The organism is Riemerella anatipestifer, assembly GCF_009663465.1.
GTDB classification, from domain to species: domain Bacteria; phylum Bacteroidota; class Bacteroidia; order Flavobacteriales; family Weeksellaceae; genus Riemerella; species Riemerella anatipestifer_C.
The window spans coordinates 198,014-249,645 of the sequence record NZ_QXHU01000004.1 but is presented as its reverse complement, the minus strand read 5'-3'; the positions used below and the strand labels follow the sequence as shown (position 1 = coordinate 249,645).

At 35.1% G+C, this 51,632-nt stretch carries 63 protein-coding genes and 4 tRNA genes; 23 read left to right on the top strand and 44 right to left on the bottom strand.

Annotated features, from left to right (window positions below; translation table 11 throughout):
- Positions 1–192 precede the first annotated feature (192 nt).
- Both D1003_RS07435 and D1003_RS07430 read left to right on the top strand, forming a co-directional pair.
- Positions 193–1,479 (top strand): hypothetical protein, encoded by a 1,287-nt coding sequence (locus D1003_RS07435; protein WP_153936309.1) that lies wholly within the window; start codon positions 193–195, stop codon positions 1,477–1,479.
- 30 nt (positions 1,480–1,509) lie between these two features.
- Positions 1,510–1,896 (top strand): HU family DNA-binding protein, encoded by a 387-nt coding sequence (locus D1003_RS07430; protein WP_153936308.1) that lies wholly within the window; start codon positions 1,510–1,512, stop codon positions 1,894–1,896.
- A gap of 1,558 nt (positions 1,897–3,454) precedes the next feature.
- Here D1003_RS07430 and D1003_RS07425 read toward each other — a convergent pair.
- The gene (locus D1003_RS07425; RefSeq protein ID WP_153936307.1) at positions 3,455–4,249 is read right to left on the bottom strand and encodes a DUF2797 domain-containing protein; all 795 of its coding nucleotides are present in this window, start codon (positions 4,247–4,249) and stop codon (positions 3,455–3,457) included.
- A 117-nt stretch (positions 4,250–4,366) separates the two neighbouring features.
- On the opposite strand from D1003_RS07425, the gene D1003_RS07420 reads away from it, so the two are divergent.
- The 3 genes from D1003_RS07420 to thiL all read left to right on the top strand — a co-directional run bounded on the left by D1003_RS07420 (position 4,367) and on the right by thiL (position 7,787).
- Positions 4,367–6,118, top strand: a complete 1,752-nt coding sequence (locus D1003_RS07420; protein WP_153936306.1) for a DUF4153 domain-containing protein — start codon at positions 4,367–4,369, stop codon at positions 6,116–6,118.
- Positions 6,119–6,221: 103 nt separating this feature from the next.
- On the top strand, positions 6,222–6,719 hold the full coding sequence (locus D1003_RS07415; protein ID WP_079207381.1) for a thioesterase family protein: 498 nt from the start codon (positions 6,222–6,224) through the stop codon (positions 6,717–6,719).
- Positions 6,720–6,734: 15 nt separating this feature from the next.
- Positions 6,735–7,787 (top strand): thiamine-phosphate kinase, encoded by a 1,053-nt coding sequence (thiL, locus tag D1003_RS07410; protein WP_153936305.1) that lies wholly within the window; start codon positions 6,735–6,737, stop codon positions 7,785–7,787.
- Positions 7,788–7,846: 59 nt separating this feature from the next.
- Here thiL and D1003_RS07405 read toward each other — a convergent pair whose 3' ends face one another.
- Complete coding sequence (locus D1003_RS07405; protein ID WP_153936304.1) at positions 7,847–8,704, bottom strand: GLPGLI family protein; 858 nt, start codon at positions 8,702–8,704, stop codon at positions 7,847–7,849.
- A gap of 173 nt (positions 8,705–8,877) precedes the next feature.
- Between D1003_RS07405 and bioB the strand changes: the two genes are divergently transcribed.
- Entirely contained in the window at positions 8,878–9,975 is a 1,098-nt protein-coding gene (bioB, locus tag D1003_RS07400; RefSeq protein WP_014937603.1) for a biotin synthase BioB, read from the top strand.
- Complete coding sequence (locus D1003_RS07395; protein ID WP_153936303.1) at positions 9,968–10,588, top strand: DUF502 domain-containing protein; 621 nt, start codon at positions 9,968–9,970, stop codon at positions 10,586–10,588. The genes bioB and D1003_RS07395 overlap by 8 nt, the downstream gene beginning before the upstream one ends.
- 16 nt (positions 10,589–10,604) lie before the next feature.
- Here D1003_RS07395 and D1003_RS07390 read toward each other — a convergent pair whose 3' ends face one another.
- From D1003_RS07390 to D1003_RS07360, 7 genes are all read right to left on the bottom strand, one after another.
- On the bottom strand, positions 10,605–11,468 hold the full coding sequence (locus tag D1003_RS07390; RefSeq protein WP_153936302.1) for a GLPGLI family protein: 864 nt from the start codon (positions 11,466–11,468) through the stop codon (positions 10,605–10,607).
- Between the two features lie 78 nt (positions 11,469–11,546).
- Positions 11,547–13,196 (bottom strand): DNA repair protein RecN, encoded by a 1,650-nt coding sequence (gene recN, locus D1003_RS07385; RefSeq protein ID WP_153936301.1) that lies wholly within the window; start codon positions 13,194–13,196, stop codon positions 11,547–11,549.
- A 44-nt stretch (positions 13,197–13,240) separates the two neighbouring features.
- Positions 13,241–14,464, bottom strand: coding sequence for a PolC-type DNA polymerase III (locus tag D1003_RS07380; protein WP_153936300.1), 1,224 nt, complete (start codon positions 14,462–14,464; stop codon positions 13,241–13,243).
- Positions 14,465–14,511: 47 nt separating this feature from the next.
- Positions 14,512–14,583, bottom strand: a tRNA-Glu gene (locus tag D1003_RS07375).
- A gap of 10 nt (positions 14,584–14,593) precedes the next feature.
- Complete coding sequence (rpsT, locus tag D1003_RS07370; RefSeq protein WP_153936299.1) at positions 14,594–14,848, bottom strand: 30S ribosomal protein S20; 255 nt, start codon at positions 14,846–14,848, stop codon at positions 14,594–14,596.
- Between the two features lie 81 nt (positions 14,849–14,929).
- Positions 14,930–15,001 (bottom strand) — tRNA-Glu (locus D1003_RS07365).
- 58 nt (positions 15,002–15,059) lie between these two features.
- Positions 15,060–16,355 carry an N-acetylmuramoyl-L-alanine amidase gene (locus D1003_RS07360; RefSeq protein WP_153936298.1) on the bottom strand — a complete coding sequence of 432 codons (1,296 nt, stop codon included), beginning with the start codon at positions 16,353–16,355 and terminating at the stop codon, positions 15,060–15,062.
- Positions 16,356–16,376: 21 nt separating this feature from the next.
- On the opposite strand from D1003_RS07360, the gene D1003_RS07355 reads away from it, so the two are divergent.
- From D1003_RS07355 to D1003_RS07325, 7 genes are all read left to right on the top strand, one after another.
- Complete coding sequence (locus D1003_RS07355) at positions 16,377–18,986, top strand: putative LPS assembly protein LptD (protein WP_153936297.1); 2,610 nt, start codon at positions 16,377–16,379, stop codon at positions 18,984–18,986.
- 88 nt (positions 18,987–19,074) lie between these two features.
- Positions 19,075–19,455: a RidA family protein gene (locus tag D1003_RS07350; RefSeq protein ID WP_014937958.1), complete on the top strand. Its 381-nt coding sequence runs from the start codon at positions 19,075–19,077 to the stop codon at positions 19,453–19,455.
- On the top strand, positions 19,456–19,899 hold the full coding sequence (locus D1003_RS07345) for a hypothetical protein (RefSeq protein ID WP_014937957.1): 444 nt from the start codon (positions 19,456–19,458) through the stop codon (positions 19,897–19,899). It abuts the gene before it with no gap.
- A gap of 107 nt (positions 19,900–20,006) precedes the next feature.
- The gene (gene eno / locus D1003_RS07340) at positions 20,007–21,299 is read left to right on the top strand and encodes a phosphopyruvate hydratase (protein WP_153936296.1); all 1,293 of its coding nucleotides are present in this window, start codon (positions 20,007–20,009) and stop codon (positions 21,297–21,299) included.
- A gap of 104 nt (positions 21,300–21,403) precedes the next feature.
- Complete coding sequence (locus tag D1003_RS07335) at positions 21,404–22,690, top strand: citrate synthase (RefSeq protein ID WP_153936295.1); 1,287 nt, start codon at positions 21,404–21,406, stop codon at positions 22,688–22,690.
- A 170-nt stretch (positions 22,691–22,860) separates the two neighbouring features.
- On the top strand, positions 22,861–23,988 hold the full coding sequence (locus D1003_RS07330) for a TlpA disulfide reductase family protein (protein WP_153936294.1): 1,128 nt from the start codon (positions 22,861–22,863) through the stop codon (positions 23,986–23,988).
- Positions 23,989–24,030: 42 nt separating this feature from the next.
- Positions 24,031–24,945, top strand: coding sequence for a dimethylarginine dimethylaminohydrolase family protein (locus tag D1003_RS07325; protein WP_153936293.1), 915 nt, complete (start codon positions 24,031–24,033; stop codon positions 24,943–24,945).
- An 87-nt stretch (positions 24,946–25,032) separates the two neighbouring features.
- Here the strand turns inward: D1003_RS07325 and rplQ are convergent, their stop codons facing one another.
- The 28 genes from rplQ to rplC all read right to left on the bottom strand — a co-directional run bounded on the left by rplQ (position 25,033) and on the right by rplC (position 38,781).
- Positions 25,033–25,527, bottom strand: coding sequence for a 50S ribosomal protein L17 (gene rplQ / locus D1003_RS07320; RefSeq protein WP_014937953.1), 495 nt, complete (start codon positions 25,525–25,527; stop codon positions 25,033–25,035).
- 8 nt (positions 25,528–25,535) lie between these two features.
- Positions 25,536–26,531: a DNA-directed RNA polymerase subunit alpha gene (locus tag D1003_RS07315; protein ID WP_004917361.1), complete on the bottom strand. Its 996-nt coding sequence runs from the start codon at positions 26,529–26,531 to the stop codon at positions 25,536–25,538.
- Between the two features lie 28 nt (positions 26,532–26,559).
- Positions 26,560–27,168: a 30S ribosomal protein S4 gene (gene rpsD, locus D1003_RS07310; RefSeq protein ID WP_004917360.1), complete on the bottom strand. Its 609-nt coding sequence runs from the start codon at positions 27,166–27,168 to the stop codon at positions 26,560–26,562.
- Between the two features lie 19 nt (positions 27,169–27,187).
- Positions 27,188–27,577 carry a 30S ribosomal protein S11 gene (rpsK, locus tag D1003_RS07305; protein WP_004917358.1) on the bottom strand — a complete coding sequence of 130 codons (390 nt, stop codon included), beginning with the start codon at positions 27,575–27,577 and terminating at the stop codon, positions 27,188–27,190.
- Positions 27,578–27,588: 11 nt separating this feature from the next.
- On the bottom strand, positions 27,589–27,966 hold the full coding sequence (gene rpsM, locus D1003_RS07300) for a 30S ribosomal protein S13 (protein ID WP_153936292.1): 378 nt from the start codon (positions 27,964–27,966) through the stop codon (positions 27,589–27,591).
- Between the two features lie 17 nt (positions 27,967–27,983).
- The gene (gene ykgO, locus D1003_RS07295) at positions 27,984–28,100 is read right to left on the bottom strand and encodes a type B 50S ribosomal protein L36 (RefSeq protein ID WP_004917354.1); all 117 of its coding nucleotides are present in this window, start codon (positions 28,098–28,100) and stop codon (positions 27,984–27,986) included.
- Between the two features lie 45 nt (positions 28,101–28,145).
- Positions 28,146–28,361: a translation initiation factor IF-1 gene (infA, locus tag D1003_RS07290; RefSeq protein WP_052911416.1), complete on the bottom strand. Its 216-nt coding sequence runs from the start codon at positions 28,359–28,361 to the stop codon at positions 28,146–28,148.
- 12 nt (positions 28,362–28,373) lie between these two features.
- Positions 28,374–29,753, bottom strand: coding sequence for a preprotein translocase subunit SecY (gene secY, locus D1003_RS07285; protein ID WP_153936291.1), 1,380 nt, complete (start codon positions 29,751–29,753; stop codon positions 28,374–28,376).
- An 8-nt stretch (positions 29,754–29,761) separates the two neighbouring features.
- Positions 29,762–30,211: a 50S ribosomal protein L15 gene (gene rplO, locus D1003_RS07280; protein ID WP_014937952.1), complete on the bottom strand. Its 450-nt coding sequence runs from the start codon at positions 30,209–30,211 to the stop codon at positions 29,762–29,764.
- 81 nt (positions 30,212–30,292) lie between these two features.
- On the bottom strand, positions 30,293–30,469 hold the full coding sequence (rpmD, locus tag D1003_RS07275; RefSeq protein ID WP_004917345.1) for a 50S ribosomal protein L30: 177 nt from the start codon (positions 30,467–30,469) through the stop codon (positions 30,293–30,295).
- Positions 30,470–30,479: 10 nt separating this feature from the next.
- On the bottom strand, positions 30,480–31,001 hold the full coding sequence (rpsE, locus tag D1003_RS07270) for a 30S ribosomal protein S5 (RefSeq protein ID WP_004917344.1): 522 nt from the start codon (positions 30,999–31,001) through the stop codon (positions 30,480–30,482).
- Positions 31,002–31,014: 13 nt separating this feature from the next.
- Positions 31,015–31,368: a 50S ribosomal protein L18 gene (gene rplR, locus D1003_RS07265; protein WP_004917342.1), complete on the bottom strand. Its 354-nt coding sequence runs from the start codon at positions 31,366–31,368 to the stop codon at positions 31,015–31,017.
- 11 nt (positions 31,369–31,379) lie between these two features.
- Positions 31,380–31,925 (bottom strand): 50S ribosomal protein L6, encoded by a 546-nt coding sequence (gene rplF, locus D1003_RS07260; protein WP_052911413.1) that lies wholly within the window; start codon positions 31,923–31,925, stop codon positions 31,380–31,382.
- Positions 31,926–31,942: 17 nt separating this feature from the next.
- A complete protein-coding gene (rpsH, locus tag D1003_RS07255; RefSeq protein ID WP_004917338.1) occupies positions 31,943–32,341 on the bottom strand; it encodes a 30S ribosomal protein S8 in 399 nt (132 codons plus the stop codon).
- Between the two features lie 120 nt (positions 32,342–32,461).
- On the bottom strand, positions 32,462–32,731 hold the full coding sequence (gene rpsN, locus D1003_RS07250; RefSeq protein ID WP_004917337.1) for a 30S ribosomal protein S14: 270 nt from the start codon (positions 32,729–32,731) through the stop codon (positions 32,462–32,464).
- Positions 32,732–32,736: 5 nt separating this feature from the next.
- A complete protein-coding gene (rplE, locus tag D1003_RS07245) occupies positions 32,737–33,288 on the bottom strand; it encodes a 50S ribosomal protein L5 (RefSeq protein ID WP_004917335.1) in 552 nt (183 codons plus the stop codon).
- 9 nt (positions 33,289–33,297) lie between these two features.
- The gene (rplX, locus tag D1003_RS07240; protein WP_153936290.1) at positions 33,298–33,618 is read right to left on the bottom strand and encodes a 50S ribosomal protein L24; all 321 of its coding nucleotides are present in this window, start codon (positions 33,616–33,618) and stop codon (positions 33,298–33,300) included.
- A 19-nt stretch (positions 33,619–33,637) separates the two neighbouring features.
- Positions 33,638–34,006 carry a 50S ribosomal protein L14 gene (gene rplN, locus D1003_RS07235; RefSeq protein ID WP_004917332.1) on the bottom strand — a complete coding sequence of 123 codons (369 nt, stop codon included), beginning with the start codon at positions 34,004–34,006 and terminating at the stop codon, positions 33,638–33,640.
- Positions 34,006–34,260 (bottom strand): 30S ribosomal protein S17, encoded by a 255-nt coding sequence (gene rpsQ, locus D1003_RS07230; protein WP_004917330.1) that lies wholly within the window; start codon positions 34,258–34,260, stop codon positions 34,006–34,008. Before rpsQ ends, rplN begins: the two co-directional genes overlap by 1 nt.
- A 15-nt stretch (positions 34,261–34,275) precedes the next feature.
- Positions 34,276–34,461, bottom strand: coding sequence for a 50S ribosomal protein L29 (rpmC, locus tag D1003_RS07225; RefSeq protein ID WP_014937949.1), 186 nt, complete (start codon positions 34,459–34,461; stop codon positions 34,276–34,278).
- A gap of 11 nt (positions 34,462–34,472) precedes the next feature.
- Positions 34,473–34,898, bottom strand: coding sequence for a 50S ribosomal protein L16 (rplP, locus tag D1003_RS07220; RefSeq protein WP_004917326.1), 426 nt, complete (start codon positions 34,896–34,898; stop codon positions 34,473–34,475).
- A 110-nt stretch (positions 34,899–35,008) separates the two neighbouring features.
- Positions 35,009–35,704 (bottom strand): 30S ribosomal protein S3, encoded by a 696-nt coding sequence (gene rpsC / locus D1003_RS07215; protein ID WP_004917324.1) that lies wholly within the window; start codon positions 35,702–35,704, stop codon positions 35,009–35,011.
- A 7-nt stretch (positions 35,705–35,711) separates the two neighbouring features.
- Positions 35,712–36,116 carry a 50S ribosomal protein L22 gene (rplV, locus tag D1003_RS07210; protein WP_014937948.1) on the bottom strand — a complete coding sequence of 135 codons (405 nt, stop codon included), beginning with the start codon at positions 36,114–36,116 and terminating at the stop codon, positions 35,712–35,714.
- A 5-nt stretch (positions 36,117–36,121) separates the two neighbouring features.
- Positions 36,122–36,400, bottom strand: coding sequence for a 30S ribosomal protein S19 (gene rpsS, locus D1003_RS07205; RefSeq protein ID WP_004917321.1), 279 nt, complete (start codon positions 36,398–36,400; stop codon positions 36,122–36,124).
- A 2-nt stretch (positions 36,401–36,402) separates the two neighbouring features.
- Positions 36,403–37,224: a 50S ribosomal protein L2 gene (rplB, locus tag D1003_RS07200; RefSeq protein WP_004917319.1), complete on the bottom strand. Its 822-nt coding sequence runs from the start codon at positions 37,222–37,224 to the stop codon at positions 36,403–36,405.
- A 19-nt stretch (positions 37,225–37,243) separates the two neighbouring features.
- Positions 37,244–37,534, bottom strand: coding sequence for a 50S ribosomal protein L23 (gene rplW / locus D1003_RS07195; RefSeq protein WP_014937947.1), 291 nt, complete (start codon positions 37,532–37,534; stop codon positions 37,244–37,246).
- Positions 37,535–37,537: 3 nt separating this feature from the next.
- A complete protein-coding gene (rplD, locus tag D1003_RS07190) occupies positions 37,538–38,167 on the bottom strand; it encodes a 50S ribosomal protein L4 (protein WP_014937946.1) in 630 nt (209 codons plus the stop codon).
- Positions 38,158–38,781: a 50S ribosomal protein L3 gene (gene rplC, locus D1003_RS07185; RefSeq protein WP_014937945.1), complete on the bottom strand. Its 624-nt coding sequence runs from the start codon at positions 38,779–38,781 to the stop codon at positions 38,158–38,160. Before rplC ends, rplD begins: the two co-directional genes overlap by 10 nt.
- A gap of 302 nt (positions 38,782–39,083) precedes the next feature.
- On the opposite strand from rplC, the gene D1003_RS07180 reads away from it, so the two are divergent.
- Together D1003_RS07180 and D1003_RS07175 are read left to right on the top strand one after the other, a co-directional pair.
- A complete protein-coding gene (locus D1003_RS07180; RefSeq protein ID WP_153936289.1) occupies positions 39,084–39,836 on the top strand; it encodes a Rossmann-like and DUF2520 domain-containing protein in 753 nt (250 codons plus the stop codon).
- The gene (locus tag D1003_RS07175; protein WP_079207021.1) at positions 39,826–40,344 is read left to right on the top strand and encodes an HAD family hydrolase; all 519 of its coding nucleotides are present in this window, start codon (positions 39,826–39,828) and stop codon (positions 40,342–40,344) included. The genes D1003_RS07180 and D1003_RS07175 overlap by 11 nt, the downstream gene beginning before the upstream one ends.
- Before the next feature lie 61 nt (positions 40,345–40,405).
- Here the strand turns inward: D1003_RS07175 and D1003_RS07170 are convergent, their stop codons facing one another.
- Entirely contained in the window at positions 40,406–41,608 is a 1,203-nt protein-coding gene (locus D1003_RS07170; RefSeq protein WP_153936288.1) for a PepSY domain-containing protein, read from the bottom strand.
- Between the two features lie 446 nt (positions 41,609–42,054).
- Positions 42,055–42,240: a hypothetical protein gene (locus tag D1003_RS07165; RefSeq protein ID WP_185148337.1), complete on the bottom strand. Its 186-nt coding sequence runs from the start codon at positions 42,238–42,240 to the stop codon at positions 42,055–42,057.
- 60 nt (positions 42,241–42,300) lie between these two features.
- Here D1003_RS07165 and D1003_RS07160 point away from each other — a divergent pair, with 60 nt between their 5' ends.
- The gene (locus tag D1003_RS07160) at positions 42,301–42,879 is read left to right on the top strand and encodes a nucleoside triphosphate pyrophosphatase (protein WP_153936286.1); all 579 of its coding nucleotides are present in this window, start codon (positions 42,301–42,303) and stop codon (positions 42,877–42,879) included.
- A gap of 64 nt (positions 42,880–42,943) precedes the next feature.
- A complete protein-coding gene (locus D1003_RS07155; RefSeq protein ID WP_153936285.1) occupies positions 42,944–45,406 on the top strand; it encodes a lipopolysaccharide assembly protein LapB in 2,463 nt (820 codons plus the stop codon).
- 5 nt (positions 45,407–45,411) lie between these two features.
- On the opposite strand, the gene tsaB is transcribed toward D1003_RS07155, so the two are convergent.
- The 5 genes from tsaB to D1003_RS07135 form a co-directional block, all read right to left on the bottom strand.
- The gene (gene tsaB, locus D1003_RS07150; RefSeq protein WP_153936284.1) at positions 45,412–46,086 is read right to left on the bottom strand and encodes a tRNA (adenosine(37)-N6)-threonylcarbamoyltransferase complex dimerization subunit type 1 TsaB; all 675 of its coding nucleotides are present in this window, start codon (positions 46,084–46,086) and stop codon (positions 45,412–45,414) included.
- A gap of 107 nt (positions 46,087–46,193) precedes the next feature.
- On the bottom strand, positions 46,194–46,361 hold the full coding sequence (locus D1003_RS07145) for a hypothetical protein (RefSeq protein WP_153936283.1): 168 nt from the start codon (positions 46,359–46,361) through the stop codon (positions 46,194–46,196).
- Between the two features lie 307 nt (positions 46,362–46,668).
- Positions 46,669–46,782, bottom strand: a complete 114-nt coding sequence (locus D1003_RS11440; protein ID WP_409347765.1) for a transposase — start codon at positions 46,780–46,782, stop codon at positions 46,669–46,671.
- Positions 46,761–47,003 (bottom strand): transposase, encoded by a 243-nt coding sequence (locus D1003_RS11275; protein WP_260393358.1) that lies wholly within the window; start codon positions 47,001–47,003, stop codon positions 46,761–46,763. Before D1003_RS11275 ends, D1003_RS11440 begins: the two co-directional genes overlap by 22 nt.
- Before the next feature lie 258 nt (positions 47,004–47,261).
- Positions 47,262–47,468 carry a hypothetical protein gene (locus D1003_RS07135; protein ID WP_260393357.1) on the bottom strand — a complete coding sequence of 69 codons (207 nt, stop codon included), beginning with the start codon at positions 47,466–47,468 and terminating at the stop codon, positions 47,262–47,264.
- Between the two features lie 132 nt (positions 47,469–47,600).
- Between D1003_RS07135 and D1003_RS07130 the strand changes: the two genes are divergently transcribed.
- The 5 genes from D1003_RS07130 (at position 47,601) to D1003_RS07110 (ending at position 51,591) form a co-directional block, all read left to right on the top strand.
- Positions 47,601–48,848 (top strand): folylpolyglutamate synthase/dihydrofolate synthase family protein, encoded by a 1,248-nt coding sequence (locus D1003_RS07130; RefSeq protein WP_153936282.1) that lies wholly within the window; start codon positions 47,601–47,603, stop codon positions 48,846–48,848.
- A gap of 34 nt (positions 48,849–48,882) precedes the next feature.
- Positions 48,883–48,960, top strand: a tRNA-Val gene (locus D1003_RS07125).
- Between the two features lie 3 nt (positions 48,961–48,963).
- Positions 48,964–49,038 (top strand) — tRNA-Val (locus D1003_RS07120).
- Between the two features lie 547 nt (positions 49,039–49,585).
- Entirely contained in the window at positions 49,586–50,311 is a 726-nt protein-coding gene (locus tag D1003_RS07115; protein ID WP_153936281.1) for a C40 family peptidase, read from the top strand.
- A gap of 131 nt (positions 50,312–50,442) precedes the next feature.
- Positions 50,443–51,591 (top strand): CapA family protein, encoded by a 1,149-nt coding sequence (locus D1003_RS07110; RefSeq protein WP_185148336.1) that lies wholly within the window; start codon positions 50,443–50,445, stop codon positions 51,589–51,591.
- Positions 51,592–51,632 lie beyond the last annotated feature (41 nt).

The following is a 51,632-nucleotide window of genomic DNA, read 5'->3' as shown; positions in this document are numbered from 1 at the left end:
TTTAAAGTTCAAATATTCAAGGTTGAATAAGCGTACATATCCCTTAAACCTTAAACATAGAACCTTGAACAGCTTCAGCTCCTTGAACTTTAAACTTTTTTACAACTTCACAATTTAACAATTTAACAACCTAACAACTTAACCATCATCAATTAACAATTTAACAACTTAACATCTATAAACTTTAACATTATGAAAAAGATTTTATTCTGTGCGATGTTTCTGCCGATGGCATTACAGGCACAAGATGATTACAGTGGCAGAGTGGGCATTAACACCAGTAGCCCCAACGCAACTCTAGAAATTAGTAAAGAAGGGAATAATGAATCCAAAGGACTCATTATCCCTCGTTTAACGGCTACGGAAGTAAAAACAATGACCGACAATGGTAATGTAGGAGAAAACCAAAACTCTATGATGGTATATATTACCGAAGGCTTTGCGACACCAGATACAGACAAAGTAGGCAAATATGAGCTTATAGATGCCACAGGCTACTACTACTATGACCATAATACCGCTACCCCAGAAAACTCCCGATGGAGAAAAATAGGAACTGGAGTTTACACCGCTGGAAAAGGGATGAAACTCAATAATACAGAGTTCTCTCGCACAGGGCTAGAAGAAGTAACCGAAAACGGAAAAACAGGTTGGAGACTGATTGGACAAAATTCTGACGCAAGACTAAAGACGGGAAAAAGAGCTGTTGATTTATCTTATAGCCCAGAGATTTCTAATACAGAAGAATTTAATGTTTACGACTATAGCAATTCTTTTGATACCCCTACAGTTCGTCAAACACTTACTTTTGATAGACTGTGGTCAGATACAACGGTTCCCCATCCTTTTCGTTATAAAAGGGGGGCTTTTGGAGACTTATCAGTAGCTTTAGGGACATACGCAATGGCTGGTAATTTAGGTTCTAGTTCTTTAGGTGGAGTAAACACATACTCTGTTGGGCTATTTTCTACAGCTGTTGGAGGATATAATAATTTTGCAATAGGAAGTAACTCCATAGTTTTAGGAGGAAGTGGTAACGTTGCTGAAGCTACTGGTTCTTTAGTTGGGGGCGGTGAAAATTCTGGTGTGTCAAAATTTGTTACTATTTTCGGGTTACGAGCTACTCGAGAATCACGTGACAATAATGAATTAAGCGAGATCGCAACAGGTATAACTGACCATAAAAGACGCCTATTTGTGGTAGGTAACGGTTTTAATAGTAATTCCGATGCCTTTACTATTTTGCGTAATGCTAAAGTGGGGATAGATATAAATTATTTTGAGAATACTACTTCTGATGCCAAACTACAAGTAAATGGGGCTATAAAAATAGGTAGCAACTCTACTACGACAACTTATGGCACTTATGATACATCTGGCACAATGCCTTGTAATGAGAGTAATTATGGATCTATCAAATTTGAGAATGATAACTTCTACGGCTGTAAGTCCACAGGTTGGGTACTGCTTAATAATTAAAAATAAACCACAATATAAACTTAATAAATTATGTCAATTAAATTTAAAGTAGTAGAAAGAGGTCAGCCGGGTGTAAGCGACGGCGGTAACAAAAAATGGTATGCCAGTGCAGCCACAGACGGCGAGGTAGGTATAGACGAGCTCGTAAAACAAATTGAGAAGTTTTCTGCCCTCAGTGAGGCCGATATTAAAGGCGTTATCATCGCTTTAGAGAATGTGATACAAAATGCTTTGTCGGATAGCAAAATTGTCCGTTTAGAGAAATTGGGGACACTGTATCCTACCCTAAGCAGCGGCGGAGCCGCCACGGAGAAAGATTTTACCCAAAGCCTTATTAAATCGGTAGGTGTAAACTATCGCCCCGGTAAACGCATCTTAGATAGTATGAAGGCGGCAGGCTTTGAAAAAGTGAAGTAAACCGTCCTATCTATGCGCCTTAAAAAACTACCGCAGGTTTCAAGAGAAACCTGCGGTAGTTTTGTATAAAACCTGCGGTAGTTTTTAGTGAAACCTGCGCAGGTTTTTTAGCCTACCTAGCTTATCTTCGGAAAGCCTTTATTCATAGGGGGTACAGAACTGCGTTAGGTTTGTTTCAAAACAAAAGAAGGGCGATAAATATATACGCTTGTCCTTTTGTCTTGAAACAAACCTAACGGAGTGGTTCGGCGAAGCCAAAAGGACCAAAAGTTCAAGAGCAAAGGTTAGGTTTGGCTCCGCCGAACCACTCCGTTAGGTTTGCCTACGGCACGGGACTGCCCCCTGCTATTTGGAAGCTATCGCTCCCAATACCGCTACGGGGGCAGTCCCTAAACTTACCTTTGCTCGGCAGAGCGTTGATAATGGCTAAGTGGTGATAATTTAGCATTGCTTTAAATAAATATGTATGTCCTTTTGTCTTGAAACAAAAGGACCAAAAGTTCAAGACTAGAAAACTACGGCTAAAAATGGGGCGTCCATTCTAAAAGCCCTAGAACTCACGCCAAGGCTAAGTCCGACGCTTGTTCAAACAATAGGTCTTTTTTAACGAATGGACGCCCCATTTTCTTAACGCCTCCGTTTCCTTAGGTCGGAGAATGGAGCGGTGATAATTTAGTATTGCTTTAAACGGTCTTTGGTGATAGTAGGCTTGTCCTTTTGTCTTGAAACAAACCTAGCGGAGTGGTTCGGCGAAGCCAAAAGTACCAAAAGGTCAAGAGCAAAGGTTAGGCTTGCCTACGGCACGGGACAGCCCCCTGCTATTTGGAAGCTACCGCTCCCAATACCGCTACGGGGTCATTCCCTAAACTTACCTTTGCTCGGCAGAGCGTTGATAATAGCTAAGCAACTATAATTAAAGGTGGTTTTAAAATGGTCTTTGGGAGAGGAGTGCTTATAATATATATAGTATATCTGACCTCTAAGCCCGACGGCGTTAAGAACCTCGTTACTAAAGGCGTTAAAAAATACCCATTGTTTGAGCATTGGTGTGGGCAGGAGCGTTGGAGCGAGTTTTGGGGATTTTAGCCTTTAGTAATGAGGTTTAGCCAGAGGGGTTACAGTCTTGAATTTTTGCTTCTTTTGCTTCAAGGCAAAAGAAGGGAGATAAATATATATGCTTGTCCTTTTGGCTTGACCCAAACCTAACGAAGTGGTTCAGCGGAGCCAAAAGGACCAAAAAGTCAATACTAGAAAACTACGGCTAAAAATGAGTCTTCCATTCTAAAAGCCCTAGAACTCACGCCAAGGCTAAGTCCGACGCTTGTTCAAACAATAGGGCTTTTTTAACGAATGGACAACACATTTTCTTAACGCCTCCGTTTCCTTAGGTCGGAGAATGGAGCGGTGATAATGGCTAAATGGTTATCATTTAAAGTAGTTTTAAAATGGTCTTTGGGAGAGGAGTGCTTATAATATATATAGTATAAAAGAAAGCCTCACTTTACCCAAAAGCAAGGCTAGTTTTTGTAAAAAAGAAACTTCTACCTATTTTATAAGTTTAATCTTTTATTTCAAGTTCTACCACATAGCCCTCGTGGGAGCGGACATTCATTACACCACCATCTTCAAATGCTAAGTACTGCCCTTTAACTCCTTTTAAAATCCCTTGATATTCTTTTGTCTTACTTAGATTTATAGAAGTAATTTTTTCTAAGGGTGTATAAGGATATTTTAAACTATAAAGTTCGGACTCTACCACAAACTTTTGACTTTCCTTTGGGAATAAACCAACTACTTCCTCTCTTAACGCAAACAAATCTACCTCGCTAGTCCCATCATCAGAGAGCATTTTTCGCCAGTTGGTTTTATCGGATAAATGGTTTTTAAGAGCCACTTCTATAACTCCAGCTTCGTAGCGGTTTTCGGTCTTCGCTATGGGAAGAGCCTTTGTTGCTCCTTGGTCTATCCATCTGGTAGGCACTTGTGTTTGTCTGGTAACTCCAACTTTAACCTCTCCCGTATAAGCCAAATAAACTAAATGTGGTTGCAACTGTATTTTCCGTTCCACTTCTATATCTCTTTCTTCTATATCTAGGTGGGCTTTAGAAAGTTCGGGCTTTAGGATAGTTTCACTAGCGTAAGGGCTTTCAAAAAAGCATTTTTTACAAAACCCCATCTGGTACACAGGCTCATCGCTCCCACATTCCACACACTGAAATCCTATATGCTTTATACTCAACCTACGGTTAAACAAAGCGTTGATGTGCAGTAAATCATTAGATAAACTAAGGTAATATTGGATAGGTTCTGCCAGCTGTGCAGACATCTTGAGTACTTGCCCTGTAAATAACATCTTCTGTGAATTTTGCTCAAAAATACAGATTAAATTCGGCAGTAACAAACCTGTGAATTATCAGACTTTGCCACTACAAACAAAAACAATACATTTGCTATCTCATTTAATCTAATTATGAAACTACTTAACAACGCTCTCAAAAATTTAAAGAAAATAGTTGACAACTACCCAATGGTACTACTTTCGGCACTCATTTCTTATATTGCCATCGTTACGGTTATTATACGGGATACAAAGCTCGATTTTGTTTATAATATGGCGGTTATTGCCTTTGTTTCTGCCACGGGGATAGGCTTATTCTTTTCTCTAAAAAAGCTAAGTGATGTTATTGGCAAAAAATGGTTTCTTAATATCGTGGGTGTAGTGCTATTAGTGGGATATTACGCTATTTTTCCCAATGATGAAAACAAATTCAGCTCTCAGTTTGAAAATTTCACTTTTATAATCATTCCTATCACTGCGATTATCCATTTATTTATTTCGGTAGCTCCCTTTTTACCAAAGGTTAAAAACGAATACTCCTTCTGGAACTATAACAAAAACTTGTTTGTTAACTTCGTACTGTCCTCTCTATTCAGTAGTGCTCTAACGGTAGGAATTCTTTTAGCTATCAACATCTTTAATAGTTTATTCGGCATCAATGATAATTATAAAATATACCCTATCTTATTTTCTGGCATATCCATTTTGGGGAACACCATTATTTTCCTCCTTTTTGAAGAAAGAAGCAGAGAAGAAGAACGCACTAGTACTATAACAGAGTTCCCTATCGCACTCAAATTCTTCACCCAATACATACTTATTCCACTTCTATTCATCTATTTAGTGATTATGTACTTGTATGCCACCAAGATTATTTTCTTGTGGGAACTCCCTAAAGGCTTGGTATCTATCACCGTGATTAGTTATTCCTTAGTAGGGATATTCGCATTGCTTTTGGTACACCCACTAAAAAATGAAAACAGTAAATCTTGGGTTAAATGGTTCTCCAAAATATTTTACTTCTCGCTTGTACCAATGTTAGTATTGCTATTTGTGGCGATTTTCACTCGTTTGTTCGATTACGGAGTTACCGAGTCTAGATACTTTGTCCTTTTAATGGCGATATGGATTACCTTGTGCACCTTCTATTTCATTTTTAGAAAGAAGACTTCCATATCGTTTATTCCTAAAAGTTTGATGGCATTTTTAATCTTTGCGTTAATTTTCCCTTACTTTAATGCATTTTCTGTATCTAAGAGAAGTCAGCTAAACCGTTTGCATCAACTATTGTCCGAAAATGGACTACTCGTGAATGGCAAAATCAATTTTAATAAAACGATAAAGCGTTCTGTTTTTTATGAAATTAGTGATACAGGAAGATACTTAATTAACCGAAATGCAAAAGATGAACTCGCCCAATATCTTGATGAAAAACATTTTAAAAACCTAAACAAAGAGTTCCCTTATTTTGTAGAATATGACGATTTTACCACTATAAATGATGAAACAGGAAGCATTACTGAAAGAGGTAGTGAATATAAATATTTCAGTTTAACAGCTAGAACACAAGCGATACCTTTTGACGGCAAAGGTTGGATTCTAAGTACTGAATATGATAATAATACCGAACTAACAATAGAAAACAAATCGTTAAAGATAAATAGTAACCTACTCATAAGCCTAGATAATAAAGAAGTAAATTTTGCACCAGATATTACTGAATTTGCTAAAAACACCCCTATGGGCGAAGTAGAAGAAATGGCGTTCACAAAAAACCTTGAGGGCTACCGTATAACGATATACATTAACCGTATTGATTATAATGTTGAAAAGGAAGAAGTAACCTATGCGAATATAAAGCTTGTTACAATTCAAAAGCTTTAAAGCAAATACAACAGTAGTTGTACTATAAAATACCTTTATACGAAGTATTGCTAAAAACCGTTTTACTTTAAATTTTCTTACCTTTGACCTTAAAAAATTAAAAATGTCAGTATTCTACCATAAATTTGAAGTTCGTTGGAGCGATATAGACGCCAACAGACACCTTGCCAACTCTGCCTATGTGCAGTATTGTGCCCAAACAAGAATGGCTTTTATGAACCAACATAAAATGGGACTTGCACAGCTTAATCGTTGGGGAATTGGTCCTGTACTTCTTCACGAAAAGTATTCGTTTTTTAAAGAAATTTATGCAGACCAAACGGTTTATGTTTCTTTGGAGGTTTCGGGCGTGTCAGAAGATGCCAGCATCTATGCTTTTACTCACAAGTTTTATCTACCTGATGGTACTCACTGTGCCACTTCAGAAGTAATGGGCGTATGGATAGACACTATGCTAAGAAAAACCACCACGCCACCTGATGATATTTTGGTAAGTCTGGCACCCTATAAAACAGAAAACACCAAAACACTAAGTAGAGAAGACATCAAAAATCTTCCTTTCAGACCAGAAAATATAAACCCTTCTGTTTTTCAATCTTAATTTTTAAACTTCATTATGTTAGAAGAAAAGAAAATGGCACTTACTCCAGTTTCTCAATTAGGAGAGTTTGGACTGATAAAACACTTAACCGACAAATTCAGTTTAAAAAACACCTCTTCGGAACTAGGCATAGGAGATGATGCTACCATCATCAATCCAGAAAACAAAAAAGTAGTTGTTTCTACCGATGTTTTGGCAGAGGGCGTACATTTTAATTTAGGTTATGTTCCGCTAAAGCACCTAGGGTATAAGGCTGTTGTAGTCAATCTAAGTGATATTGCAGCTATGAATGCCACACCTACACAAATATTGGTTTCTGTAGCGGCTTCCAACCGTTTTCCTGTAGAGGCTTTTGACGAAATTTATGCAGGTATCGCTTTAGCTTGCGAACGCTACAATGTAGACCTTGTAGGTGGTGATACTACCAGCTCCCAAGCAGGACTTATATTGAACATTACAGCCATAGGACTCGCAAACGAAAATGAATTAGCCAAACGAAGCGGCGCTAAACCTAACGACCTATTAGTAGTTACAGGAGATTTAGGTGGTGCATATATGGGGCTGCAAATTCTAGAACGAGAGCATTCGGTGTACTTAACCAATCCTAATATGCAACCAGAAATGGAAGGCTACGACTATATCCTAGAACGCCAACTAAAACCCGAAGCAAGAACGGACATCAAAAAGACTTTAACCGAATTGGACATCACTCCAACCTCAATGATAGATATTTCTGACGGATTAGCTTCGGAGATTCTGCACTTGTCTGACCAAAGCAAAGTAGGTTTTAGATTGTACGAAGAGAAAATCCCTATGGATACTCTTACTATAACTACCGCAGATGAGTTTAATCTAAACCCTGCAATGGCAGCCCTTAACGGTGGCGAAGACTATGAACTCTTATTCACCATTTCTCCAAACGATTATGAAAAGATAAGAAACCACCCAGATTTTACTATTATTGGTCATGCTACGGAGCTAGAACAAGGCAATTATTTGGTACTAAGAGGAAGCGAACAGCTCACGCCACTCACTGCACAAGGCTGGGACGCACTCCTTTCAAAGTAAATATTTTTCATAAAGAATAAGGCTTATACTTTTTTCCGTATAAGCCTTTTTTTGAACAATCAATGTTCTGTTTTTTCTATCAGATTTTCATTTTCAAAATTATGAAGTTTTCGTTTTTGTCTTTCCAATAAATTTCTCACATTTTCCGCAGAAGTATCAATCCCCATACTGATAGCCTCTGCCACAAGCCTTTCTATATTGCTTTTCTTCATTTTTCGTATTTCTGAAAAGGTGGCTGGGGTAGCCTTTTTGTATCGCGAGTCTTGTAAAGAAAGTGCTTTGCCGTTGAGGTTATCTTTGAATGTAGATTTTACCAATTCAAAACTAAACTCGCCATCTTCACTTTCTATTTTCACCACCAAACCTGGCAAGCCTGTAAATTTATAAGGTCCGTAAGGCAACGGAATCTCTGGGGCATACCAAGCCACCCAATCTCTACCCTTGTAGTGTAACGTTGCTTTTTTGCAACTGAAAGTATTGATGGTTTCACTTTCATTTATCAATTTCCAATCTTTGATAACTGGCTCTTTATAAGTATATGAACTACTTCCATTTCCCTCAAAATAATGATTTTCTTGGCTGGTTTGTAAAACGCTATAATCATATTTGTTTTTCAATCTATCAGACATTGCAACATTAATAGGTCGTCCTTTTGGTGTGGCGGCAAAAGCTCTGTAAATATCACTTTGTCTTGCAGAGTCATTTTTCGCCATATTTTCACTAAAAAAGAAAGCCTTGTCCTTTAAAACCTGCAAAAGAAAAACTTCCTCATCTACGAAAGAATTAGTTTTATCCAATTTCGCCTTTAAAAGATAGGCAAATTCTACTTCCAGCGTATTTTCATCATTCTTTTGAGCTAATAATAATGTGGAGAAAATTAAGCCTAAAAATATTACTATATTCTCTATTTGTTTCATTATAATCTTCAATTTTTTGCCAAGATAAAACTTTCGTCTAAATATCCAAAAGTTTTTTATAAAATATATCTAATTAAATAAAAAACACTTTGTAATTCTCGTTTTTCATCTTTCGTTAAAGAAAAAATAAGTAAATTTACAACCTCTAATTTGAACCAAAATCTATAATAAAAATGATTAAACAAAACTGGACCACTCAGGAAATATTAGACATATACAATCTTCCTTTTTTGGAGCTTATCTATAAAGCGGCTACTATTCATCGCCAATACCACGACCCTAATAAAATACAAGTATCCTCACTCATTTCTGTAAAAACAGGAGGGTGTCCAGAAGATTGTGGTTATTGCCCTCAAGCAGCAAGATACCACACAGAGGTTAAAATCCACGAGATGTTACCTGTAAACCAAGTGAAAGCTCAAGCCTTAAGAGCCAAGCAAAATGGTATTTCTAGAGTGTGTCTAGGGGCAGCGTGGAGAAACGTAAAAGACGGTCCTGACTTTGACCATGTATTAGATATGGTAAGAGAGGTAACTAAACTAGATATGGAAGTATGTTGCACCCTAGGAATGCTTACCGAAAATCAAGCTAAAAGACTAGAAGAAGCTGGGCTATACGCCTATAACCATAATATAGACAGTTCCGAAGAATATTATAAAGAAGTGATTTCTACTCGTGCTTTTGAAGACCGATTAGAAACCATCAATAATGTAAGAAAAACCTCTATCACCCTTTGTTCTGGAGGGATTATTGGTATGGGAGAAAGTGTGGAAGACCGCTGTGGAATGCTAAAAGTTTTAGCCAATATGATGCCGCAGCCCGAAAGTGTTCCAATCAATGCTTTGGTTGCCGTAGAAGGAACACCTATGGAAGACCAAGAACCTGTAAACATTTTTGAGTTTGTAAGAATGGTAGCTACTGCTAGAATTGTTTTGCCTAAAACTCAAGTAAGACTTTCCGCAGGAAGAACCGAGTTCTCTAAGGAAGGACAAACCCTTTGTTTCTTTGCAGGTGCCAATTCTATTTTTGCAGGAGATAAACTATTAACCACCCCTAACCCTGATATTAACGAAGACAAAACCTTATTTAACCTATTAGGAATAAAACCTCAACAGCCTTTTGAAAAACACGCCAAAAGAGAGGTAGTGGATAAAGAAAATAGCCGATACACTGCTCTAGGAGAAAACCCTAAATGGACGAGGCCTAATCATAAAATCCCAAGAAACGAAGAGAAAAGAAAATCTAGTAACTTTCTAAAAGATAATGAATAAAAATATAAACGATTACCTTGGGCTCTTCCTTCGTTCTTTTTTGCAAGGATTAGTTATTATTGGTCCCGTTGCAGCAACGGTATGGATTATTTGGTATATTGTGTCTAGTATAGACAATATTATCCCCTCTATTGCAGAGAAATTTCCAGGGCTTATCTTTATATTGGTAATCAGCAGTACCGCACTTATAGGCTGGCTTGGTAATAAATTTTTATTAGGAAGAATTTTAGTAGATAGTATGGATTATCTACTTGAGCATACGCCAGGTATCAAATTTATTTACACTTCTTTAAAAGATGTAATGTCTTCTTTTGTTGGAGACAAAAAGAAATTTAACATACCTGTACTCATCAAAACTAATGATTCTCCAGAAGTTTGGAGAGTAGGCTTTCTTACTCAAAAAGATGTTTCTATCATGGGACTTCAGGAGCATGTATCGGTCTATCTTCCGCATTCTTATGCAGTCTCTGGCTGGGTAGTTTTAGTAGAAAGTAAAAATGTAAAATTATTAGAAAATATCAACGCTGCTGATGCCATGAAATTTGCTGTAAGTGGTGGAGTTGCTGGATTTCCTAATAGTGTTATAACGAAAAAGAAGGTTAACTTAAGTTAACCTTCTTTCAATAATTTTATTTTCGTTCAATAGGATTATTATTTTCGTTTAAAAACTTTTTCAGTTTTACTTCTGCTTCTTTTATTTTATCTACAAAATAAGAACCATCTGGAAGTTTATATTCTTTCATTGCTGGATTATTAAAATGTGTTTTAATAGAAGCAAATGGATCTTGCTTATAGTTTTGATAAACTTTATCAAACTTCTCACGAGTTACCTCTATCCCATTCCCCGCACCAAATTCTTTCATCATTTTATCCATATATGGTGTTGCTTTTTCTTCAGAAAGTTTCTCATTCCCTTTAAGCACCCACTGATAATGGTTTTGAGTATCTTCTATTTTAACAATAAGCCCTGGTAAACCATAAAATTTATACGGACCATCAGCAAAAGGAATATCCGTAGTAAACCAAGCTACCCAATTCCTTCCACCAAAAGAAGTGGTTGCTTTTTGTGTAGAATAATTTTCTATCGTAGCTTTATCTGATTCTATTTTCCAATCCAGCTTTACAGGCTCTTTATATACGAACTTTTTCTCTAAAATAAAATCTTCATAAGCTACCTCTTTAATTGGGTAAGGCTTTACTATAGAATAGGTAAATTTACCTTGTTTTAATCCAAATTTTTCTTGGTCGAACATATTACCTGTTCTCTTAGCTTGTTCCATAAAAGCCTTCATCAGCGAATCTTGAGAAACCGCCATATAATCTCTATAAACCGATTTGTCTTTCCACACATCTAATACCGTAAGTTCTTTTTCCACCTTGTTAGCAGAATCTTTGCTTGGCTTAAAAGTCATTTCATAAAAGAAACGATTAACCTCCTGTGCAGAAAACAACCCTGCTAAAAGAAGTAACACTAAAAGATTTATTTTTTTCATAATTAAAATTTTATTCTAAACAATAAGTAGCAAAATCATTAAATTTGTTACAACATAATTTACTAAAACACCTGTTTTTTATTTCATCAGCTCCTTAGCCTGTTCTAAGGCAGCATCTGTAATCTTAGCACCTGACAAGATTTGAGCTATTTCGTGTAGCTTTTCATCTTCTGATAACGAAATAATTCTAGACTGCGTTCTGCCTTCCACCTCGCTTTTAACCACTTTGTAATTATGATGTCCTTTAGCCGCCACCTGTGCCAAATGAGTAATCACTATCAGTTGCATATCTTTAGCCATTTCTTTCATCACCTTCCCTATTTCTTCTGCCACCCTTCCAGAAACGCCAGTATCTATTTCGTCAAGAATTAAAGTTGGTAAAGCTGTTGTTTCCGCCATTATTTTCTTAACACTTAGCATCACTCTAGAACGCTCTCCGCCAGAAATCGCCGTCTGTATAGGTTTAAGCGGAAATCCTGTATTGGCTTGAAATAAGATATTGATGTTTTCTTTCCCAAAAGAATTAAATGTTTCCGCTTCCAAAAAACTAACTTCTATCTTGGCTTTCTCTAGACCTAACTGTTTCAGAAGTTGCTCTATTTTATCTTTGAACACAAGACTGGCTTTAATCCTAGTTGAAGACAATTCTTTTGACAAAGTTTCTAGCTGAGCTAAAGATTGTTCCAACTTTTTAGTAATATCATCTATCTTCTGCTCTAATGTATCAAAGCTGTTTTGCTCTTCAGACAGTTTATTTTTAATAGCTAGTAAATCCTCCACTGTATCTACTTGATGCTTTACAAACAGTGTATTGATTTTATTAACTATCGTTGTAAGTTCAGACAGCAAATGAGGATTCATTTCTATTTTTTCCGCCTGATTTTCTACTTCGCTTACAATATCTTTAAACTCCTCAAATACAGATTCTAAACGCTGACTCACCTCATCAAACTGAGAGGAAGCCTCCGATACTCTATACAGTTTCGTTTTAGCGTCCGCCAAAGCATCTAACACCCCAATTTCCTCTTGATGAAAACGAGCAATCACCGCAGCTAAATTCTCCGATATAAATTCTGCGTTTTCTTGTGTGTTCAACTGGTTTTTAACCTCTTCAAAATCTATTTTATCTAAGGCCAATTCTTCTAATTCTTGGAGTAGAAAAGATTTATAATCTCGCTCTTTAAGTCCTTCTGATAACTGATTTTGAGCTTCTTCTAAATCCTTCTTTAAATTCTGATAAGCCGAAAAAGTCTTTTGATATTCTGCTAAAATAGACTGATTTTGTGCAATGCCATCTATAATCTTAAATTGATAAGCCTCGGTAAACAACAACGAAGTTTCAAACTGCGAATGTATATCCACCAACTTAGATGACAAATTTTTAAGAACATCTAATGTTACAGGAACATCGTTCACAAAAGCCCTAGACTTGCCACTTGGGAGGATTTCTCGTCTAATGATGGTGGGGTTTTCAAAGTCTAAATCATTCTCATTAAAAAAGGATTTTAAATCGTTGGAAACTTCAAACTCAGCCTCTACAACACTTTTTTGTTCTGTATCTGCCACGGCTTTTAGGTCGGCTCTCTCACCAAGTATTAGTCTTAAAGCTCCCAAAATAATAGATTTACCAGCTCCTGTTTCTCCTGTAATGACCTGCAAACCCTCATTAAGATTTAAACTCAATTTATCTATAAGGGCAAAATTTTGTATGTAAATTTTATTTAGCATAAGCACAAAAATACGAATTTAACTTTCAGCTCTGAAAGAAAATATTAGCTAGGTATCTCCTGTATTTTAAACTCATTTCTGAGCAAAGCTAACTTTATTTCGTTTTTCAAATCGGAAGAAACTTTATCTACTTTTATTTTTAACTTCAAGAGTTTATCATAAGTGCTTATCTGGTGATACCAATCGTAAAATCCATAGCCTGATACCTGTCCTTTTTCTATCAACAAAAACGATTTTTCGCCTCTCGTCCTACCCTGTCCTGTAAGAAGGATATTTTTATCTTTAAAACTTAAAAACTGTTCAATAGCTTCTTTGTGGTTTAAAACTTCGTGATTTTTAATAAAATTAAGCACTTTTCTACCCTGCGAATAGGTTTTAAATTTAATCATAGGTGATAACGATATATCTCTACGCACTCGTTTGACTAACCATTCATCATTTTCAAAAAAAAGTCCATACGGCAAATGTGTCGTTTTGGCAAGACCTTTAGTCTTCATTATCAGCTTTGCAAACAACTCTGACGCCACTAGTTCATAGGAAATCTGTTCTACTTCGTTTTGTATTTTTTGCCACTTTTTCGATTTAGCATTAAATACCTTCTTCGCAAACTTGTAAATACCATCTGTAGCCTCGGATAAAATAACCTTTCCTCCAGCGTCTTGGAAATAAATAATCCCTCGTTTTGCTGGTAAATCTTGGGTAAGTGTTTTAACTTTATTGAGGTAGGTTTTTGCATTAGCTTCCTCAAAATGGGATTGAATAATCTCGTTATCTTTATCCTTAGTCATCAGCAGTTTAAAAAGGTCTAGCGTTGCTCTAGCATCACTACTTGCCCTGTGATGTTCTGCTAAAGGTATTCCTAAAGACTTTACCAATTTCCCCAAAGAATAACTTTCTTCATTAGGAATGAGTTTTTTGGCTAAAGGTATGGTGTCTAATGTTTCTATACTGAAATGATAACCCAACCTCTTAAAAGACTGCCTCAACATTCTATAATCAAAATCTACATTATGCCCTACTAAGGTGCTTCCCTCGGTGATTTCTATAATTCTTTTAGCAATTTCGTGAAATTTAGGAGCAGTTTTAACCATTTTAGGCGTGATGCCCGTCAGTTTTTGCACAAAATGAGAAATATCGGCTTCTGGATTTACCATAGAGATAAATTGATCCACAATTTTGTGTCCATCATAACGATAGATAGCGACCTCTATAATACACTCCTCTCGGAATACACCACCATTACTCTCTATGTCTATTACCGAATACATTTAGCTTTGAAATAAAAAAGCCTCCCTGTAACCAGAGAGGCTTAAAGTAGCCCGTAGGGGAATCGAACCCCTCTTGCAAGAATGAAAATCTTGAGTCCTAACCGATAGACGAACGGGCCATTACAATTATTAAGCTAATCTGTTAACATGCTTAGTTAACTTACTCTTCAAATTAGCCGCTTTATTTTTGTGAATTATATTTCTTTTAGCAAGCTTATCTATCAAAGAAACTACCTTAGGCAATTGCTCTAACGCAACTTTTTTATCTTCTTCATTTCTTAATACTTTCACAGCTGTCCTAGTAGTCTTGTGATAGTATCTGTTACGAAGCCTTCTAACTTCATTCTGTCTTATTCTCTTAAGTGCTGATTTATGATTTGCCATAACTTTACTAAAAACTTGGTTGCAAAAATACTTTTTTTTTTTTAAATTACCAAAACTATTTTAAAAAAAAATTAAATTTAGTAGCCTATAGGGGAATCGAACCCCTGTTGCAAGAATGAAAATCTTGAGTCCTAACCACTAGACGAATAGGCCATTTCAGTTTTGGACTGCAAAAATACAGCTTTTTTTGAAATTACAAAATTTTTACCAACTATTTTATAACTTTTTCTACAACAATATTTTTAATACCTTTATTTTCAATAGATTTCATTTCAGAAATAGCTTCTTCTAAAGTAGAGAATTTACCATAGGTATAGTAAAATTTACCACCATTTCGGTTTCTTTCAACATTATTATTCAATGTTTTAAGTATATAAGAATCATTCCCTAACTTTTTATCTGTAACAGCTACTTCTAAAGTATAATACCCCTGCGCTAACTTCTGATTAGGTACAAAACCTATGGCTACAGCATTTCTAAAACCAGCATCTTTTGCTGTTTTCACATTAGCATCTTTTATAGAAGCATAATTTGTAGTCCCATAATAATATTTATAGAAGTTACCTTCTTTCATTGTAAAAATATAGTTTAGTCCTTTCAATGCGGGATCACCGTCATTAAATTTATCAGCAGAACTCATCAGCAGAACTCTAAAATCATTTTTTAGGGGCTGCTCCTTAGGCTTCTCTGGCACATCATTAAAACTAGGCCTCCCACTTGTTTTATCATGAAGTTTCTTGTATGCTATCACTGCGTTATATATACTTTGAACCACAGCTTTTTGTCCAGAATCTGAAGATAAATAAGCCGCCTCATCATAATTACTAATGAACCCCATCTCTATAAGTACCGAAGGCATAGCATTCAACCTTAGTACATGAAGATTCTTTTGCTTAACTCCTCTAGAAAATCTTTTATCTTTATTTACAAAGTTATCCTCCACAAAACTTCCGAAAATAAGGCTCCGTTCTAAATATTTTTGTTGTTGAAGTTTCAATGCAATCAATGATTCTGGTGATTTAGGATCATAAGATGCAAATGTCTGTTTATCCTCTTCATCTAGAAAAATAACATCATTTTCAGACTTCGCTACTTCTAAGTTTGCCGCATTTTGATCTGGTCCTTGCACAAAAGTTTCTGTACCATAGGCACTACTTTTTGCTGCATTACAATGTATAGAAATAAACAAATCGGCCTTAGAACGGTTAGCTAAATTAGTTCTATAAGTTAAATTAGGATATGTATCTTCCTTTCTTGTATAAATTATTCTGAGATCTTTATTTTTTTCTAGCATCTCACCTAACTTCAATACTACTGAAAGAGTAACATCTTTTTCCCTCACTATCCCCAAATCACTATAATTTCTGTAAGCACCGTGATCACTTCCTCCATGTCCAGCATCAAGAACGATAGTGAATTTTTTTTGAGCCGCTATAGTTACAAATAAAACACTAAAAAAAAGGGCTAAATATTTTTTTATAGGAAATATGTGTTTAATCGTGTTCATTTTTGATAAATTTTACTAATTTTGGAGCCAAATTTTCAATATAAAGCATTGGCAAAAAACAGCTCCAAAAATACTTTACTTATTTTAATTATCCTAATTTTTAACAATTTTTTAGCACAAAACACCCCTCGTACAAATGCTAAAAATATTGAGGATAAATCTGTAAAAAAGGACAGCCTATCCCCTCGTAAAGAATCCCTCGAGGGTACCGTGAAAATGCAATCCGAAAACCAAAGGAATGATGTTCAAAAGAAAATGACTTACCTTAACAAAAAGGCCAAAGTACAGTATTTGGATATGACTATAGAGGCAGATTACATATCCATAAACTGGGAAAATGGAGATATTTTCGCAAGAGGGGAGCAAGACGAAAATGGGAAAATTATAACTCCCGCTTCCTCTACTCAAGCAGGTAAAAAATACGAATATAACGAGGTTAAGTTTAACTTTAAAAATAAAAAGGCTATTGCCTACAATGCTAGAACCGAAGAACAGGAAGGCGTTATTGTAGCTCAAAAAACAAAAAAGGTAAACGACTCTGTTTTCTTTATGCGAAACGGAGTTTACACTACTGATGAATATTTTTTAAAGAAAAAAGACAGTCTTGCAGACTATCATTTAGCAGCACCTAATATCAAATTGATTAAAGGGAAAAATGCCTCAAGGGTAATTACAGGACCTATACAAATGTACATAGAGCAAGTCCCTACCCCTCTAGTAATGCCATTTGCAATACTCCCCTTTTCTGATAAAAGAACCGCAGGCATCTTAATTCCGAGTTTTGGAGAAAGACAAGATGTAGGTTTTTTCCTGAATAACTTTGGTTATTACCAACCTATAGGTGAACACTTTGATTTAAAAGTCTTCTTAGATTTTTATACCAAAGGAAGTTGGAACATTCGTCCCGAGCTAGGTTATAAGAAAAACTACAAGTATAATGGTGTCTTCTCTGCAGATGTAGGTACTACAGTGCACGGTATAAAAGGACTCAGTACTTACTCTAAATCTAGTACTTATCGTATTACTTGGCGACATACTCAAGATGCTAAAGCTAATCCATTTTTTAACTTTTCTGCCTCTGTAGATATGGTTAGTAATCGTTTTTACAACAATACAATCAATAACAATTATATCTTCAATCAAGATGTTCTTAGAACACAACAGAACTCCGCCATTAGCATTACCAAAAGATTTCTCAATCTACCTATAAGCATCACAGGAAGTGCCACTTACTCTCAAAATTTCGCCACAGGAGATGTTAATATCAGACTTCCTCAGCTCAATGTAATGATAAACCAATTCTACCTATTCAAGCCTAAAACAGGCGTAAGAACTGGTCTACTAGAAAACATTTATGTAAACACAGGGCTATCATTGGATAACTATGTAAATACCTCTCAAAAGCAAGCCTTCACAAAAGATATGTGGAGTAATATGCAAACTGGTATAAAAATCCCCGTATCATTAACTACCAATACATCTGTAATGAAGTATTTTACACTCTCTTTGGGCGCAAACTTCAATAATGTATTAACTACAAAAACTCTAAACAAAAGCTACGACCCTATAAGTAACACCACAGTAAATACCTATCAAAATAATATTGCTGGGTACTCTACTTTTTCTACTTCTGCTGGTTTACAGACCGTAATTTATGGGCAAGCCAATTTTAGGAAAGGAGCAAGGATACAAGCCATAAGACATATGGTTTCTCCTAGTGTGAGCTTTTCTTATACACCTGACTTTGGTAAATCTAATTGGGGATATTACCGAAACTTTTACGGTGCAGATGGTTCTATAAATTCTTATTCTATATTTGAAGGAAGTATTTTTGGAACACCCTCCCGTGGGCTATCTCAAACTATCAGCTTTAACATCAATAATAATATTGAAATGAAAGTTCGGTCTAAGACAGACTCTACTGGAGTTAAAAAGATTAAAATATTTGAAAATATCAATATTTCTGGAGGCTATAACTTTGCGGCTGAAAAATTCAAATGGTCAGCTTTCAATATCAGCTCTCAAAACTCACTCTTTAATAATAAGCTGAATATAAACTCTAGCCTTTCATTAGACCCTTATAAAATAGTGTTCAGTTCAGACTCCAACATAGGAGAACGAGTGGATAAGTTTGGATATTTTAACCTTCAAAATTTTAATGTTCAACTATCTTATCCTCTAAGTAGTGCTTTATTCGCAAGTAAAGACAAGGACAACCAAGCAAAGTATAAAACCAAAGGCAGTATAATGCAAGAGAAATATTCTTTTGATGATGATAACTATGCCCATTTTGAACAGCCTTGGACACTAAACATCAATGCTAATTACAACTACTCAAAGGTTCAAACAAGATTTGGCACTAAAGTAGCTTCCATAGGACTAGATGGTAACATAAAATTAACTCCATTTTGGACTATCAGTGGTAGTACCCATTACGATTTAATTAGCAAAGAGTTAGCTTACGGAAGATTAGGCTTCTCTAGAGACCAAAGGAGTTTTACTATCAACTTTAACTGGGTACCTTTCGGAAGGTTTAAGGTCTATGATTTCTTCATCGGCATCAAAGCCAACATATTAAGAGACGCAGTAAAATACAGAGAACGTAGTTTCCCACAACAAAGCGATTTTTAATTTTTTAAACACTTCTTTTAACACCAAGAAAAAAACTTTTATATTTGCTCTCTCAAAATTTAAACTAATACCAAACATCATAAATATCATGAAAACAATTATATCAACCAATAACGCTCCTGCTGCCATAGGTCCTTACTCACAGGCTAATATGGTAAATGGGGTTTTGTATATTTCAGGGCAAATCCCCATCAATCCTAGTAATGGCGAGTTGGTTACAGGAATAGAGAATGAGGCTCATCAAGTAATGAAAAACTTGGAAGCCATACTAAAAGAGGCAGGAATGTCTTTCTCTAATGTCGTAAAATCCACTATTTTCTTGAAAAATATGGATGATTTTGGCCTCGTTAATGATATCTATGCATCTTATCTAGACAGCACACAGCTCCCTGCTAGAGAAACTGTACAGGTGAGTAAATTACCTAAAGACGTGAATGTAGAAATTTCTATGATTGCACACCAATTTTAAATGGACTTTGTTAGAAATACCATAGGAGTTTTATTAGGTCTAACCGCCGCAGGGCTTATCATCACACTAGGAGTTAGGCTGAATCCTTCGTGGATAAATTATAGCACTTTTTCTCCCTTTGAACAATGGGAAAAGGTACTATATTCTGTAAAAAATAAAAACGGATTTTTTATTGCATTGCTTTTCTCCTCTGGTTTAGCTGCCACCATAGGTGGTGTAACCACAGCTATTGTTGTAAAATATGCCAAAGTGGCTTACGCCATTCTAATAGGCTTTATTCTTTTATTTCTAGCGATGCTAGACATCATTATCTTTCCATACCACCCTACTTTTTATAAGATAACTATATTTCTAGTATTCTTTCCATTCTCTTGGTTAGGAGGAAAAATAGTAGAAGTAATTTATAACAAAGGCAAAAAGAAGCGTAGAACTAACACAAACTAAAAACTAGCCTTAACCTCCTCTAAATCCATAAAAATAATCGAATTTATCTTCGCTTTTTTACTCAGAATTAGCTAAATTTGTAGAGTTATTTTTAAAAATATAATACAATGAGTTACATTTCTTACATTGAAGCAAGACAAATTTTAGATTCTCGTGGTAATCCTACTGTAGAGGTAGATGTATTCACAGAAAATGGTGCTATGGGTAGAGCGGCTGTTCCTTCTGGAGCCTCTACAGGAGAGCACGAAGCCGTAGAACTTCGTGATGGTGGTTCAGAATATGTTGGAAAAGGTGTTCTAAAGGCTGTAGAAAATGTAAGGGAAGTTATCGCTCCTGAACTTATAGGTCTTCCTGTTTTTGACCAAAACTTGATAGACCAAGTGATGATAGATTTAGACGGCACTGCTAATAAAGGTAAACTAGGCGCTAATGCTATACTAGGAGTTTCTCTTGCAGCTGCAAAAGCTGCCGCTACCGAGCTTAGAATGCCTCTTTATAAATACATCGGTGGTGTAAACGCAAATACACTACCTGTTCCTATGATGAATGTTATCAATGGTGGTTCTCACTCTGACGCTCCTATTGCATTCCAAGAGTTTATGATTATGCCTGCAAAAGCAGATTCTTTCTCTCACGCTCTAAGAAAAGGAACTGAAATATTCCATAGCTTAAAATCTATCCTTAAAGGAAGAGGATTGTCTACAGCAGTAGGAGACGAAGGTGGTTTTGCACCTACATTCAACGGTACAGAAGATGCTCTTGACACCCTTCTACAAGCAATAGAAAAAGCAGGGTACAAACCAGGTGATGACATTATGCTTGCACTAGACTGTGCTTCTTCAGAGTTTTATGTAGATGAAACTTATGATTACAGAAAATTTGAGGGAGACAAAGGGGCGCACAGAAGCAGAGAAGAACAAGTGTCTTACCTTGCTGAATTAACTCAAAAATACCCTATCATCTCTATAGAAGACGGTATGCATGAAGACGACTGGCAAGGTTGGAAAATGCTTACAGATAAAATCGGAGATAGAGTACAATTAGTAGGTGATGATTTATTTGTAACCAATGTAGAAAGACTTTCTAGAGGTATTAAAGAAGAGGTGGCTAATTCTATTTTAGTAAAAGTAAACCAAATCGGTTCTTTATCCGAAACTTTAGCAGCGGTACAAATGGCACAACACAATAAATACACTTCTGTAATGTCTCACCGTTCAGGAGAAACTGAAGACGCTACTATTGCGGACTTAGCAGTAGCTTGTAACTGCGGACAAATAAAAACAGGTTCAGCTTCTCGTTCTGATAGAATGGCTAAGTATAACCAACTTTTGAGGATAGAAGAAGCTCTTGGAGAAACAGCAATATTCCCAGGTCTTGATGCCTTTAAAGTAAAAAGATAATACATAAAAACAATCATTATTATAGCATTTATCTTTTGTGATAAGTGCTATTTTTTTATTATCTTTATCGCAAAATTTAAGAAAAAATATAAAATAATTAGATTATGTCTGACAATAAAGTTTTATTAAAGTACGATGGAAAGGAGTATGAATATCCTATCGTAGATAGTGTTTTAGGAGATAGAGGGATTGATATTTCTAAATTAAGAGATGAAACAGGACTTATAACCCTAGATAAAGGCTACAAAAATACAGGTGCCACTATTAGTGAAATTACTTTCCTAGATGGAGATCAGGGAGAATTATTCTATAGAGGTTATCCTATTGAGCAAATCGCAGAAAAATCTAACTTTACAGAAGTAATGTACCTATTGCTTCACGGAGAACTTCCTACCGAAGAGCAGTTTAAAAACTTTGAAAATAGTATCAAAAACTACAACTGGGTAGCAGAAGAAATGAAAAAATTGATGGACGCATTCCCTCGTTCGGCACACCCTATGGGAGTTTTGTCTTCTCTTACTTCTGCCCTTACAGCATTTAATCCTAGAGCAGTAGATGTTAAATCTAAGGAAGATTTAGACCACGCTGCGGTGATGCTTATCGCTAAGTTTTCTCACCTAGTTGCTTGGACTTACAGAAAAAAACAAGGACTACCTCTTAATCACGGAGATAATAAATTAAACTATGTAGAAAACTTCTACAAAATGTGTTTCCGTATGCCAAACCAAGAGTTTGAGATAGATCCCGTTATTGTAGATGCACTAGACAAACTTCTTATTCTTCACGCAGACCACGAACAGAATTGTTCTACTTCCACAGTAAGAATGGTGGGGTCTGCACACACAGGTTTATTTGCTTCTATATCTGCTGGAGTTTCTGCTCTTTGGGGACCACTTCACGGTGGTGCTAACCAAGCTGTGATAGAAATGCTAGAGATGATAGAAAAAGATGGTGGGGACGTAGAGAAATATGTAAAGAAAGCGAAGGATAAAGAGGATAGCTTCCGTCTAATGGGCTTTGGACACAGAGTTTACAAAAACTTTGACCCTAGAGCGAAGATTATCAAGAAAGCGGCAGATGATATTCTTAATAAGTTAGGTATACACGATAAGGCCCTAGATATTGCAATGCAACTTGAGAAAGTAGCGCTAGAAGACGATTATTTTGTAGAAAGAAAACTTTATCCAAATGTAGACTTCTATTCTGGTATCATATACAGAGCTTTAGGAATTCCTACTGAAATGTTTACTGTAATGTTCGCTTTAGGAAGACTACCAGGCTGGATTTCTCAATGGAAAGAAATGAGACTTATGGGAGACCCTATCGGAAGACCTAGACAAGTTTACCAAGGTGCTGGAAAAAGGGATTACACGCCACTGAACCAAAGATAGCAAATAATACCTCATACTTTTAAAATCTTTCCTTTTTTGCGAAAAGGAAAGATTTTTTATAAAATAACTAATCATAAATATTTGAGGTTACACAAAGTTTTTTCAATTCAACTTTTTTACTTAAATTAGTTGCTTTAAAGGGATTTTCTTGTTTTAAAGCTAAAAGATGTATGAATAAAATATTAACTCTAATACTGGTGTTGCTTTGTTCATTAGCAAATTCTCAAAATAGTTTTAAAATTTCGGGAAAACTCAAAGGATTTAAGGAAAATGCTCTTGTAAAAATTGATAGAGAAAATATCGCTTTGGATAGTTGCTATCTCAAAGACGGAAATTTCAAACTTAAGGGTAGCCTTAAACAATCACCATCTTTAGTTTTTTTAACTATTAAAAATGGGGAAGAATGGGTTTACAGCTCGTTTTTCATCGGAAATGAAAACATTACCATCAATGCTGAAATTAAAAATTTTCCGTATAATGTAAGGGTTGAAGGCTCAAAGTACGATGATTTGAGATACGAATTCATCACTCTTGGAAAAAAATTGAATTTCCAAAGAAATGAATATTTAAAAGAAATCGTCAAACTTAGAGAACAAAATAAATGGAATGATAGTTTACAAAGTGCATATTGGAGAAACACCGAACCTTTAGGGAAAATCACAAAAATTGACCAAGAATTGGATAAAATTCAAAGAGAATTTATTACAAAAAACTTAAATTCTTATTATGCTCTTCGTCTTTTAGAAGAATCAAAAACTCAATATTCTAAAGTTGAACTTTCAAATCTTGTAAAAAAAATAAAGCCTTCTTTCAGAAACACAATTTATGTAAAATCAATTAGCACTTATATTAAAAATCCTGATTTAAAAATTGGCGATAAGTTTTACGACTTTTCAGCCATAAATTCAAAAAATAAAAAAGTGAAATTTTCAGATTTTTTTGATGGAAAATATATTTTACTAGATTTTTCTACCTTATTTTGTGGATTTTGCCAACAAGCAATTCCCGAACTTGAGAAAATCAAAAAATCTCAATATGAAAAATTAGAAATTGTAACATTTTATGTAGACGAAAGTCAAAAAGGATTTAATGGACTACTTGACAAACACGGTAAAGACTGGAAGATGATTTGGGATAAAAAGGGAAGACTTAGTGACACTTATGCAAAATATAAAGTTTTTGGAACACCAACATTCTATCTTTTTAATCCTAAAGGGATATTAATTAAAAAATTTGATGGGTTTTATGAAGATTTATCAGAGCAAATTTATAAAACAATAAGCAATGATAACTTATAATATTGCATAAAAAATACTCAAAATTAAAAAAAATAATTCTATATGAAATTAAATATAAAAAACGAAACGGGTAAATTAAAATCAGTTGTTTTAGGGCAACCACATTCTAATGGTCCTATTCCAACGTTAGAAGAAAGTTATGACGCCAAATCTTACCACTCCATAGAAAATAATATTTATCCTAAAGAAGAAGATATTATTAACGAAATGAACGCCTTCGAATCGGTTTTAAAAAAATATGATGTGGAGGTTTTCCGTCCAGAGATTATTCAAGATTACAATCAAGTTTTTGCCAGAGATGTTGCCTTTGTAATAGAAGACAGAATGATTATTTCTAATGTAATTCCTGATAGAGCAGACGAACAGGAAGCCTATCGTAAAATATTTGAAAAGGTGGAATGGCGTAAAATCATCAATCTTCCAGACACAGCTCACATAGAAGGTGGCGATGTAATTGTGTGGAATGATTTTATTTTCATAGGAACTTGTTTCAGCGAAGATTATAGAAACTTTAAAACCGCCAGAACTAACGAGTATGCTATAGAAACCCTCAAAGAATACTTTCCTAAAAAAAGAATTTTAGACTTTGATTTAAAGAAAAACGACAGAGTACCATACCAAGGTATCCTCCACTTAGATTGTACCTTTAACCCTGTAGGAAAAGACAAATGCATTATTTACAAAGATGGGTTTGTAGACAAGAGCGATTATCATCTAATCTTAGACATCTTTGGAAAAGAAAATTGTTTTGAGGTAACCTCTGAAGAAATGTTTGCTATGTTCCCTAATATTTTCTCTATATCTCCAGAAGTAGTGGTTTCTGATAAAGCTTTTACTAGAATGAATAACCATCTTCGTGACGAGTGGGGCCTCACAGTAGAAGAAATTCCTTACAGAGAAATTTCTAAAATGGGAGGGCTATTAAGATGTTCTACCATGCCTCTTGTAAGGGAGTAATTATTACTTTTTAAATCATAAAAATAGATAAATCAAAAAAGCGCTTCCAAAAATTGAAAGCGCTTTTTATTTTAGATGAACAAATTCTTATTCTTCTACTTTTTCCTCACTAGCAGGAGCCTCTTCTTGAGCAACTACAACTTCTTCTTTTTTAGTAGAAGGAGCAGATTTTCTACGACTTCTTCTAGTAGTTTTCTTTTCTGCCTCATTAGGATTGTAAAGCTCATTGAAATCTACAAGCTCAATCATTGCCATATCAGCAGAATCTCCCTGTCTGAATCCAGTTTTGATGATTCTACAATAACCACCGTTTCTCTCTGCAATTTTAGGAGCAATAGTTCTAAAAAGCTCACTAACAGCATATTTGTTTTGTAAATAAGAGAAAACTACTCTTCTGTTATGTGTAGTATCTTCTTTAGATTTAGTAAGGATAGGCTCTACATACACTCTCAAAGCCTTAGCTTTAGCTACTGTAGTATTTATTCTTTTATGTTCAATTAGGGAACAAGCCATATTAGAAAGCATAGCTTTTCTGTGAGAGGCAGTTCTACCTAAATGATTGAATTTTTTTCCGTGTCTCATTTTAAGGATTATTTATCAGCGTCTAACTTATATTTACTTACATCAAAACCGAAGTTAAGTCCCTTAGAATGAACAAGCTCTTCAAGTTCGGTTAATGATTTCTTTCCGAAGTTTCTAAATTTCATCAAATCAGATTTACTATAAGAAACTAGTTCACCTAGAGTCTCTACTTCAGCTGCTTTCAAGCAGTTAAGAGCTCTAACAGAAAGATCCATCTCTGCTAGTTTAGACTTAAGTAATTGTCTAGTGTGTAATGTTTCTTCATCATACTGAATAGATGCCTTTACCGCTTCTGTTTCCAATGTAATTCTCTCATCAGAGAACAACATAAAGTGGTATATAAGAATTTTAGAAGCTTCTATTAAAGCATTTTGAGGAGAGATAGAACCATCAGTCTCTATATCTAGAATTAATTTTTCGTAATCCGTTTTTTGCTCTACACGATAGTTTTCTACGCTATACTTAACTTTCTTTATTGGAGTATAAATAGAATCAATAGCGATAGTACCGATAGGAGCATTATTTGATTTATTTTGTTCTGAAGGAACATAACCTCTACCTTTATTGATGCTAAAATTCATTTCTAAATTTACATCTTTTGTAAGATTACAAATCACCAATTCAGGATTTAAAACTTCAAAACCAGAAATAAACTTACCTAAATCTCCTGCTGTAAGCTGTTCTAAGTTAGCTATCTTAGCTGTAACTTGCTCAGATGGAGCATTCTCGGACTTAGCCTTTAAGCGAAGTTGTTTTAAGTTTAAAATAATTTCTGTTACATCTTCTATAACTCCTGGAATGGTGGAAAATTCGTGCTCTACGCCTTCTATTTTGATAGATGTAATAGCATAACCTTCTAAAGAAGAGAGTAACACTCTTCTTAAAGCATGACCGACAGTTAATCCATAACCTGGCTCCAAAGGTCTAAATTCAAACTGACCTTGAAACTCTGTGGAGTTAAGTAGGATTACTTTATCGGGTTTTATAAAATTTAAAATTGCCATAGTTTTGGGTTGAGCAAAAATTTGATGATTATTTAGAGTATAGTTCGACGATTAGCTGTTCCTTGATGTCTTCAGGAATTTGGATTCTCTCAGGTACTCCTACGAAAGTCCCTTCCTTAGTTTCATCATTGAACTGCAACCAGTCATAATTAGCTTTTGCAGAAAGTGCAGTCTCTATTACTTCAAGAGATTTAGACTTTTGTCTTACAGCCACTTTATCACCTGGTTTTAAAGAGTAAGAAGGTATGTTAACCACCTCTCCATTTACAGTGATATGTCTGTGAGATACTAACTGTCTTGCCGCAGCTCTAGTTTTAGCAAATCCTAATCTGTAAACTACATTATCTAATCTAGATTCGCAAAGTTGAAGAAGAACTTCACCAGTTACACCTTTACTAGCGTGTGCTTTTTTAAACAAATTAGAGAACTGTCTTTCTAAAATACCGTAAGTATACTTAGCTTTCTGTTTTTCAGCTAGCTGTACTGCATATTCAGATTTTTTAGCACCTCTTCTTTTGTTAGGCCCATGCTGTCCTGGCGGCTGGTTTCTTCTCTTCTCGAAGTTTTTATCATCTCCATAGATTGCTGCACCAAACTTTCTAGCAATCTTTGTTTTAGGTCCAATATATCTTGCCATTATTTTTTAAAATTTCGGGTTATACTCTTCTTCTTTTCGGTGGTCTACATCCGTTGTGTGGCATAGGAGTTACATCAACGATTTCACTTACCTCTATTCCAGAGTTGTGAATAGTTCTTATAGCAGACTCTCTACCTGCACCTGGTCCTTTTACAAAAACTTTAACTCTTCTAAGACCAGCTTCGTGAGCTACCTGAGCACAGTTTTCTGCGGCCATTTGTGCAGCGAAAGGAGTATTTTTCTTAGAACCTCTAAAACCCATCTTACCGGCAGAAGACCAAGAAATAACCTCGCCGTTTTTGTTAGTTAAAGAAATAATGATATTATTGAAAGTGGCTTGGATATGGGCCTCGCCAATCGCTTCAACTTTTACTTTTCTCTTTTTAGTTACTTTAGTTTGTTTTGCCATAATTCTAACGATTATTTACTTGCCTTCTTCTTGTTAGCAACAGTTTTTCTTTTTCCTTTACGGGTTCTAGAATTGTTTTTCGTTCTTTGGCCTCTTAAAGGTAATCCCAGTCTGTGACGTATTCCTCGTTGGCATCCTATGTCCATCAATCTCTTGATGTTCAATTGCACTTCAGAACGCAACTCTCCTTCTACTTTAATATTGTCAGAGATGTAGTTTCTGATTGCTGCCAATTCATCGTCATTCCATTCGTTGACTTTCTTGTCTTCGCTGATTCCAGCGTTCTTCAAAATTTCTGACGCAGTGCTCTTTCCAATTCCGTAGATATAGGTAAGCCCTATTACGCCTCTTTTGTTTTTTGGTAAATCAATACCTGCAATTCTCGCCATAATTTAATTTTGCTAAATTAGCCTTGTCTTTGTTTAAATTTAGGGTTCTTTTTGTTAATAATGTACAATCTGCCTTTTCTTCTTACGATTTTGCAGTCTGCACTTCTCTTCTTAATTGATGCTCTTACTTTCATAATGTTTTCTTTATGCTATAGCCTCTAGCTATATAAGCTCTTAAATTAATATCTAAATGTAATTCTTCCTTTAGATAAGTCATACGGAGAAAGCTCCAATTTAACTTTATCACCTGGAAGAAGTTTTATATAATGCATCCTCATTTTACCAGAAATATGAGCTATCAAAATATGCCCATTTTCCAGCTCTACTCTAAACATGGCGTTAGATAGTGCTTCCACTATCACGCCATCTTGTTCTATATGTTTCTGTTTAGCCATAATACTTCTTTCCTATTGGTTAGATGTTCTAGACAATTTAGACTGCATTAAACCATCATAATGGTGATTCAACAAATAAGTATTGATTTGCTGTACTGTATCTAGGATAACTCCCACCATAATAAGTAGCGAGGTACCACCAAAAAATAGAGCAAACCTATCTGTCTGAACCAAACTTCCATACACTAAAGCTGGAAGGACTGCAAAGATAGCTAAAAAAATTGCACCTGGCAAAGTAATTTTAGATAAAATATCATCTAAGTAGTCTGCGGTCTCTTGTCCAGGTCTTACCTTTGGAATTAAACCTCCATTTCTTTTAAGGTCATCAGCCATCTGATTTACTGGAATTGTTATAGCTGTATAAAAGAACGAGAAGATAATGATAAGTATAGCAAACAATAAGTTGTATTGCCAACTAAATACATTTTTAAATCCAGCTAGGAAAGTATTCGTTTCATCTACTTTAGTTAAAAGTCCAGGTACAAACATCAGTGCTTGTGCAAAGATAATTGGCATTACTCCAGAAGCATTAACTTTTAACGGAATCCATTGTCTTGCTCCCTGCATAAGGTTTCTTGTATTTCCTCCTCTTGCTTGAGCTCTACTCACATACTGAATAGGTATCTTTCTTACTGCAACAGAAAGTATAATAGCCAATAGAATCACAACTAACCAGAATAAAACCTCTATCAGTATCATGATAGTTCCCATACCTCCTTTACCTGTTTGAGCTGTTACCTCCTGTATAAAAGCCATAGGTAAATCGGCTAAAATCCCTACCATAATAAGTATTGATATACCATTACCTATACCTTTATCTGTAATTTTCTCTCCTAACCACATTGCAAATACAGAACCTGCAACCAAAATTACAATACTAGGTAACCAAAACATAATAGATGAAGGATCTACATAGTAAGCTGATGCAAACTGAGAGTAAGGCAAAAATAATCCCGTAATAGAACCCAGATAAGAAGGTGCCTGAACCAAACATACTGCTATTGTTAACCAACGCGTAATTTGGTTAAGAGTATTTCTACCCGACTCACCATCTTTCTGTAATTTCTGTAAATATGGAATAGCCATCCCCATCAGCTGAACAATAATGGAAGCCGAAATATAAGGCATAATACCTAACGCCATAATGGAAGCACGGCTAAACGCACCTCCAGTAAATGACGATAGTAAACCTAACAATCCCGCTCCCTGTTTACTACCACCTTGATTTTGGTATTGCTCTAAAAGAGTTCCTACCTCTGTCATGTTGATAGCTGGTAGAGATATATAGGATGCGAATCTATACACCAATATCATCCCTAAAGTAAAAAGAATTTTATCTTTTAACTCTTTAAGGCTCCAAATGTTTTTAAGTGTTTGTATAAATTCTTTCATTGTAATAATTAAAGGGTAACTACTTTACCTCCTGCTTTATTGATTAGTTCTTCTGCAGATTTAGTAAACTTATTTGCAGAGATAGACACTGCAGATTTAAGCTCTCCTCTTCCCATGATTTTGATTAAATCATTTTTAGAAGCCAAACCATTTTCTACTAAAACTTCTTTAGTGATATCACCTTTGATTCCTTTAGTATCTATAAGAGTTTGGATAGTATCTAGATTGATACCTCTGTAGTCTTTTCTGCTAATGTTATTAAATCCAAATTTAGGAAGTCTTCTTTGTAAAGGCATTTGTCCTCCTTCAAATCCTATTTTCATAGAGTACCCTGAACGAGACTTTTGTCCTTTATGTCCTTTTGTAGAGGTACCTCCTTTTCCACTTCCTTGTCCTCTACCAATTCTCTTAGAATTATGTGTAGAACCTTTAGCTGGTTTTATGTTATTTAAATTCATTTGTTTTAAATTTAAGATTGAAGATTCAAAACTAGGAGGTTTCACTCTAATCATAAAACCTCCTGTTTATTATCTAAATTTCTATTTTTGAACTTCTACTAAGTGCTGTACAGCCGCTACCATACCTAATATAGCAGGTGTAGCTTCGTGCTCTACTACTTGATGTAACTTTCTAAGACCTAAAGCTTCAAGGGTTCTCTTTTGAGTTTTAGTTCTACCAATAGCACTTCTTACTTGTTTTACTTTAATTGTTGCCATTTTTTCAAAATTAACCGTTAAATACTTTACTCAATGTTACACCTCTCATTCTTGCGATTTCTTCTGGTCTTCTGATATCTAACAAAGCTTTGAAAGTTGCTTTTACCACATTGTGCGGGTTAGAAGAACCTTTTGACTTTGAAAGAATGTCGTGTACACCAGCTGATTCTAGCACTGCTCTTACCGCACCACCTGCGATAAGCCCTGTACCGTGAGAAGCAGGTCTCAAGAAGATATTAGCTCCACCATATCTAGCTGTAGTTTCGTGCGGAATTGTATGGTTTACAACAGGAACTTTTACTAGGTTTTTCTTAGCATCTTCTACTGCTTTGGAAATTGCAGAAGCTACCTCTTTAGATTTTCCTAATCCGTAACCTATAACACCATCTTCATTTCCTACCACCACGATTGCTGAGAAGCCGAAAGCTCTACCTCCTTTAGTAACCTTAGTAACTCTATTAACAGCCACTAAACGATCTACTAATTCTAAACCCCCAGGTTTTACTCTTTCTATATTATCTAATCCTAACATAATTTTTTAACTTTTAAAATTTCAAACCTCCTTCTCTAGCACCATCAGCAAGAGCTTTTACTCTACCGTGATACACAAAACCATTTCTATCAAATACTACTTTCTCATACCCTGCAGCAATAGCTTTCTGAGCGATAGCTTTACCAACAGCCGTTGAAATTTCTACTTTTGTTCCTTTAGCATCAAAACCTTTCTCTCTTGAAGAAGCTTGTACTAAAGTTTTACCTTCTTTATCATCAATAAGCTGAGCATAGATTTCTTTATTACTTTTGAATACAGATAATCTTGGTGCTGCTTGAGTTCCGGAAACTTTTCCTCTAACTCTTCTCTTTATTCTTAATCTTTTCTGTTCTTTACTTAGTGCCATTTTCTTAAATTTTAAGCAGATTTACCAGCCTTTCTTCTAATTTGTTCTCCTACAAATCTAACCCCTTTACCTTTGTATGGCTCAGGTTTTCTGAAAGATCTAATTTTTGCAGCTACCATACCCAATAATTGCTTATCATAAGATGATAAAGTAATGATAGGGTTCTTACCTTTTTCTGTTACAGTCTCTACCTGAACTTCAGAAGGAAGCTCTAGTACTATACCATGAGAGAAACCAAGAGCTAATTCTAATCTTTGTCCTTGATTAGATGCTCTATAACCAACTCCCACAAGCTCTAACTTCTTAGTAAAACCTTCAGAAGTTCCGACTACCATGTTGTTGATTAACGCTCTATAAAGCCCGTGTAGAGCTCTATGTTGTTTAGACTCAGACGGTCTGTTTACTGTAAGTACACCGTCATTTTGTTCTATAGTAATACCTCCTGTAAGTTCCTGAGTAAGTTCTCCTTTAGGACCTTTTACAGTTACCACACCGTCTTTCTCAGTGACAGTAACTCCAGAAGGAATTGTTATAATTGCTTTACCAATTCTTGACATTTTCCTTTTATTAAAAATTAATATACATAGCAGATTACCTCTCCACCTACTTTCTCTAATCTCGCTTTTTTGTCAGTCATTACTCCTTTAGAAGTAGATATAATAGCTACACCTAAGCCATTAAGTACTCTTGGAAGTTCTGCAGAACCTTTGTACTGTCTTAAACCAGGTCTAGAAGCTCTTTGGATAGACTTAATTGCTGGTTTACCAGTTTGTTTATCGTACTTTAAAGCGATTTTAATAGTTCCTTGAACTGCATTGTCTTCAAACTTGTAGTTCAAGATATAACCTTGATCAAATAAGATTTTAGTAATCTCCTTTTTGATTTTCGATGCAGGAATTTCCACCACTTTGTGGCCTGCGCTTTGTGCGTTCCTTACTCTAGTTAGGAAATCTGAAATTGGATCTGTTACCATTTTTCGTTTTTTAAAATTATTGGTTTATGATAATCAGTATTTGAAGGCTTTAAAGTTAAAGGCAAAAGCTAAATATCTTCAAAGCCCTCAAACTTAATTATCTTGATTTGTTAAAAATTATTACCAACTTGCTTTTTTAACTCCAGGTATTAAACCTTGGTTAGCCATTTCTCTAAAAGTTACTCTAGAGATACCGAAAGTTCTCATGTATCCTCTAGGTCTTCCTGTAAGCTTGCAACGGTTGTGTAATCTTACTGGCGAAGCATTTTTAGGTAATTTTTGTAATGCTTCATAATCTCCAGCTTCTTTTAGAGCTTTTCTTTTAGCAGCATATTTAGCAACTAGTGCTTCTCTTTTGCGCTCACGCGCTTTCATTGATTCTTTAGCCATTCTTCTTAGTTCTTTTTAAATGGTAAACCGAAATGAGTTAATAAGGCTTTAGCCTCTTTATCTGTTCTAGCACTTGTTACGAAAGTGATATCCATACCTTGGATTTTTTTCACTTTATCAATAACAATCTCAGGGAAGATAATTTGCTCAGTAATACCTAAGTTATAGTTCCCTCTACCGTCAAAACCATCAGCTTTGATTCCGTTAAAATCTCTAATTCTAGGTAGAGCAGAAGATGTAAGTCTATCTAAAAACTCGTACATTTTATCTGCTCTTAGCGTTACCTTTGCACCAATAGGCATACCTTTTCTTAGTTTGAAAGAAGCTTCATCTTTCTTAGAAAGAGTACCTACAGCTTTTTGTCCGGTAATTGCCGTTAATTCTTCCACTGCATAATCTACGATTTTTTTATCCGCAGTAGCAGCTCCTAAACCTTGGGATACAACGATTTTCTCTAATTTAGGTACTTGCATTACAGACTTATACCCAAACTCTTCCATCATTGCAGGAACAATTTTCTCTTTATATAATTTTTTAGGTCTTGCTATATATTCCATCGTTCTTTATTATAAAGTTTTACCAGTAGTTTTAGCTACTCTTACTTTCTTATCTCCTTCCATTTTATATCCCACTCTAGTAGCTTTTCCGTTTTCATCCATCAAAGCTACATTAGATATATGGAGAGAAGCTTCTTTCTCTACGATACCACCTTGAGGGTTTGCAGCTGAAGGTTTAGTATGTTTTTTAACAATATTTACACCTGCTACTAGCACTCTAGGATCTTTACCTTCTTTTCTGATTACCTCAAGAACTTCTCCTTTGCTTCCTTTATTTTTTCCAGTGGTAACGATAACATTATCACCTCTTTTAATTTTAACTTTTGTCATTGTTTTAAAATTTTTAAAATTAAAGTACTTCAGGAGCTAATGAAATAATCTTCATATATTCCTTATCTCTTAATTCACGAGCAACTGGTCCGAAAACACGAGTTCCTCTCATCTCTCCAGCAGCATTTAAAAGAACGCAAGCATTATCATCAAAAGAGATGTAAGATCCATCTTTTCTTCTAACTGCTTTTTTAGTTCTCACTACTACTGCTTTAGATACTTGTCCTTTTTTAGCATTTCCTGTAGGAGTAGAATCTTTGATAGTCACTACGATTTTATCACCCACAGATGCATATCTTCTTTTGGTACCTCCCAAAACTCTGATTACTAATACTTCTTTAGCACCAGTATTATCAGCTACTTTTAATCTTGATTCTGTTTGTAACATTACTTAGCTCTTTCTATGATTCTTACTAATCTCCATCTTTTATTTTTGCTCAAAGGTCTTGTTTCTTGGATAAGAACAGTATCGCCTTCGTTACACTCGTTGTTTTCATCGTGTGCGGTATATTTTTTCGTTTTCAAAACGAACTTACCGTACATTGGGTGCTTCATTTTCATAGTCTCACTAACAACAATGGTCTTTTCCATTTTATTGCTCGAAACTACTCCGATTCTTTCTTTTCTTAAATTTCTTTCCATAATAAAATGAAATTCTTATTGTTTGTTAGTTAGTTCAGTTTCAAGTCTTGCGATAGTTTTCCTCAAATCTCTGATTTGGATAGGATTTTCAATTGGGCTAATTCTGTGAGCTAATTTAAGTTTCCCGTAAGTAGCTTTCACTTCTACCAATTTATTTTTTAAATCCTCTACGCTTAGATTTTTAATTTCAGCTTTTTTCATTTCTAAAAGATTTATTGAGGTTTAACAAAATCGTTTGCTACTACAAACTTAGTAACTACAGGAAGTTTCTGAGCTGCAAGTCTTAAAGCCTCCTTAGCTACTTCGTAAGGAACACCTCCTACTTCAAACATAATTTTACCTGGCTTCACTACAGCTACCCAATATTCTACAGCACCTTTACCTTTACCCATACGCACCTCTGCAGGTTTTTTAGTAACTGGCTTATCTGGGAATATTTTAATCCACAGCTGTCCTTCTCTCTTCATATATCTAGTTGCAGCGATACGAGCTGCCTCTATTTGTCTTGCAGTAATCCAAGCACCTTCTGTAGCTTTAATACCGAATGTTCCGTAAGCAAGCCTATGTCCTCTGTTGGCATTGCCTTTCATTTTCATTTTATGAACCTTACGGAATTTGGTTCTTCTTGGTTGTAACATAATTTTATATATTAGATGTTAGATGTTAGATGTTAGATTGAAAAAAATTAAATTCAGCTCTTGTAACGGAAGATCTAATTTCTAATTTCTATCTTCTAACTCTAATTAAATTATTTTCTTTCTCTTCTTTTATTACCAGAAGATTTTTTCTGAGTACCTACTAATGGAGAAAGTTCTCTCTTACCATATACTTCTCCTTTCATTATCCATACCTTAACACCTAATCTACCATAAGTAGTGTGTGCTTCTGCGATATGGTAATCTATATCAGCTCTGAAAGTAGATAACGGAATTCTTCCTTCTTTGAAAGACTCACTTCTTGCCATTTCAGCACCGTTTAATCTTCCTGAAATTTGGATTTTAATCCCCTCTGCTCCCATTCTCATAGCTCCCGCGATAGCCATTTTAACAGCTCTTCTGTAAGAAATTCTGTTTTCAATTTGCTTAGCTACGCTATCTGCTACTAATACAGCATCTAACTCAGGTCTTTTAATTTCAAAGATATTGATTTGAACATCTTTACCAGTAAGTTTCTTTAACTCTTCTTTTAGTTTATCTACTTCCTGACCACCTTTACCGATGATAAGTCCTGGTCTAGCAGTAGTAATAGTTACAGTAACTAACTTAAGGGTTCTATCAATATAAATTCTTGAAATACCACCTTTAGATAATCTTGCTTCAAGATATCTTCTGATTTTGTAGTCTTCTGCGATTCTGTCTCCATAATCGTTTCCTCCAAACCAGTTAGAATCCCATCCTCTGATGATACCTAGTCTATTACCAATTGGATTTGTTTTCTGTCCCATATCTTGATTATTGATTATCTGTTTTTGAACCTAATACTAATGTTACATGGTTAGATCTTTTTCTAATTCTGTAACCTCTACCTTGTGGTGCAGGACGCAATCTTTTCAATTGTCTTGCACTATCTACATATATTTCCTTAATGAAAAGGTTAGCTTCTTCTATATCAGCTCCTTCGTTTTTGTTTTGCCAGTTAGCAATTGCAGAAAGAAGAAGTTTTTCTAATTTATTAGAAGCTTCTTTTTTAGAATATCTAAGGATATATAGAGCTTTATCTACATTTTCTCCTCTAATGATATCAGCAACGAGTCTCATTTTTCTTGGAGAAGAAGGGCAATCATTAAGACGTGCTTTTACCACATCTTGATTTGCTGCTTTACGTGCTATCGCACTATCTTGTTTTCTTTTTCCCATAATGATTATCTGCTACCTTTATTTTTATTACCTGAGTGACCTCTAAAAGATCTCGTTGGAGAAAATTCACCTAACTTATGTCCTACCATATTTTCAGTTACATAAACAGGTATGAAAGACTTACCATTATGTACTGCTATAGTTTGACCTACCATGTCTGGAGAAATCATAGATGCTCTAGACCATGTTTTAATTACCGTTTTCTTTCCTGATTCTATATTCGCTTGAACCTTCTTCTCTAATGAATGGTGAATGAAAGGTCCTTTTTTAAGTGATCTTGCCATAATTATTTTCTTTTGGATACGATGTAACGGTTAGACACTTTATTTTTCTTTCTAGTCTTGTAACCTTTAGCTGGTTTACCGTTTCTAGATCTAGGGTGACCTCCTGAAGATCTACCTTCACCACCACCCATTGGGTGATCTACTGGGTTCATTGCTACAGCTCTAGTTCTTGGTCTTCTACCTAACCATCTGCTTCTACCTGCTTTACCAGATACTGTAAGCTGGTGGTCTGAGTTAGACACAGAACCAATCATAGCCATACATTCTACTAGAATCATTCTAGATTCTCCTGAAGGCAATTTAACGATAGCAAACTTACCATCTCTAGAAGTAAGCTGTGCAGAAGAACCTGCACTTCTTGCTAAGATAGCCCCTTGTCCAGGTCTAAGCTCTATACAAGAGATTACTGTACCTAGAGGAATATCTTTTAATTTCATTGCATTACCTACATCAGGTGTAGCTGTTTGTCCAGAAACTACAGTTTGCCCTACTTTGATACCGTTAGGAGCAATCATGTATCTCTTTTCTCCATCAGCATACTCTAACAAAGCGATGAACGCAGTTCTGTTTGGATCGTATTCCACAGTTTTTACAGTTGCCTTAACATCAAATTTGTTTCTTTTGAAGTCAATAATTCTGTATTTTCTTTTGTGTCCACCTCCAGTGTAACGCATGGTCATCTTACCAGTATTGTTACGACCGCCTTTCTTTGAAAGACCTACAGTAAGGCTTTTCTCAGGTTTGTTGGTAGTAATCTCTTCAAAATTGTTTACAATTCTGAATCTCTGTCCTGGGGTGATAGGTTTTAATTTTCTAACAGACATTACTATTATTTATAAATTATTAATTAGTTGCAAACACATCAATAAATTCACCTTCTACAAGCTGAACCATTGCTTTTTTCAATTTGTTGGTTTTCCCAACTTGAAGTCCTTTTTTAGTGTACTTAGCAGAAACTTTAGGAGCATAAATCATTGTTCTTACATCTGCTACCTTTACACTATAAGCCTTCTCTACAGCTTGTTTGATTTGGATTTTATTCGCTTTAGTATCTACTAAGAAACTGTAAACGCCTCTCAAATCAGACAAATTAGAAGCCTTTTCTGAAATAATTGGTTTTATGATTACTGACATGATTTATTTTCTTAAATTTTCTTGAAACTTTTCTACTGCACCTTCTAAGAATATTACTTCTCCTGCATTTACTAAGTCATAAGAAGAAATTTCATTGAAATTCATTACTTTAGCCTTAGGTAAATTTCTTGAAGACAAGTACACATTCTTGTTAGCCTCTCCTAGTACAAATAAAGACTTCTTACCTTCTAATCCTAATGCATTTACCACACTGATAAACTCTTTAGTTTTAGGAGTTTCAAAAGAAAAATCTTCTAATACTTTAACACTGTTATCTCTCATTTTTTGAGAAAGAACAGATTTTTTAGCCAATCTCTTAAGTGCTTTATTTAACTTAAATCTATAATCTCTTGGCTTAGGACCAAAAACTCTACCTCCACCTTTGAATACTGGAGACTTGATATCCCCGTATCTAGCAGAACCAGAACCTTTTTGCTTCTTAAGCTTTTTAGTAGAAGCTGTAATTTCGCTTCTTTCCTTAGCCTTATGAGTTCCTTGACGCTGTGCAGCAAGATACTGCTTTATCTCTAAGTAAACCGCGTGCTGATTTGGCTCTATTCCGAAGATAGCCTCATCTAAAGACACTTTTCTTCCGGTTTCTTTCCCTTGAATATTTAATACTACTAGTTCCATCTTCTGATAATTACATAAGAATTTTTAGCTCCCGGAACAGCACCTTTTACCACTAAAAGATTTTGTTCTTCATCTACTTTTAACACCTGAAGGTTCTGAACAGTCACCTGCTTACCTCCCATTCTACCAGCCATTCTTAAGCCCTTGAATACTCTTGATGGGTCTGAACCCGCACCAATAGAACCTGGAGCTCTCAATCTGTTGTGCTGCCCGTGAGTAGCCTGCATTACACCGCCGAAACCATGTCTTTTAACTACCCCTTGGAATCCTTTACCTTTAGAAGTACCTGTAACATCTACATACTCCCCTTCCGCAAACAACTTAACAGTTACCTCATCTCCCACTTGCAAATTATCGAACCCATGGTGGAATTCGTGTAATTTTGCCTTAGGAGTAGAACCAGCCTTTTTAAAATGACCAGCTAATGCCTTACCGACATTCTTCTCACTCTTGTCATCGAAACCTAACTGATAGCCTACATAGCCATCTTTTTCTACGGTTCTGACCTGTAAAACCGAACATGGACCCGCTTGAATAACAGTACAAGGAATATTTTTCCCAGACTCGTCAAACAATGAAGTCATTCCGATTTTTTTTCCAATAATACCTGACATTATTAAAAATTAAAATTATTATTATTTATTTAAATTTCAATTACTTAAATCAAACACTCAATATTTACCAATGAGAAAAAGACATACTTTTCCCAAAAATTGAGTGTGCAAATATACAAAGATTTTTTTTACTGACAAACAATAAGTTAAATTTTTACCCCAACCTTAATTTATTTATTATAAAAGATTTACCTCATCGCAAAAAACCTTCTTCAAGCTCAAAAAATCATTCATTCTGATGTGTAATTTAATTACTGAATCTCTCCTTTTATAATGTTTTTAGAAATCCTTATATTTGTTGAATGGAAATAGTAATTATAGGTTCTGGCAATGTGGCGTTTCACCTCAACAATGCTTTTTATGAAGCTAACATAAAGGTTTCTCAACTATTTGGGCGGAACGAGGACGCTTTAAAACTTATGTCTGAAACCACAAAAATTCCCTATTCTACCAATACTCTACAAAACGCCGACTTATACATCATATGTGTAAAAGATGATGTTATAGCAGAAGTTTCACAAATCATTAAAAACGAAAATGCATTGGTAGTACATACTTCTGGCTCTATGCCTAAAGATGCATTAGAAGGAAATTACAAAAAAGGGTGCTTTTATCCATTGCAGACTTTTTCTAAAAGTAAAGTTCTTGATTACACAGAAATTCCATTTTTTATAGAAGCTGAAAACACACAAGACTTAAATATTCTGAAAAATTTAGCCCTCAGAATTTCTCCTAGAGTTCAAGAGGCAGATTATGAGAAAAGAAAATACATACACCTCACCGCCGTATTTGCATGCAACTTTGTAAACCACCTCTATGCTAGAGCAAAAGAGATAGCCGACAACCAAAACATTCCGTTCAATTACTTCATACCTCTTATAGAGGAGACTATGGACAAAATCTATTACCTAGACCCGAAGAAAGCCCAAACAGGTCCTGCGGTAAGAAATGATACTAGAGTTTTAGAACTTCACAGGCAATTGATAACAGATGAAACTCAATTAGGGATATACAATTTAATGAATCAATCTATAAAAAAAATGTATGAGTTATAAACAAAATTTAAGTAAAATAAAAGCCTTCGTATTTGATGTAGATGGCGTTTTTACAGATGGTAGTATCTATCTAATGCCCGACGGTAGTATGTGCCGTACAATGAATGTTCTTGATGGCTATGCGGTAGTAAAGGCTGTAAAAAAAGGATACAAAATAGGCATCATTACAGGCGGAGACGACCCTATGGTAAAACATCGCTTGCATTATCTAGGCATCGTAGATTATTACCCTAAATCCTCAAAAAAAATCATAGATTATGAAGATTTCAAAATCAAACACAATCTAAAAGATGAGGAAATTTTAACTATGGGAGACGATTTACCCGATATAGAAATGATGAAGGCTTCCGCTCTAAGTACTTGCCCACCGAATGCAGTACCAGAAGTGAAAGCTATTGCAAATTATATTTCGCCTATTTATGGAGGTAAAGGTGCCGTGAGAGATGTTATAGAACAAGTATTGAAAGTCCAAGGAAATTGGCAAGAAGACGATACTCGCTCAATATAAAAATTCCACACAGCCCTGCTTATGATGTATATTTCTAAGTAGGGTTGTGTGTTTAGAATATTTAATTAGTGTTCTGTTTAGCACTTTTCTTCTTATTCCTCCCCCACCAAACCAAAAACCCCGTAATTGGCAAAGAAGCACAAATAAGACTGGCAACAAAAGCTAAGATTTTAGTCCAAATACCAAATATAGCTCCTGTGTGGATATCATAATTGGCAGCAATGGCTTTTTCTCCCAAGTTTTTATCACTATGGCGATGCACTTTCAATAGCTCGCCAGAATTTTCATCAAAAATCACCGAATGATTTTTATGGTAGGAATATGAAAGTTCTTTTACAAAAACCGAAAAGTTAGGATGCTCGTGGTCGTCCATATGTTCGTGTCCGAAATCTAAACTATAAGCATACGCATTAGGAAATAACGCCTCCACTTGCTGTGCCATTTTGTCCAAAGTATGTTCGTTTCTCATTTCCTTAGGTGCTACGGTTTTATATTCTGCAAAATAAGGATACTCCGTTTCGCCTCCCGAAAATACAACATAAATTAACGCTTGTACAAAAAAGAAAGAATAAAACACACCCGTAACTGCAATAATGAAAGCCACCAAAGAGGAATAAAATCCTAAAATAGAGTGTAAATCATAGTTTTTTCTTCGCCACGATTTTATGTTTTTCCACTGGAACCAAATGCGTTGCTTTCTTGCTTTTTTGTTTTTGGGCCACCAGAGTATAATCCCCGATATCAGCATAAAAATAAATATCAAGACCGGAATCCCTACTACATAAGTTCCCCAATCTGATTTTAAAAGAAAACTCCAATGGATAAATTTAACGATATTAAAGAGACTGTATTTCTCATCGTAAACCTTTAAAACCTCTCTCGTAAACGGATTAACATAAGCCGTTTTATAGACTACCAACTCATCAAAATAATGCCAAGCCTTCGGATTTTTTTCATAATAGTTGAACTTATACGACTTGGTCTTGTCTAATGGTATTTCTGCCCAATGGATAGGGTAAGGTTCTTTGGTTTGCTCATTCACTCTCTGCTCCAATACAGACAAAGAAAGCGTGGTTTTGTGTTCAATATCTTTCTCGTTATGATGGATAACTTCTTTTCTTAACAAGTTCTCTATTTCATCTTTAAATACATAAACAGCCCCAGTGATGGATACGATAAATACAACTATCCCAACCGATAATCCTAACCACAAATGCAGTTTTCCTATAATTTTTTTGAAGGTGTTTTTAGATGCTTTTTTCATACTTAAAGTTTAAAAAGGAAAAGCTAACAAGACTAACCTCGCTAACTTTTCCAAAAAAGGATACTGATATGATGATATGAAAAACTATTTCTTAGTTTATTATACATTATGATTATTGGCTAAGAGTAAGGATTATTTATTCCTAAACCGTTATCATCTATTTTTCAGTGGTGATGATTGATTTTTAAGTGATAAAATACCATTTCTAAATGCTCATCATTCATTTTTCAGTGGTGATGATTGATTTTTAAGTGGTAAAATATCATTTCTAAATGCTCATCATTCATTTTTCAGTGGTGATGATTGATTTTTCAGTGGTAAAATTTGGAGATTGATATTCAAATAGTGTTCATCTATTCTTGTAGGGTCAATCCCTAGGGCTGTTAATGTTTTCTCTCTAGAGAACTGCCCCTTAGGATTATCCGAGAATATAGGTTTTTGGGTTACTATATTATAAATCCCGCAGGACCTTTCATAAATTCTATTCTATCTACATAGCTCATATCCTCTGCTAAAGGTCCCCAATTAGAAGTTACATTAACCCCATCGATAAACGCTGCTGCTCTAGAACCTCGCATATTGATATGGGCATACATATCTCCCAATGTTCTAGCCTCTATGATTTTTATCACCTAAAATTTTCTTTTATAGAAATTTACCTATTATTGCGTGTTGTATCTTAAATTGTATCTATGAAATTATATTTAGCCTCACAATCTCCAAGAAGGAAGGAGCTTTTAAATCAACTAGGTTTTGATTTTGAAATTGTTTCTATAAATTGTGATGAAATCTATCCAAAAGATTTAGAAATAAACAAAATAGCAGGTTATCTTTCGGAACTAAAAGCCAATGCATTTCGTCCTCTTTCCGAAGGGGAAGTTTTATTAACTGCAGACACCATCGTTACTTTTGATAATAAAGTTTTAGGCAAACCAAAAAATGAAGCAGAAGCACAAGAAATGCTCAAAAGCCTTTCGGGTAACAGTCATGATGTTTACACTTCAGTTTGTATTAAAACTACTGCGGAGACTTTAACACTAACCGATAAAGCTACAGTGTACTTTTCTCACCTGACCGATGAGGAAATTTCCTACTATATAGAAAACTATAAACCCTACGACAAAGCCGGAGCCTACGGCATACAAGAGTGGCTAGGTATGGCTAAAATAGAAAAAGTAAAAGGTAGTTTTTATACTATTATGGGATTGCCTACTCACTTGGTTTATCAACAATTAAGTGTTTTAAATACTATTCTTTCTGTTAAAAAATAGTATTTTTACACAAATTTTCTCGAAGCCTAACAATAAAAGAGGCTTTGTGTAGTTAAAACATCAAATGAAAAAGTACAGCTATTTTTTAATTATATTGGCATTCGCCGCTGCTTGTTCTCCTAGGAAGAATACTTTTGTTAATAGAAATTATCAAAACTTCTATGCCTATTACAACACCTTATTTAATAGTAAAGAGGCTTTAGAAAGCGAACTTAACACACGTAAAAATAGTCATCAAGATAATTTCTACCAACCTTATATTAAACTGCTCACTTTTGATAACGACCACGAAGTAAAAAGTGAAAAAAGCATATCAGACACACAAAATGCTCCATTTGCAGCGGGAGCTTCCTCTATATCTTACGATTCTCCCGAAAGTAAAAAAGGAATGTCTATTCTTGAAATATCAGAAGTAAAAGCTCTCAAAACCATAGAACAACACGCTATGCTTTTTGATGGGAAGGAAAAAAACAAAAGAATGTTTGAGGCACATCTTATGCTAGCAAAAGCAAGAATGTATCAAGAAAAATATCTAGAAGCCTTAGATGCTCTTAACTATATTTTTTCTCATATGAAGGAGGACAAAAGATTGCCTCTCGCTAAAATATACGAAGCTAAAATTTTCTCTTTAATGAAAGACTACTACAAAGCCAACGAGATTTTTATGGCTCTAAAAGAAGAGAAACTAAGCAAAAGCGATAAGAAATTATTAAGTCTTTTCTATGCAGAAAGTTTGCTTCAATCAGGGCAAAAAGAAGCTGCTGCAGAAGAATTGGCCCAAGCCTATACTCTAAATAAAAACAGAAACCTAAGAAGTCGCATTGCATTTCTAAGAGGACAAATTTTATCTAAATTAGGACGCTACGAAGAAGCCAGAGAAAGTTTCGTAACCGCTTATCAAAAAGCGAATAATTTTGAATTTGAAGTAAAATCTCAAATAGAAATAGCCAAGACTTTCGACAATTCTAAAAAGGAAGACTACGAAAGTCTGAAAACTTATCTAGAAAAAATATCCAAAAAAGGAACTTACGCTTCTAGAAAAAATGAGTTCTATTATGCCTTAGGACTTATGGCAATGAAAGCGGGAAAAGAGGAAGATGCCAATGCATTCTTCCAAAAATCGTTGAAAGAAAAAGCCTCCGATGGACAAATCCGAGGACTTACCTACTACGAGATTGGAAAAAAATATCTAGAAAAAGAGGATTATCTAAGTGCTGGAGTTTATTACGACAGTGCCGTTACCCAAATGACCTATGCTCCTCAAAGAGAAGAATTGAAGACACTCTCTACAGATATTAAAAAAATCTCTAAAAACTATTACCTCATCAAAAAGAATGATAGCATCTTAGCTCTTACCAAAATGAACGAGCAGCAAAGGCTGGCTTACTTTAACCAACAAATAGAAAAACTAAAAGCTAAGGAAGCTAAAGAGGAAGCAGAAAAATTAAAAACCTCTAAAGAAAAAGAGTTTAGAACAACTGATTTTGCTTTGGATAATACCTTTGGTAATAACACGAGAGGATTTGCTGATTTTGGTACTTCTACTAAAGGTTTTTACTTTGATAATCTTACAACCGTATCTAAAGGGCAAGCCAACTTTAAACAAATCTGGGGAGAAAGAACTCTTGCTGATAACTGGCGTTATTCATCAAAAAACACTTCCATAGAAGACCTCAAAAACGAAGCTCTCGGTAAAACCGAAGTTAAAAACCCTAGAAGGTTTGAACCAGAGTTTTATATAGAGAAAATCCCTACCAACGCTCAAGACATCGCTCAACTTAAGCAAGATAGAGATACCGCATCACTAGGGTTAGGTATGATGTACGAAAATATTTTTTCTAATACCAAACTTGCCACTAAAACGCTATTTGACTTAGTAAACGCCCAACCCAAAGAAGATGTGAAACTTCAGGCGTTGTACCAAATATTTTCTATTAACTACGAGAAAAACCCACAAGAGGCAGAGAAAGCCAAAAACATAATCATTAGCGAGTTTCCTTACACTCATTATGCGGAATTTGTAAAAAATCCTAAGCGTGGAGGTTTGGGTTCTGCTTCGTCGGAGGTCAAAAACATATACGAACAAGCCTACCAACTCTATACAGAAGAAAAATATGAGGACAGTAAAGCCCTTATAGAAAAAACAATAGAAGCCTACCCCAAAGATGCTCTAGTACCTAAGTTATCGTTGCTCAACGCATTTAATACGGGGAAAACAGTGGGCAAAGAAATAATGATTTTACAACTGCAACAGATTGCTCTAAACTACGAAAAGCTACCCGAAGGCGAAAAAGCAAAACAAATGCTGGCTTATCTTAGTAGTGATTTAAAAACACCAACCGACGAACAAAGCAAGACAGCGCAGCCTAGTGTGAGTGTAGTGGTAACCGACGAAACAGCGGAAGACCAAGGAGAGGAAGCCCCTAACCTCAACCTAGCCCCATCTACCACACCACCCAAAATTAATCTTAACGAACTTAGAAAACAAAGATTACAAAAAGAAAATATTAAAGTTAGTCCAAAATAGGGAGTTTACTTTGCTTTCCGTTTTACACCCTGAAAATCTTTTAAATAAAAAGGTTCAAAGTAGGCTACATCTTCCCATTCTTTGTTCATAGCCTTTTCTAAGGCTTTCTTGATAAGGTATTCTGCCGAAGGATAAACCTCTGACTTATAGAAGGCACTAGGTAGGTTTAATACCGTCTGTGCCTTGGTCGCCCCATCTCCCACGAAGAGAACTTTGTAGTCTTTATAATCTTCAAACGAAAACTCATCTAGGATTTTGGCTTCCGTTTCCGAAACTACCACTCCTGTTTTGCCATCAAATACCGAAGTATAAACTTCCATTCTTCTAGCGTCTACCATAGGGATTATAAAATCAAACCCTTGATCTATAAAAGGTTCTACCATAGTTTCTAAAGAGTTTACAGCAATCAAAGGAATTTTAAGCCCATAGCAAAAACCCTTAGCCGAAGCCGCCCCTATCCTTAGCCCCGTATAAGACCCCGGTCCCATACCTAACGACACAGCTTGTATGTCTTTTAACGTAAGCTCTGCTCCCTCCAAAGCCCACTCTACAAAAGTGTGCAGACTCTCGCTCTGCTTATAGTTTTCGGATACTTCTTCGCATAGGCAAAGTAGCTCTGCTCCTTTAGAGATAGCCACAGAACAATTTTTAGAAGAGGTCTCAAGGTGTAAAATAACCATCTGTAATTTTTTCTACAAAGATAAAGAAATACACAACAAACCAATGTCCTGCTATAAAAAATCCGATGCTTGTAACACTTATACAAACACCGGATAAATTCTAATAACTATAATACTATTTTGCTAATAGCTCTTTTACTAGGGGCTTTAAGCTCCGCTACCTCCGTTTTCAGCTCTTTAATTTCGGCATCTTTTGTCTTTAAAGCCTTGTCTTGCTCTATACTGTGTAAGTAGAGCTCCTCTATCTTCTCCACATTGGTAAGTTGGGTTAACATAGTTCTTTAACTTTAGAAGCTAATAAATATCCTAATTGATCTTTACTTTATATTTCTATTGAAGTCAAGTCTAATTAATACATTACCCGTTATTTTAAACAGAGACTATATTTTCTGCTATTTATTAACCTAAGTTCGATTAACAAAACAATGCCAATTGGTTGTTTTTTACAGGTTCATATTTTAAGGAAGTTTTTTTGGAGAAGAAATGATATGTCACAATTCCTGCAATATAAGTTTGTCACAAAACGACGTCTTGAATGCTCAATTTGATAGATGTTTCTCAGTTCGTCGTTCACTGGTTCTATTACAGACCTTTGCACAAAAGAATTTTGTCGGACATACTCATCAAAGAATTCTTCATGTTGTTTCTTATGCTTGTAATGAGCTGAATTCTGTCTACAAAAAGTAATTGTTGCAATTTCTGGGAGATAGTTTGCCAAATATTTGCTTGAGGAAGTTCTCATTTTTAAGAGGCTCTCTGCCATCTATATTGGCTCGGGTAACGCAGAAGCTTAGACTCTCGCCTATAGCAAAGGTTTTGTCAAACATCGTAAGAGCCATCAGGTTAGACTGCATAAGTTCCGTAAATCGGTTGTAGGAAATTCCTCCTGTATATGCCTCTGCATGTAATGAATACAAAAATGCTTAAATGTTCTAAAATCGCTGAGATGAAAAAGAATCATAATGGTGATAACTTCCAAATTACTCATTTTTAGGGCTTCTTTGAAGAGTTTCCAATTAAAAAAGGTTGTGTGAATTTTTCAAATTCAGTACAAAAAACATCCGTAACTTTATCAAAGTCAATTATGAGAAAAAGTTATTAAATATATGAATAGCTCAGACGTACAACTATTTCTCTTTTTATGCAATATTCTTACTCAAAATTATTAATCGAACTCAGGCTTTTAGCTCTATCTTTTTTAGACTTGCTTTATCATATTTTGGGGCATTACTCTTAAAAGACGAAGGATAATTGAGATATTCCAACAATATATCCGATTTCAACTGAGATGAATTAGGCTTTACTCTTTGTTGCCAATGGCGTTCAGGTTCCTCCATAAACCTCACAATATCAGAAAGAGCTTTAAAACTTTCTAGAGTCATATTTTTACTTTTAGGATTAATCCTAGATTTTTTAAATATTTTAAATAGATTCTTCAAACTTTTTAAAATCATATTTTACTTTTAGGTCAATCGCAAAAGTATAAAATGTCTATCTTTGGATAAAAATAAATCATGTTGAATACAGAAGAATATCAAAGCGCTTTGGAATGGCTGTTTACACAAATGCCCAACTACCAAACAGATGGACAAAAAGCCTACAAACCAGGACTAGACAATATAAAAAAACTTTGCAATTTTTTTGTAAACCCTCAAAACAAACTAAAAACAATACACATAGGTGGAACTAACGGAAAAGGCTCTACGAGCAATATGTTAGCTTCCATACTTCAAGAACAGGGTTATAAAGTGGGGCTTTACAACTCTCCGCACCTTATAGAGTTTACAGAAAGAATAAAAGTAAACGGTATCAATGCAGACAAAAGCTTTGTTTTTGACTTCATCAATAAACTAAAAAATCTCCCTAAGGATATTAAACCCTCTTTCTTTGAATTTACCACCATAATGGCATTTCAATATTTTTATGAACAAAAGGTAGATTTTGCCATTATAGAAGTCGGTCTCGGAGGACGATTAGACGCTACGAATATTATCTCTCCTTTAGTGTCCGCCATCACCAACATTGCCCTAGACCATCAAAATCTCCTAGGAGAAACATTGGAAGAAATCGCCATAGAAAAAGCAGGGATCATTAAACCAAAAACTACCATCATTTGTGGCGAAGAACAGCCTGAAATAAAAAAAACAATCCAAGAAAATGCACAATCCAAAGAAGCTAATTTCATAGACACCACTTCCATAGCAACACCATACGAAACCGATTTAAAAGGAGAATACCAAAAGAAAAACATTCGTGTTGTGGTAGGAATTATACAAGAATTAAAAAAATTAGGCTTCAAAATTTCCGATCAATCTATTGAAAACGGGCTACTTAACGTTTACAATAACACCAAATTTATGGGACGCTGGTTTGAAGTTTCTAAAAACCCTCTCATCATCTGCGATACAGGACACAACCACGCTGGTTTAACCGAAGTTTTTAAACAACTGAATGCCATACCAAAGAAAAAACATATTGTGATAGGCTTCGTAAATGATAAAAAAATAGAGCCTATATTCGATTTGACTTCATCAAAAGACTATTATTACTTCGTAAAACCCCAAATAAACAGAGGGCTTCACCCCAAAAACTACGAGAATTTAATCCAAGACAAAGGTTTAAACCATCAAATTTTTGATAATGTAACCGAAGGCTACAATGCAGCAAAACGCTTATGTAAAGCCGATGAGATGATTTTTGTTGGTGGAAGTAATTTTGTTGTAGGAGATTTTTTAGAAAAAAATTTGCCAGTTAATAAATAATTCGTATATTTGCACCACTCAAATGGAAAATTTGGGGCGGTTAGCTCAGTTGGTTCAGAGCATCTGGTTTACACCCAGAGGGTCGGGGGTTCGAATCCCTCACCGCCCACCAAAAGGGTTCTTAGCTCAGTTGGTTCAGAGCATCTGGTTTACACCCAGAGGGTCGGGGGTTCGAATCCCTCAGAACCCACTTTAAAATAAAAATCTCACAACAATGTGAGATTTTTTTTTGTTTATTATTCTCTCTATCAATAATACTTTATAAATATTCTCTGAATTTATTCTATATTCTGCATATTCTAAAATTTAACCTCAACTTGGAAAAGGATATAAAAACATTAGGAAAAAAGCAATAATTCGTAGTCTTATCAAAGTTAACCATGAGAAATAGTTGTTGAATATATCTAAATAACTTAAATACACAACTGTTTCTCTTTTATACAATACTTTTATTCAAAATTATTAATCGAATTCAGTTTACTGGCAAGAACTCCTCTTTACAAGATAGAGCAAAGGTGTTAAAATATATTAACAAATTAAGACCACAAAAAAACCTAAAACAAGGAATTTCTGTGGTTTTTTATTTTAACAAATCTTACAATAATGTTAAAAACTGTTAAAACACTGAGTTCTCTGTAACACATTAAAAAGAGGTTCCTCTAGATTATTTACCTTTGTGGGGTTCTTTTCAAAAAGAAATTGTTCTCTATTGGAAGAAACTAACTAAATCATCGAAAATGAAAAACAAAAATTTAGTATACATTTTATTAGCTTTAGCCACTTTTTCCTTACAGTCGTGTGTGAGTAACTATGTAGTTACAGCTACTCCTTCTAACGCTAATGCATCTGAATACAAATCTAATACCAAAGTACCTAGAATAAGTAAAGCAAGTTTAACTTCGGCAAAACAATCTCTTTATCAAGATGAAACCGAAGCCAACTATGTTGCAGCAAAAACAACTTTAGCCAAAGTAAATAATTTAGAAACTAAAGCCGAAATAGAGAAGGCTATTAGACATTCACAAACAATAGACGAAATTCTTAACCAAGCGAGCACCTATTTAGGAACTCCCTACCGTTATGGAGGAACAAGTAGAAGCGGGATAGACTGCTCTGCTTTTGTACTATCTGTATTTAATGAGGTTACTGGCATAAGCCTTCCTAGAGTAGCTGCGGCACAGGCACAAGAAGGTGAGATAGTATCAAAAGAAGAATTACAGAAAGGAGATTTACTATTTTTCTCACAAGGAAGAGGTAGGATTTCTCATGTTGCTATTGTTCATGAAATAACCGAGGAAGGCGACGTGAAATTTATACACGCTTCCAGTTCTCAAGGAGTGAGTTTTTCTTCGTTAAACAGCAATTACTGGAGAGCTAGATTTAGATTCGCTAAAAGAATATTAACACCTGAAATGGTAATAGCACAACAGAAAAAACAAGACATACAAGCAGCTTCTTTATAAGAATTAAATACTTTTTGAAATAATATAATCCGGTACAAAATATGTATCGGATTTTTTTATGCTAATAAAATAGCATCTATCTTTTAAAAAGATATTATATTTATCCCATGAACATTATTGAATATAAATCTATGAAAATTTGGAAACAAAGCCTATGGGGTACAATAGGATTATTACTATTAGGTTTTTCTATATATTACATTTTAGCGAGTTCAAAGCATAATAAAGTAGAGCTTTCAACTAAAACAAATACTACACAAGTAAATAACACAGAGCCAAATATATCGCCCCCTGCAACCGTTCAAAATCAAGATAGTTTGAGTATTATTGCGGTGGGAGATGTCATGTTTGGTTCTAATTTCCCTGACCCTTCTTTTCTTCCTCCTGATGGAGGCGAAGAACTAATGGCTGAATTTAAACCTTTCACAAAGGATACAGATGTTGTATTTGCCAATGTAGAAGGTGTATTTTTAGATTCAGGAGGTACACCTAAAGGAAAAGGAAATAATATTTTCTGCTTTCGCCAACCCACTGAAATGGCTAAAATTTACAAGGACTACGGATTTAACCTTTTGAGTCTAGCTAACAATCACATGGCAGATTTTGGACAAGTAGGGATAGAGTCGTCTCAAAACACATTACGTCGGTTAGAAATAGCTTTTGCAGGGTCTAAGGCTCAACCCTACACTCAACTAATAGTCAATAATAAAAAGGTTGGATTTGCTGCATTTGCTCCTCATACTGGCTCGCAAGATATGAATGACCTAGAAACCGCTATATCTATAGTTAAGGAACTTAGAAAAAATAATGACTTTGTTATTGTAAGTTTTCATGGTGGAGCAGAAGGTGCTAAACACCAAAGAGTCACTAGAAAAAGAGAGTTTTTTTATAAGCAAAATAGAGGGAATGTCTACGAATTTGCTCACCAAATGATAGACGCAGGAGCAGATGTGGTATTAGGACACGGTCCTCATGTGATAAGAGCTGTAGAGATGTATAAAAATAAATTTATAGCTTATAGTTTAGGAAATTTTTGCACTTACGGACAATTTAACCTCAAAGGAGATAATGCTCTAGCACCTATGCTCAGAATTCAGCTTGCACCCAATGGAGATATGGCAAAAGTGAAAGTAATAAGTGGAATTCAGACAGGGAAAGGTGGTCCTATATTAGATAGCGAACAGAGAGCATTTCATAAAATAAAAGAACTCACAGAGCTAGACTTTCCAGAAACAAACTTAGAATTCAGCAACGGATTTATCCTCCCAAAATACAATTAACAGCTTCTTGCATCATTTTCAGCTATTCAATAGTTTTTATA

Bases quoted from the DNA above. Each gene is read 5' to 3' on its own strand.
- D1003_RS07435 (WP_153936309.1), top strand. From the start codon at position 193: ATGAAAAAGATTTTATTCTGTGCGATGTTTCTGCCGATGGCATTACAG.
- D1003_RS07430 (WP_153936308.1), top strand. From the start codon at position 1,510: ATGTCAATTAAATTTAAAGTAGTAGAAAGAGGTCAGCCGGGTGTAAGC.
- D1003_RS07425 (WP_153936307.1), bottom strand. From the start codon at position 4,249: ATGTTATTTACAGGGCAAGTACTCAAGATGTCTGCACAGCTGGCAGAA.
- D1003_RS07420 (WP_153936306.1), top strand. From the start codon at position 4,367: ATGAAACTACTTAACAACGCTCTCAAAAATTTAAAGAAAATAGTTGAC.
- D1003_RS07415 (WP_079207381.1), top strand. From the start codon at position 6,222: ATGTCAGTATTCTACCATAAATTTGAAGTTCGTTGGAGCGATATAGAC.
- thiL (WP_153936305.1), top strand. From the start codon at position 6,735: ATGTTAGAAGAAAAGAAAATGGCACTTACTCCAGTTTCTCAATTAGGA.
- D1003_RS07405 (WP_153936304.1), bottom strand. From the start codon at position 8,704: ATGAAACAAATAGAGAATATAGTAATATTTTTAGGCTTAATTTTCTCC.
- bioB (WP_014937603.1), top strand. From the start codon at position 8,878: ATGATTAAACAAAACTGGACCACTCAGGAAATATTAGACATATACAAT.
- D1003_RS07395 (WP_153936303.1), top strand. From the start codon at position 9,968: ATGAATAAAAATATAAACGATTACCTTGGGCTCTTCCTTCGTTCTTTT.
- D1003_RS07390 (WP_153936302.1), bottom strand. From the start codon at position 11,468: ATGAAAAAAATAAATCTTTTAGTGTTACTTCTTTTAGCAGGGTTGTTT.
- recN (WP_153936301.1), bottom strand. From the start codon at position 13,196: ATGCTAAATAAAATTTACATACAAAATTTTGCCCTTATAGATAAATTG.
- D1003_RS07380 (WP_153936300.1), bottom strand. From the start codon at position 14,464: ATGTATTCGGTAATAGACATAGAGAGTAATGGTGGTGTATTCCGAGAG.
- rpsT (WP_153936299.1), bottom strand. From the start codon at position 14,848: ATGGCAAATCATAAATCAGCACTTAAGAGAATAAGACAGAATGAAGTT.
- D1003_RS07360 (WP_153936298.1), bottom strand. From the start codon at position 16,355: ATGAACACGATTAAACACATATTTCCTATAAAAAAATATTTAGCCCTT.
- D1003_RS07350 (WP_014937958.1), top strand. From the start codon at position 19,075: ATGAAAACAATTATATCAACCAATAACGCTCCTGCTGCCATAGGTCCT.
- D1003_RS07345 (WP_014937957.1), top strand. From the start codon at position 19,456: ATGGACTTTGTTAGAAATACCATAGGAGTTTTATTAGGTCTAACCGCC.
- eno (WP_153936296.1), top strand. From the start codon at position 20,007: ATGAGTTACATTTCTTACATTGAAGCAAGACAAATTTTAGATTCTCGT.
- D1003_RS07335 (WP_153936295.1), top strand. From the start codon at position 21,404: ATGTCTGACAATAAAGTTTTATTAAAGTACGATGGAAAGGAGTATGAA.
- D1003_RS07330 (WP_153936294.1), top strand. From the start codon at position 22,861: ATGAATAAAATATTAACTCTAATACTGGTGTTGCTTTGTTCATTAGCA.
- D1003_RS07325 (WP_153936293.1), top strand. From the start codon at position 24,031: ATGAAATTAAATATAAAAAACGAAACGGGTAAATTAAAATCAGTTGTT.
- rplQ (WP_014937953.1), bottom strand. From the start codon at position 25,527: ATGAGACACGGAAAAAAATTCAATCATTTAGGTAGAACTGCCTCTCAC.
- D1003_RS07315 (WP_004917361.1), bottom strand. From the start codon at position 26,531: ATGGCAATTTTAAATTTTATAAAACCCGATAAAGTAATCCTACTTAAC.
- rpsD (WP_004917360.1), bottom strand. From the start codon at position 27,168: ATGGCAAGATATATTGGACCTAAAACAAAGATTGCTAGAAAGTTTGGT.
- rpsK (WP_004917358.1), bottom strand. From the start codon at position 27,577: ATGGCAAAACAAACTAAAGTAACTAAAAAGAGAAAAGTAAAAGTTGAA.
- rpsM (WP_153936292.1), bottom strand. From the start codon at position 27,966: ATGGCGAGAATTGCAGGTATTGATTTACCAAAAAACAAAAGAGGCGTA.
- ykgO (WP_004917354.1), bottom strand. From the start codon at position 28,100: ATGAAAGTAAGAGCATCAATTAAGAAGAGAAGTGCAGACTGCAAAATC.
- infA (WP_052911416.1), bottom strand. From the start codon at position 28,361: ATGGCTAAACAGAAACATATAGAACAAGATGGCGTGATAGTGGAAGCA.
- secY (WP_153936291.1), bottom strand. From the start codon at position 29,753: ATGAAAGAATTTATACAAACACTTAAAAACATTTGGAGCCTTAAAGAG.
- rplO (WP_014937952.1), bottom strand. From the start codon at position 30,211: ATGAATTTAAATAACATAAAACCAGCTAAAGGTTCTACACATAATTCT.
- rpmD (WP_004917345.1), bottom strand. From the start codon at position 30,469: ATGGCAACAATTAAAGTAAAACAAGTAAGAAGTGCTATTGGTAGAACT.
- rpsE (WP_004917344.1), bottom strand. From the start codon at position 31,001: ATGTTAGGATTAGATAATATAGAAAGAGTAAAACCTGGGGGTTTAGAA.
- rplR (WP_004917342.1), bottom strand. From the start codon at position 31,368: ATGGCACTAAGTAAAGAACAGAAAAGATTAAGAATAAAGAGAAGAGTT.
- rplF (WP_052911413.1), bottom strand. From the start codon at position 31,925: ATGTCAAGAATTGGTAAAGCAATTATAACAATTCCTTCTGGAGTTACT.
- rpsH (WP_004917338.1), bottom strand. From the start codon at position 32,341: ATGGTAACAGATCCAATTTCAGATTTCCTAACTAGAGTAAGGAACGCA.
- rpsN (WP_004917337.1), bottom strand. From the start codon at position 32,731: ATGGCTAAAGAATCAATGAAAGCGCGTGAGCGCAAAAGAGAAGCACTA.
- rplE (WP_004917335.1), bottom strand. From the start codon at position 33,288: ATGGAATATATAGCAAGACCTAAAAAATTATATAAAGAGAAAATTGTT.
- rplX (WP_153936290.1), bottom strand. From the start codon at position 33,618: ATGACAAAAGTTAAAATTAAAAGAGGTGATAATGTTATCGTTACCACT.
- rplN (WP_004917332.1), bottom strand. From the start codon at position 34,006: ATGTTACAAACAGAATCAAGATTAAAAGTAGCTGATAATACTGGTGCT.
- rpsQ (WP_004917330.1), bottom strand. From the start codon at position 34,260: ATGGAAAGAAATTTAAGAAAAGAAAGAATCGGAGTAGTTTCGAGCAAT.
- rpmC (WP_014937949.1), bottom strand. From the start codon at position 34,461: ATGAAAAAAGCTGAAATTAAAAATCTAAGCGTAGAGGATTTAAAAAAT.
- rplP (WP_004917326.1), bottom strand. From the start codon at position 34,898: ATGTTACAACCAAGAAGAACCAAATTCCGTAAGGTTCATAAAATGAAA.
- rpsC (WP_004917324.1), bottom strand. From the start codon at position 35,704: ATGGGACAGAAAACAAATCCAATTGGTAATAGACTAGGTATCATCAGA.
- rplV (WP_014937948.1), bottom strand. From the start codon at position 36,116: ATGGGAAAAAGAAAACAAGATAGTGCGATAGCACGTAAAGCAGCAAAT.
- rpsS (WP_004917321.1), bottom strand. From the start codon at position 36,400: ATGGCAAGATCACTTAAAAAAGGACCTTTCATTCACCATTCATTAGAG.
- rplB (WP_004917319.1), bottom strand. From the start codon at position 37,224: ATGTCTGTTAGAAAATTAAAACCTATCACCCCAGGACAGAGATTCAGA.
- rplW (WP_014937947.1), bottom strand. From the start codon at position 37,534: ATGTCAGTAATCATAAAACCAATTATTTCAGAAAAGGCTTCTAATTTG.
- rplD (WP_014937946.1), bottom strand. From the start codon at position 38,167: ATGGAACTAGTAGTATTAAATATTCAAGGGAAAGAAACCGGAAGAAAA.
- rplC (WP_014937945.1), bottom strand. From the start codon at position 38,781: ATGTCAGGTATTATTGGAAAAAAAATCGGAATGACTTCATTGTTTGAC.
- D1003_RS07180 (WP_153936289.1), top strand. From the start codon at position 39,084: ATGGAAATAGTAATTATAGGTTCTGGCAATGTGGCGTTTCACCTCAAC.
- D1003_RS07175 (WP_079207021.1), top strand. From the start codon at position 39,826: ATGAGTTATAAACAAAATTTAAGTAAAATAAAAGCCTTCGTATTTGAT.
- D1003_RS07170 (WP_153936288.1), bottom strand. From the start codon at position 41,608: ATGAAAAAAGCATCTAAAAACACCTTCAAAAAAATTATAGGAAAACTG.
- D1003_RS07160 (WP_153936286.1), top strand. From the start codon at position 42,301: ATGAAATTATATTTAGCCTCACAATCTCCAAGAAGGAAGGAGCTTTTA.
- D1003_RS07155 (WP_153936285.1), top strand. From the start codon at position 42,944: ATGAAAAAGTACAGCTATTTTTTAATTATATTGGCATTCGCCGCTGCT.
- tsaB (WP_153936284.1), bottom strand. From the start codon at position 46,086: ATGGTTATTTTACACCTTGAGACCTCTTCTAAAAATTGTTCTGTGGCT.
- D1003_RS07145 (WP_153936283.1), bottom strand. From the start codon at position 46,361: ATGTTAACCCAACTTACCAATGTGGAGAAGATAGAGGAGCTCTACTTA.
- D1003_RS07135 (WP_260393357.1), bottom strand. From the start codon at position 47,468: ATGACTCTAGAAAGTTTTAAAGCTCTTTCTGATATTGTGAGGTTTATG.
- D1003_RS07130 (WP_153936282.1), top strand. From the start codon at position 47,601: ATGTTGAATACAGAAGAATATCAAAGCGCTTTGGAATGGCTGTTTACA.
- D1003_RS07115 (WP_153936281.1), top strand. From the start codon at position 49,586: ATGAAAAACAAAAATTTAGTATACATTTTATTAGCTTTAGCCACTTTT.
- D1003_RS07110 (WP_185148336.1), top strand. From the start codon at position 50,443: ATGAAAATTTGGAAACAAAGCCTATGGGGTACAATAGGATTATTACTA.